General features: G+C 67.5%; 59 protein-coding genes, 1 other RNA gene and 1 pseudogene (1 of these 61 cut by a window edge). 33 read left to right on the top strand and 28 right to left on the bottom strand.

Annotation, left to right across the window (positions count from 1 at the left end; genetic code table 11):
- Nucleotides 1-158 precede the first annotated feature (158 nt).
- Both AC0B44_RS17820 and AC0B44_RS17825 read right to left on the bottom strand, forming a co-directional pair.
- Nucleotides 159-1,127 carry a carbohydrate kinase family protein gene (locus tag AC0B44_RS17820; protein ID WP_471904152.1) on the bottom strand — a complete coding sequence of 323 codons (969 nt, stop codon included), beginning with the start codon at nt 1,125-1,127 and terminating at the stop codon, nt 159-161.
- Nucleotides 1,128-1,254: 127 nt separating this feature from the next.
- On the bottom strand, nt 1,255-1,605 hold the full coding sequence (locus AC0B44_RS17825) for an iron-sulfur cluster assembly accessory protein (protein ID WP_072699147.1): 351 nt from the start codon (nt 1,603-1,605) through the stop codon (nt 1,255-1,257).
- Between the two features lie 158 nt (nt 1,606-1,763).
- On the opposite strand from AC0B44_RS17825, the gene AC0B44_RS17830 reads away from it, so the two are divergent.
- Nucleotides 1,764-2,435: a DUF3043 domain-containing protein gene (locus AC0B44_RS17830; protein WP_471904153.1), complete on the top strand. Its 672-nt coding sequence runs from the start codon at nt 1,764-1,766 to the stop codon at nt 2,433-2,435.
- Here the strand turns inward: AC0B44_RS17830 and AC0B44_RS17835 are convergent.
- The gene (locus AC0B44_RS17835; protein WP_471904154.1) at nt 2,432-2,686 is read right to left on the bottom strand and encodes a hypothetical protein; all 255 of its coding nucleotides are present in this window, start codon (nt 2,684-2,686) and stop codon (nt 2,432-2,434) included. The genes AC0B44_RS17830 and AC0B44_RS17835 overlap by 4 nt on opposite strands.
- Before the next feature lie 121 nt (nt 2,687-2,807).
- Between AC0B44_RS17835 and cobT the strand changes: the two genes are divergently transcribed.
- Both cobT and AC0B44_RS17845 read left to right on the top strand, forming a co-directional pair.
- On the top strand, nt 2,808-3,899 hold the full coding sequence (cobT, locus tag AC0B44_RS17840) for a nicotinate-nucleotide--dimethylbenzimidazole phosphoribosyltransferase (protein WP_471904155.1): 1,092 nt from the start codon (nt 2,808-2,810) through the stop codon (nt 3,897-3,899).
- On the top strand, nt 3,899-4,663 hold the full coding sequence (locus AC0B44_RS17845) for an adenosylcobinamide-GDP ribazoletransferase (protein WP_471904156.1): 765 nt from the start codon (nt 3,899-3,901) through the stop codon (nt 4,661-4,663). The genes cobT and AC0B44_RS17845 overlap by 1 nt, the downstream gene beginning before the upstream one ends.
- Before the next feature lie 88 nt (nt 4,664-4,751).
- Here AC0B44_RS17845 and AC0B44_RS17850 read toward each other — a convergent pair whose 3' ends face one another.
- On the bottom strand, nt 4,752-5,858 hold the full coding sequence (locus tag AC0B44_RS17850; RefSeq protein WP_471904157.1) for a branched-chain amino acid aminotransferase: 1,107 nt from the start codon (nt 5,856-5,858) through the stop codon (nt 4,752-4,754).
- Between the two features lie 33 nt (nt 5,859-5,891).
- Nucleotides 5,892-6,992, bottom strand: coding sequence for a glycine cleavage system aminomethyltransferase GcvT (gcvT, locus tag AC0B44_RS17855; RefSeq protein ID WP_471904158.1), 1,101 nt, complete (start codon nt 6,990-6,992; stop codon nt 5,892-5,894).
- An 85-nt stretch (nt 6,993-7,077) separates the two neighbouring features.
- On the opposite strand from gcvT, the gene AC0B44_RS17860 reads away from it, so the two are divergent.
- From AC0B44_RS17860 to AC0B44_RS17880, 5 genes are all read left to right on the top strand, one after another.
- Complete coding sequence (locus AC0B44_RS17860) at nt 7,078-8,589, top strand: leucyl aminopeptidase (RefSeq protein ID WP_471904159.1); 1,512 nt, start codon at nt 7,078-7,080, stop codon at nt 8,587-8,589.
- Between the two features lie 280 nt (nt 8,590-8,869).
- Nucleotides 8,870-10,966: a 2-oxoglutarate dehydrogenase, E2 component, dihydrolipoamide succinyltransferase gene (sucB, locus tag AC0B44_RS17865; protein WP_471904160.1), complete on the top strand. Its 2,097-nt coding sequence runs from the start codon at nt 8,870-8,872 to the stop codon at nt 10,964-10,966.
- Between the two features lie 129 nt (nt 10,967-11,095).
- Nucleotides 11,096-11,875 (top strand): lipoyl(octanoyl) transferase LipB, encoded by a 780-nt coding sequence (lipB, locus tag AC0B44_RS17870; RefSeq protein WP_471904161.1) that lies wholly within the window; start codon nt 11,096-11,098, stop codon nt 11,873-11,875.
- Nucleotides 11,876-11,930: 55 nt separating this feature from the next.
- Entirely contained in the window at nt 11,931-12,941 is a 1,011-nt protein-coding gene (gene lipA, locus AC0B44_RS17875; RefSeq protein ID WP_471904162.1) for a lipoyl synthase, read from the top strand.
- 78 nt (nt 12,942-13,019) lie between these two features.
- The gene (locus tag AC0B44_RS17880) at nt 13,020-13,760 is read left to right on the top strand and encodes a DUF4191 domain-containing protein (protein ID WP_471904163.1); all 741 of its coding nucleotides are present in this window, start codon (nt 13,020-13,022) and stop codon (nt 13,758-13,760) included.
- A gap of 118 nt (nt 13,761-13,878) precedes the next feature.
- Here AC0B44_RS17880 and AC0B44_RS17885 read toward each other — a convergent pair whose 3' ends face one another.
- Entirely contained in the window at nt 13,879-14,355 is a 477-nt protein-coding gene (locus AC0B44_RS17885; RefSeq protein ID WP_471904164.1) for an RDD family protein, read from the bottom strand.
- Nucleotides 14,356-14,565: 210 nt separating this feature from the next.
- Here AC0B44_RS17885 and glnA point away from each other — a divergent pair, with 210 nt between their 5' ends.
- Nucleotides 14,566-16,002: a type I glutamate--ammonia ligase gene (gene glnA, locus AC0B44_RS17890; RefSeq protein WP_471904165.1), complete on the top strand. Its 1,437-nt coding sequence runs from the start codon at nt 14,566-14,568 to the stop codon at nt 16,000-16,002.
- A gap of 132 nt (nt 16,003-16,134) precedes the next feature.
- Here glnA and AC0B44_RS17895 read toward each other — a convergent pair whose 3' ends face one another.
- From AC0B44_RS17895 to AC0B44_RS17910, 4 genes are all read right to left on the bottom strand, one after another.
- Nucleotides 16,135-17,412, bottom strand: a complete 1,278-nt coding sequence (locus AC0B44_RS17895; protein WP_471904166.1) for an amidohydrolase family protein — start codon at nt 17,410-17,412, stop codon at nt 16,135-16,137.
- An 89-nt stretch (nt 17,413-17,501) separates the two neighbouring features.
- Complete coding sequence (locus AC0B44_RS17900; protein WP_471904167.1) at nt 17,502-18,212, bottom strand: YqeB family protein; 711 nt, start codon at nt 18,210-18,212, stop codon at nt 17,502-17,504.
- Between the two features lie 360 nt (nt 18,213-18,572).
- Nucleotides 18,573-19,169, bottom strand: coding sequence for a Rossmann-fold NAD(P)-binding domain-containing protein (locus tag AC0B44_RS17905; protein ID WP_471904168.1), 597 nt, complete (start codon nt 19,167-19,169; stop codon nt 18,573-18,575).
- The gene (locus AC0B44_RS17910) at nt 19,166-19,435 is read right to left on the bottom strand and encodes an NmrA family NAD(P)-binding protein (RefSeq protein ID WP_471904169.1); all 270 of its coding nucleotides are present in this window, start codon (nt 19,433-19,435) and stop codon (nt 19,166-19,168) included. The genes AC0B44_RS17905 and AC0B44_RS17910 overlap by 4 nt, the downstream gene beginning before the upstream one ends.
- Between AC0B44_RS17910 and AC0B44_RS17915 the strand changes: the two genes are divergently transcribed.
- The gene (locus AC0B44_RS17915; protein WP_471904170.1) at nt 19,434-19,643 is read left to right on the top strand and encodes an MmyB family transcriptional regulator; all 210 of its coding nucleotides are present in this window, start codon (nt 19,434-19,436) and stop codon (nt 19,641-19,643) included. The genes AC0B44_RS17910 and AC0B44_RS17915 overlap by 2 nt on opposite strands.
- 134 nt (nt 19,644-19,777) lie before the next feature.
- Here AC0B44_RS17915 and AC0B44_RS17920 read toward each other — a convergent pair whose 3' ends face one another.
- The gene (locus tag AC0B44_RS17920) at nt 19,778-20,401 is read right to left on the bottom strand and encodes a class I SAM-dependent methyltransferase (RefSeq protein ID WP_471904171.1); all 624 of its coding nucleotides are present in this window, start codon (nt 20,399-20,401) and stop codon (nt 19,778-19,780) included.
- Between the two features lie 78 nt (nt 20,402-20,479).
- Between AC0B44_RS17920 and AC0B44_RS17925 the strand changes: the two are divergent.
- From AC0B44_RS17925 to AC0B44_RS17950, 6 genes and pseudogenes are all read left to right on the top strand, one after another.
- Nucleotides 20,480-21,279: pseudogene (locus AC0B44_RS17925) on the top strand (LLM class flavin-dependent oxidoreductase).
- Nucleotides 21,276-21,512 carry a hypothetical protein gene (locus AC0B44_RS17930; protein ID WP_471904172.1) on the top strand — a complete coding sequence of 79 codons (237 nt, stop codon included), beginning with the start codon at nt 21,276-21,278 and terminating at the stop codon, nt 21,510-21,512. Before AC0B44_RS17925 ends, AC0B44_RS17930 begins: the two are co-directional and overlap by 4 nt.
- Nucleotides 21,513-21,705: 193 nt before the next feature.
- Nucleotides 21,706-21,855: a hypothetical protein gene (locus AC0B44_RS17935; RefSeq protein ID WP_471904173.1), complete on the top strand. Its 150-nt coding sequence runs from the start codon at nt 21,706-21,708 to the stop codon at nt 21,853-21,855.
- A gap of 80 nt (nt 21,856-21,935) precedes the next feature.
- Entirely contained in the window at nt 21,936-22,379 is a 444-nt protein-coding gene (locus tag AC0B44_RS17940) for a transcriptional repressor (RefSeq protein WP_169620224.1), read from the top strand.
- A 37-nt stretch (nt 22,380-22,416) separates the two neighbouring features.
- Nucleotides 22,417-24,600: a catalase/peroxidase HPI gene (gene katG / locus AC0B44_RS17945; protein ID WP_378529092.1), complete on the top strand. Its 2,184-nt coding sequence runs from the start codon at nt 22,417-22,419 to the stop codon at nt 24,598-24,600.
- Between the two features lie 151 nt (nt 24,601-24,751).
- Complete coding sequence (locus AC0B44_RS17950; RefSeq protein WP_471904174.1) at nt 24,752-25,324, top strand: hypothetical protein; 573 nt, start codon at nt 24,752-24,754, stop codon at nt 25,322-25,324.
- A 12-nt stretch (nt 25,325-25,336) separates the two neighbouring features.
- On the opposite strand, the gene AC0B44_RS17955 is transcribed toward AC0B44_RS17950, so the two are convergent.
- From AC0B44_RS17955 to AC0B44_RS17965, 3 genes are all read right to left on the bottom strand, one after another.
- A complete protein-coding gene (locus AC0B44_RS17955) occupies nt 25,337-28,351 on the bottom strand; it encodes a bifunctional [glutamine synthetase] adenylyltransferase/[glutamine synthetase]-adenylyl-L-tyrosine phosphorylase (protein ID WP_471904235.1) in 3,015 nt (1,004 codons plus the stop codon).
- Nucleotides 28,352-28,376: 25 nt separating this feature from the next.
- Nucleotides 28,377-29,714, bottom strand: coding sequence for a glutamine synthetase family protein (locus tag AC0B44_RS17960; RefSeq protein WP_471904175.1), 1,338 nt, complete (start codon nt 29,712-29,714; stop codon nt 28,377-28,379).
- Between the two features lie 85 nt (nt 29,715-29,799).
- Nucleotides 29,800-31,329, bottom strand: a complete 1,530-nt coding sequence (locus AC0B44_RS17965; protein WP_471904236.1) for an alpha/beta hydrolase — start codon at nt 31,327-31,329, stop codon at nt 29,800-29,802.
- Nucleotides 31,330-31,497: 168 nt separating this feature from the next.
- Here AC0B44_RS17965 and panB point away from each other — a divergent pair, with 168 nt between their 5' ends.
- From panB to pip, 3 genes are all read left to right on the top strand, one after another.
- Nucleotides 31,498-32,349, top strand: coding sequence for a 3-methyl-2-oxobutanoate hydroxymethyltransferase (gene panB / locus AC0B44_RS17970; protein ID WP_471904176.1), 852 nt, complete (start codon nt 31,498-31,500; stop codon nt 32,347-32,349).
- A 171-nt stretch (nt 32,350-32,520) separates the two neighbouring features.
- On the top strand, nt 32,521-32,961 hold the full coding sequence (locus AC0B44_RS17975; RefSeq protein ID WP_471904177.1) for a hypothetical protein: 441 nt from the start codon (nt 32,521-32,523) through the stop codon (nt 32,959-32,961).
- Nucleotides 32,961-33,923 (top strand): prolyl aminopeptidase, encoded by a 963-nt coding sequence (pip, locus tag AC0B44_RS17980; RefSeq protein WP_471904178.1) that lies wholly within the window; start codon nt 32,961-32,963, stop codon nt 33,921-33,923. Before AC0B44_RS17975 ends, pip begins: the two co-directional genes overlap by 1 nt.
- 12 nt (nt 33,924-33,935) lie before the next feature.
- On the opposite strand, the gene AC0B44_RS17985 is transcribed toward pip, so the two are convergent.
- The 4 genes from AC0B44_RS17985 to rnpB all read right to left on the bottom strand — a co-directional run bounded on the left by AC0B44_RS17985 (nt 33,936) and on the right by rnpB (nt 36,854).
- Complete coding sequence (locus tag AC0B44_RS17985) at nt 33,936-34,538, bottom strand: CHAP domain-containing protein (RefSeq protein WP_434025259.1); 603 nt, start codon at nt 34,536-34,538, stop codon at nt 33,936-33,938.
- A complete protein-coding gene (locus AC0B44_RS17990; RefSeq protein WP_169620230.1) occupies nt 34,528-35,937 on the bottom strand; it encodes an RNB domain-containing ribonuclease in 1,410 nt (469 codons plus the stop codon). The genes AC0B44_RS17985 and AC0B44_RS17990 overlap by 11 nt, the downstream gene beginning before the upstream one ends.
- A 25-nt stretch (nt 35,938-35,962) precedes the next feature.
- Nucleotides 35,963-36,142 carry a hypothetical protein gene (locus AC0B44_RS17995; RefSeq protein ID WP_169620231.1) on the bottom strand — a complete coding sequence of 60 codons (180 nt, stop codon included), beginning with the start codon at nt 36,140-36,142 and terminating at the stop codon, nt 35,963-35,965.
- 301 nt (nt 36,143-36,443) lie between these two features.
- Nucleotides 36,444-36,854: RNase P RNA component class A (gene rnpB / locus AC0B44_RS18000), an RNA gene on the bottom strand.
- Between the two features lie 120 nt (nt 36,855-36,974).
- Between rnpB and AC0B44_RS18005 the strand changes: the two genes are divergently transcribed.
- Both AC0B44_RS18005 and AC0B44_RS18010 read left to right on the top strand, forming a co-directional pair.
- Nucleotides 36,975-37,493 (top strand): DUF1697 domain-containing protein, encoded by a 519-nt coding sequence (locus AC0B44_RS18005; protein ID WP_471904179.1) that lies wholly within the window; start codon nt 36,975-36,977, stop codon nt 37,491-37,493.
- 102 nt (nt 37,494-37,595) lie between these two features.
- The gene (locus AC0B44_RS18010) at nt 37,596-38,861 is read left to right on the top strand and encodes a lipase family protein (RefSeq protein WP_471904180.1); all 1,266 of its coding nucleotides are present in this window, start codon (nt 37,596-37,598) and stop codon (nt 38,859-38,861) included.
- Nucleotides 38,862-39,007: 146 nt separating this feature from the next.
- On the opposite strand, the gene AC0B44_RS18015 is transcribed toward AC0B44_RS18010, so the two are convergent.
- The 3 genes from AC0B44_RS18015 to AC0B44_RS18025 all read right to left on the bottom strand — a co-directional run bounded on the left by AC0B44_RS18015 (nt 39,008) and on the right by AC0B44_RS18025 (nt 42,082).
- Complete coding sequence (locus AC0B44_RS18015; RefSeq protein WP_471904181.1) at nt 39,008-40,174, bottom strand: bifunctional RNase H/acid phosphatase; 1,167 nt, start codon at nt 40,172-40,174, stop codon at nt 39,008-39,010.
- A complete protein-coding gene (locus AC0B44_RS18020; RefSeq protein WP_471904182.1) occupies nt 40,123-40,860 on the bottom strand; it encodes a zinc ribbon domain-containing protein in 738 nt (245 codons plus the stop codon). The genes AC0B44_RS18015 and AC0B44_RS18020 overlap by 52 nt, the downstream gene beginning before the upstream one ends.
- 76 nt (nt 40,861-40,936) lie before the next feature.
- Nucleotides 40,937-42,082, bottom strand: a complete 1,146-nt coding sequence (locus AC0B44_RS18025) for a Nif3-like dinuclear metal center hexameric protein (protein ID WP_471904183.1) — start codon at nt 42,080-42,082, stop codon at nt 40,937-40,939.
- 76 nt (nt 42,083-42,158) lie between these two features.
- On the opposite strand from AC0B44_RS18025, the gene AC0B44_RS18030 reads away from it, so the two are divergent.
- The 11 genes from AC0B44_RS18030 to AC0B44_RS18080 all read left to right on the top strand — a co-directional run bounded on the left by AC0B44_RS18030 (nt 42,159) and on the right by AC0B44_RS18080 (nt 51,204).
- On the top strand, nt 42,159-42,848 hold the full coding sequence (locus AC0B44_RS18030; protein WP_471904184.1) for an HAD-IA family hydrolase: 690 nt from the start codon (nt 42,159-42,161) through the stop codon (nt 42,846-42,848).
- Entirely contained in the window at nt 42,838-43,308 is a 471-nt protein-coding gene (locus AC0B44_RS18035; RefSeq protein WP_471904185.1) for a low molecular weight protein-tyrosine-phosphatase, read from the top strand. Before AC0B44_RS18030 ends, AC0B44_RS18035 begins: the two co-directional genes overlap by 11 nt.
- A 28-nt stretch (nt 43,309-43,336) precedes the next feature.
- Nucleotides 43,337-44,245, top strand: a complete 909-nt coding sequence (locus AC0B44_RS18040) for an SURF1 family cytochrome oxidase biogenesis protein (protein ID WP_471904186.1) — start codon at nt 43,337-43,339, stop codon at nt 44,243-44,245.
- A 64-nt stretch (nt 44,246-44,309) separates the two neighbouring features.
- Entirely contained in the window at nt 44,310-44,666 is a 357-nt protein-coding gene (locus tag AC0B44_RS18045) for a DUF5655 domain-containing protein (protein ID WP_471904187.1), read from the top strand.
- 160 nt (nt 44,667-44,826) lie between these two features.
- Complete coding sequence (locus AC0B44_RS18050) at nt 44,827-46,470, top strand: ABC transporter substrate-binding protein (RefSeq protein ID WP_471904188.1); 1,644 nt, start codon at nt 44,827-44,829, stop codon at nt 46,468-46,470.
- Nucleotides 46,471-46,473: 3 nt separating this feature from the next.
- Nucleotides 46,474-47,469 (top strand): ABC transporter permease, encoded by a 996-nt coding sequence (locus AC0B44_RS18055; protein WP_471904189.1) that lies wholly within the window; start codon nt 46,474-46,476, stop codon nt 47,467-47,469.
- Complete coding sequence (locus tag AC0B44_RS18060; RefSeq protein WP_471904190.1) at nt 47,466-49,154, top strand: dipeptide/oligopeptide/nickel ABC transporter permease/ATP-binding protein; 1,689 nt, start codon at nt 47,466-47,468, stop codon at nt 49,152-49,154. Before AC0B44_RS18055 ends, AC0B44_RS18060 begins: the two co-directional genes overlap by 4 nt.
- A complete protein-coding gene (locus AC0B44_RS18065) occupies nt 49,151-49,912 on the top strand; it encodes an ABC transporter ATP-binding protein (RefSeq protein ID WP_471904191.1) in 762 nt (253 codons plus the stop codon). Before AC0B44_RS18060 ends, AC0B44_RS18065 begins: the two co-directional genes overlap by 4 nt.
- Before the next feature lie 40 nt (nt 49,913-49,952).
- Entirely contained in the window at nt 49,953-50,459 is a 507-nt protein-coding gene (locus AC0B44_RS18070; protein ID WP_422424257.1) for a hypothetical protein, read from the top strand.
- Nucleotides 50,460-50,546: 87 nt separating this feature from the next.
- Nucleotides 50,547-50,951, top strand: coding sequence for a hypothetical protein (locus AC0B44_RS18075; protein ID WP_471904192.1), 405 nt, complete (start codon nt 50,547-50,549; stop codon nt 50,949-50,951).
- A 40-nt stretch (nt 50,952-50,991) separates the two neighbouring features.
- Nucleotides 50,992-51,204: a DUF4287 domain-containing protein gene (locus tag AC0B44_RS18080; RefSeq protein ID WP_471904193.1), complete on the top strand. Its 213-nt coding sequence runs from the start codon at nt 50,992-50,994 to the stop codon at nt 51,202-51,204.
- Nucleotides 51,205-51,222: 18 nt separating this feature from the next.
- Here AC0B44_RS18080 and AC0B44_RS18085 read toward each other — a convergent pair whose 3' ends face one another.
- The 3 genes from AC0B44_RS18085 to AC0B44_RS18095 form a co-directional block, all read right to left on the bottom strand.
- Nucleotides 51,223-51,897, bottom strand: coding sequence for a hypothetical protein (locus AC0B44_RS18085; RefSeq protein WP_471904194.1), 675 nt, complete (start codon nt 51,895-51,897; stop codon nt 51,223-51,225).
- A complete protein-coding gene (locus AC0B44_RS18090) occupies nt 51,894-52,529 on the bottom strand; it encodes a hypothetical protein (protein WP_471904195.1) in 636 nt (211 codons plus the stop codon). Before AC0B44_RS18090 ends, AC0B44_RS18085 begins: the two co-directional genes overlap by 4 nt.
- Before the next feature lie 329 nt (nt 52,530-52,858).
- Nucleotides 52,859-53,491, bottom strand: a complete 633-nt coding sequence (locus AC0B44_RS18095; RefSeq protein ID WP_471904196.1) for a pyridoxamine 5'-phosphate oxidase family protein — start codon at nt 53,489-53,491, stop codon at nt 52,859-52,861.
- Between the two features lie 477 nt (nt 53,492-53,968).
- Here AC0B44_RS18095 and AC0B44_RS18100 point away from each other — a divergent pair, with 477 nt between their 5' ends.
- Nucleotides 53,969-54,247 (top strand): helix-turn-helix domain-containing protein, encoded by a 279-nt coding sequence (locus AC0B44_RS18100; RefSeq protein WP_471904197.1) that lies wholly within the window; start codon nt 53,969-53,971, stop codon nt 54,245-54,247.
- 215 nt (nt 54,248-54,462) lie between these two features.
- Here AC0B44_RS18100 and AC0B44_RS18105 read toward each other — a convergent pair whose 3' ends face one another.
- The 4 genes from AC0B44_RS18105 to AC0B44_RS18120 all read right to left on the bottom strand — a co-directional run.
- Nucleotides 54,463-54,618 carry a hypothetical protein gene (locus AC0B44_RS18105; protein ID WP_471904198.1) on the bottom strand — a complete coding sequence of 52 codons (156 nt, stop codon included), beginning with the start codon at nt 54,616-54,618 and terminating at the stop codon, nt 54,463-54,465.
- Between the two features lie 125 nt (nt 54,619-54,743).
- Nucleotides 54,744-55,109, bottom strand: a complete 366-nt coding sequence (locus AC0B44_RS18110; protein ID WP_471904199.1) for a hypothetical protein — start codon at nt 55,107-55,109, stop codon at nt 54,744-54,746.
- Between the two features lie 111 nt (nt 55,110-55,220).
- A complete protein-coding gene (locus AC0B44_RS18115) occupies nt 55,221-55,502 on the bottom strand; it encodes an HNH endonuclease (RefSeq protein ID WP_471904200.1) in 282 nt (93 codons plus the stop codon).
- A gap of 131 nt (nt 55,503-55,633) precedes the next feature.
- A protein-coding gene (locus tag AC0B44_RS18120; protein WP_471904201.1) for a hypothetical protein crosses the window boundary here: on the bottom strand, nt 55,634-55,918 show its 3' portion. The gene runs 549 nt beyond the window's last position; 285 of the gene's 834 nt are visible here — the last part of the coding sequence; the start codon falls outside the window, past its right edge; its stop codon occupies nt 55,634-55,636.

Genomic DNA, 55,918 nt, shown 5'->3' on the forward strand with positions numbered 1-55,918 from the left:
GCTGTTTTTTGGGGGCGGTCCCCTTGTGGTCCCCCCGCCCCCGCCCCCCCCCCCCCCCCCCCCAACCCCCCCCCCCCCCCCCCCCCGGGGGGGCCCCCCCCCCCCCCCCCCCCCCCCCCACGACCGTTTTTGCCACTGTGGGCGCCGTGGCCGGTGAGCTAGAGGACGGCGGCGATCTCGGCTGCCGCCGCCGCACCGTAGGCGCCGGCGAGGCGTTCGAGCGCCTCGGTCCGATCGAAGGTCCATTCCTGCGTGCCCGTGGTCTCGAGGACGTGCACCGCGACCAGCGACCCGAGTTGCGCGGCACGTTCGACGCTCAGCCCGGCGCGGTGCGCGACGAGGAATCCGGCCCGGAAGGCGTCACCGACACCGGTGGGGTCCACCTTCTCGCGATCCGGGACGACGCCGACGTGCACCCAGTTGCCGTCGCGGTCGACGATGTTCGCGCCGTTGCCGCCGAGCGTGGTGACCCGCATACCGACCATGGCGCCGATCTCGTCTTCGGTCAGGCCGGTCTTCTGCTGGAGCAGTCCCCACTCGTATTCGTTGGTGAACAGGTACTCGGCGCCCTCGATGAGCTGCGCCGCCTGCTTGCCGTCGAGGCGGGCGAGCTGCTGGGACGGGTCCGCGACGAACGGGATGCCGAGCCGTCGGCACTCCTCGGTGTGGCGGATCATGGCATCGGGGTCGTTGGCACCGACGAGCACGAGGTCGACCCCGTGTTCTTTCACGATGTCGTCGAGGGAGATGTCGCGGGCCTCGGACATCGCGCCCGGGTAGAACGACGCGATCTGCGCCATGTCCTCGTCGGTGGTGCACACGAATCGTGCCGTGTGCGCGGTGTCGGACACGTGCACCGACGAGCAGTTCACTCCGTGCTTCTCGAGCCAGTCACGGTATTCGGCGAAGTCCGCGCCGACGGTGCCCACGAGCACCGGCGAACCGCCGAGCACGCCCATTGCGAAGGCGATGTTGCCGCCGACACCGCCTCGTCGCACGACGAGGTCGTCCACCAGGAAGCTCAGCGAGATGTGGGCGAGCTGGTCGGCGAGCAACTGCTCGGCGAATCGGCCGGGGAAGCGCATGAGGTGATCGGTGGCAATGGAGCCGGTCACAGCGATGGTCACGTGGCTGAACCTTTCCGCAGGAATCGGGGCGATGAGGCACTCGGGGACGAGCGCGTAGCGCCCTCACGGTACCCGGAGATGCGAGAGGGCCCCGGTGCTCTCGCACCGGGGCCCTCTCGAAACCGACTCAGTTGAAGGAGTCGCCGCACGCGCACGAACCCGTGGCGTTCGGGTTGTCGATCGTGAAGCCCTGCTTCTCGATGGTGTCGACGAAGTCGATCGACGCGCCTTCGACGTACGGAGCGCTCATACGGTCCACAGAAAGCTTGACGCCGCCGAAGTCCACGGTCAGGTCGCCGTCGAGGCTGCGGTCGTCGAAGAACAGCTGGTACCGGAGACCCGCGCAGCCGCCGGGCTGCACGGCGATACGCAGTGCGAGGTCGTCACGGCCCTCCTGATCGAGAAGTGCCTTCGCCTTGGAGGCGGCGGCCTCGGTCAGGACGACGCCGTGAGTGGCGGTTTCTTGCTGCACAGTCATGGGCGCTCCCTGTTGTTCGTGTCGGACCAGTGGTTCTGTCGGACCCGGATGACTCAACGGTACCGCGCCCGGATGTATTCCTCTCGCACGAGCCGCCCGAGAAGGTGATAGTGCATCCTGATTTACCCGTTCTCGCGAATATCCCATAGATTGGAAGGGTGAAGTTGCTACGCCGCGGCGGTTCCGACGAGTCCGCCGACCACGAGGTTCCCGTGCCCGAGGCCCTGCCCGACGGGGAGGCTGTCGCCGCCACCCCGAAGGTCACCACCGGCAAGGGCCGCCCCACCCCCAAGCGTCGCGATGCCGAAGGCCGCCGGCGCGGCCCGGTGGCGCCCGCTCCGATGACCGCGAAGGAAGCACGCGAGCGACGCAAAGCCGCGCGCAAGTCGCAGTCGAAGGACCAGCGCAAAGCCGCCGCAGCCGAGCGCCGCGCAGCCGCTTCCGAGCGCCGCAACCGGATGCTCGCGGGCGAGGAGAAGTTCCTGCTTCCCCGCGACCGCGGTCCCGAGCGTGCCTACGTCCGCGACCTCGTCGACAGCCGGCGCAACCTCGTCGGCCTGTTCATGCCGCTGGCGTTGGTGCTGATCATGTCGATGTTCCTCGGCCCTGTAGTGCAGCAGTACGTCACGCTGGCGATGTTCCTGTTGATGCTGCTCATGGTCATCGAGGGCATCTACCTGGGCCGACTCGTGAACCGGAAGGTTCGCGAACGCTACCCCGACTCCGCCCAGGGCGGGTTCGGGCTGGGCTGGTACGCGTTCGTGCGTGCATCGCAGATCAGGAAACTGCGCGCGCCGCTCCCCCGCGTCAAGCCCGGCGACGCCGTCTAGAGGTCTTCGCCCCCTCGGCACACATCGTGGCTTCCGGCCGCGGCCTGCTCGTCCTCGGACGGGCGGAGCCGCGGCTGCGGCGTTTCTGGGGCCGGTGTTTCGGGGACCGGTGTTTCTCCGGGCCGGAACGCGTTGGTCCGCCACCACGCCCTGCCGGCCCACCGGGGTCTGGCGGGCGGGAGGAGACGCCCGAGTTCGGGCGCTGCCGCGAGGCCGAGAAGGAAGACGATGATCACAATGATGTCCGTCATATCGCCAGCCTGCTTCGAATGATCAGGGTCCAAAAGTGGCAGGAAAGACATCTATCCTCGAATTTCTGCCACCGGGCGAATTGATAGCGTCATCGGTGATTCCCCACGCGAGAGGTGACCTGTGACCAGCACCCCCGGCTCCCCCGCCGATATCGAGTTCCCCCAGTTGACCGCACCGGACAGGGAGGTGCGTCTCCTCGCCGAGGAACGACAGCGGGACCTGACGAAGCCGGCCGGTTCGCTCGGCAGGCTCGAGGAACTCGGTTGCTGGGTCGCCGCGTGCCAGGGCGAAGTCCCGCCGCACCCGTTCCGGCGACCCCGCGTCGTCGTGTTCGCCGGTGACCACGGAGTCGCGCGCAACGGTGTCTCCGCGTATCCGCCCGAGGTGACAGCACAGATGGTCGCCAACCTCGCCGCCGGTGGCGCAGCGGTGAACGTGCTGGCCGCCGCAGCCGGGGCCGGTGTCCGCGTCGTCGACATGGCCGTGGACGGCGACACCCCTGGAGAGGTCTCCGCATTCAAGATCCGGCGGTCGAGCGGCAGCATCGACCGCGAGGACGCTCTCACCCACGACGAGACCGTGCGCGCCGTCGAGGCGGGCCGCGCACTCGCCGATCGTGAAGTCGACGAAGGCGCCGATCTGCTCATCGCCGGCGACATGGGCATCGGCAACACCACCCCTGCCACCGTTCTCATCGCCACGCTCACCAGCACCGAGCCCGTCGCGGCCGTCGGCCGCGGTACCGGTGTCGACGACGCCGGGTGGATGCGCAAGGTCACCGCCATCCGCGACGCCATGCGGCGTGCCCGTCCGCACACCCGGGATCCGCTGGCACTCCTGCGCACCGCGGGTGGCGCCGATTTCGCCGCGATGGCCGGTTACCTGTCGCAGGCTGCGGTGCGGCGCACACCGGTCATCCTCGACGGCGTGGTCGTGACCGCTGCGGCGATGGTGGCCGAGGAACTGACTCCGGGCGCGGCACGGTGGTGGGTCGCCGGTCACCGGTCCGCCGAACCGGCGCACACCATCGCGTTGCGCCATCTCCGGCTCGAGCCGCTCCTGGACCTGAACATGCGGTTGGGTGAAGGGTCCGGAGCCGTGACCGCCCTTCCTGTTCTGCAGGGCGCCGTCGAGATCCTGGCGAACATGGCGACCTTCTCCGAGGCCGGAGTGAGCACCCGCGACGAGGCCCCCACCAAGACCCTCGGCTGATGATGCGCCGGTGGATCGAGGGCGTGTCCTTGGCCCTCTCCTGGCTCACCGTTCTCCCGGTGCGCGGACCGCATGACATCGACAAGGCGGTCGCCGGCCGGGCGATCTCCGCCGCGCCCGTCGCCGGTGTCGTGCTGGGCGTCGCGGCAGCAGCGGTGTCCTGGCTCGCGTGCATCGCAGGTGCGCCGGTCTTCGCCGCGGGCCTGCTCGGTGTAGGTGTGCTCGCCGTCGGAACCCGCGGGATGCACGTCGACGGCCTGAGCGACACCGCCGACGGACTCGGATGTTACGGACCGCCCGAACGTGCCCGCGAAGTCATGCACAGTGGCGGCGCGGGTCCGTTCGGCGTCGTTGCGCTGATCGTCGTACTGGGCATCCAGGCGACGGCGTTCGGCGCGCTCGCGGACGACGGCGGATGGGTAGCCATCGTCGTCGCGGTGGTCGCGGGCCGGGTCGCGGTGGTTCTCGCGTGCCGGCGGGGCATCCCCGCTGCTCCGGGTAGCCGATTCGGCAGCCTCGTCGCCGACACACAGGGCCCGGTGCCGATCGCGCTCTGGACGGTCGCGGTGATCGCCGCCGCCGTCCTCGCCACACCTGCGGTGCCGTGGCTCGGACCGGTGGCCGTTCTCGTGACACTGCTGCTGACGGTGCTGTTCGTGCAGCACTGCGCCCGCCGATTCGGCGGACTCAACGGCGACGTGCTCGGTGCGGCGCTGGAGGGCACGGTCGCGGCCGTCGCTCTGGTAGCTGCGATCGCGCTCTGACGAGCAACTCCCCCGACCGAAAAACAGCCCGACCCGAACAGAAAGGCCGCGACCGTCGGTACGGTCGCGGCCTTTTCTTACTGCAGATCTATGCGTGCAGCGTCGTCATCCAGCCGTGCGTGTCGGCGAAGGTTCCGCGCTGGATGCCGGTCAGCGTGTCGCGCAGCGCCATCGTGATGGGACCGGGCTCTCCGTCACCGATGGTGAACTCGCCGTGCTTGTCCTTGATCCGGCCGACCGGGGTGATGACGGCCGCGGTTCCACACGCGAACACCTCGGTGATCTCACCGCTCGCGGCCTTCTCACGCCACTCGTCGGTGCTGATCCGCTGCTCGTCCACGACCAGTCCGGAATCCTTGGCGAGGGTCAGCAGCGAGTCGCGGGTGATGCCGGGCAGCAACGATCCGGACAGTTCCGGGGTGACGAGGCGTGCATCCGCGCCGGACCCGTACACGAAGTACAGGTTCATCCCGCCCATCTCCTCGACGTACTTGCGCTCGATCGCGTCGAGCCACACGACCTGGTCGCAACCCTGCTCGGCGGCGTGCGCCTGTGCGACGAGCGAGGCCGCATAGTTGCCGGCGAACTTCGCGGCGCCGGTGCCACCGGGCGAGGCGCGCACGTATTCACGCGAGAGCCACACGCTCACCGGCCGCACGCCGCGCGGGAAGTACGCGCCCGCGGGAGAGGCGATGAGGAGGTACCGGTATTCCTTGGCGGGGCGCACGCCGAGCGCAGGCTCGGTCGCGAACATGAAGGGCCGCAGGTACAGCGACTCCTCGCCGCCCGCCGCGGGAACCCACTCGTGGTCGATGTCGAGCAGTTCGCGCACCGACTTCTCGAACAACTCCGGCGGCAGGTACGGCATGGCCAGGCGCTCGGCGGACCGGTTCATCCGTGCCGCGTTGGCGGACACCCGGAACGACTTGATGCTGCCGTCCGCCTGCCGGTACGCCTTGAGTCCTTCGAAGATCGCCTGCCCGTAGTGCAGAACCATCGCCGCCGGGTCGATCTGGATCGGGGCGTACGGCTCGACCTTCGCGTCGTGCCAGCCGACACCTTCGGTGTAGGTGATCGACACCATGTGATCGGTGAAGTACTGGCCGAAACCGGGCTCGGACAGAATCTCCTGTCGTCGCTCCGCGGTGCTCGGGGAGGGATGCGGGACGCGGACGAAATCGAGGACACCTGTCATGAACGACAATCCTAACAATCAGCCGGAGGGAACCTACTTGGTGTGGTCTTCCACGAACGGCGGGCTGACGATTTCGGCCCGCAACGACCGGCCTCGCACGTCCACGGTGACCTCGTCTCCGGCCGCAATTCCCGGCGCGGTGTCGAGCAGCGCGAGGGCGATCCCGACCTTGAGCGTGGGCGAGAAGGTCCCGGACGTGGTCTCCCCGATCGGTTGCCCGTCGTGCGAGACCGTCAGGCCCTGCCGCAGCACGCCTCGGTCGAGGGCGCGGAGCCCCCACAGCCGTCGTGCAGGTCCGGCTTCCTTCTCTGCGACGAGGGCGTCGCGGCCCCAGAACTGCGGCTTCTTCCATCCGACGGCCCATCCCACCCGGGCCTGCACGGGCGTGATGTCGAGGGACAGTTCGTGGCCGTGCAACGCGTAGCCCATCTCCGTGCGCAGCGTGTCGCGGGCGCCGAGGCCCGCAACCTGTCCACCGGCGGCGCGGACCGATTCGGTGAGCGCCCGGAACAGGATTTCCGCGTCGCCCCATCGCGGCAGCACCTCGTAACCGCGTTCACCGGTGTATCCGCTGCGGCACACCCGTACCGGCCTGCCCTGATAGTCCGCGTCCACGAAGCCCATGTATTCGATGTCGGTCGGCAACCCGAGGCCGGCGAGTACGTCCTCGGACCGCGGTCCCTGCACGGCGAACACCGCGTAGTCGCGATGCTGGTCCGTCACGCTCACACCGTCCGGCGCCGCGGCGACGAGTGCTGCGACGACGGCAGCGGTGTTCGCGGCGTTGGGGACGAGGAACAGTTCTTCGTCGGAGACGTAGTAGACGATGAGATCGTCTGTGACGCCGCCGGTTTCCGTGCAGCACAGCGTGTACTGCGCCTTGCCGGGGCCGATCTTGGCAAGATCGTTGGTGAGCGCGGCATTCACGAACTCGGCGGCACCCGGACCGGTCACCAGGGCCTTGCCCAGGTGGCTGACATCGAACAGTCCCACGGCCTCGCGGACCGCGGTGTGCTCGGCCACCGTCCCGGCATACGACACGGGCATCTCCCACCCACCGAACGGCGCGAAGGTGGCGCCGAGTTCGACATGGACGGCATGGATGGGCCCCTGCTGGAGTTCCTCGTCACTCATGGCGCCGACGCTATCCCACCGCTGCCACCGTCCGGTGGGTGGTCACTAGCATCGAGGCATCACCCCCGCTTCCTAGGAGTTGCCTGTGAGCACACCGACCCCCGTACTTCCCGAACTCGCACTCGCCGGTTCGGTATCCAAGCGAGCCGAGGTGCTCGTCATCGGACTCACCTCGTCCGACAACGGCGCCGAGATCCTCTTCGGTGACGGCCCCGTCGACGAGTCGCTGCTCGGAGAACTGCTCGACACGCTGCAGGCGGTAGGCGCCACGGGCCGCAGCGAAGAACTCACCCGGGTGCCCGCACCTGCGGGCCTGCCCGTCGCGAGCGTTCTCGCCGTCGGTCTCGGAGCAGCGGACCGCATCGACGCCGAGCAGGTGCGACGCTCCGCCGGTGCGGCCGCCCGAGCGCTGACCGGCGTGGAGACGGTCGCAACCACGTTGTCGTCGGTCGATCTCGGTGCTGCCGCGGAGGGTTTCGCGCTCGGCTCCTACACGTTCACCGAGTTCCGCTCGGCGAAGTCCGCCCCGAAGGACGACGCGCGCCACGCCACCCGGATCGAACTGCTCGTCCCGTCCGTGCGCGACCGCGCGGCGAAGGCGACCCTCGCCCGCGCCACCGCGATCGCCGAGGCCGTGGCGACCGCCCGCGAGTTCGTCAACACCCCGCCGAGCCACCTCTACCCGGCCGAGTTCGCCGCACGCGCGAAGGCGCTCGGTGAAGCCGCCGGACTCAAGGTCGAGGTGCTCGACGAGAAGGCCCTCGAGAAGCAGGGTTTCGGCGGGATCGTCGGCGTCGGCAAGGGGTCCTCGCGTCCGCCGCGCCTGGTGCGGTTGTCGTACTCCGCGAAGAAGCGCAAGGCGCCGAAGATCGCCCTCGTGGGCAAGGGCGTCACGTTCGACACCGGTGGCATCTCCATCAAGCCCGCCGCCGGCATGGAAGCGATGACCTCCGACATGGCCGGTGCCGCCGCGGTTGTCGCCACCGTGGTGCTCGCCGCGAAACTCGGTGTAGCCGCAGATGTCGTCGCTACCGTCCCGATGGCCGAGAACATGCCGTCTTCGACCGCGCAGCGCCCCGGCGACGTGCTGACTCAGTACGGCGGAACCACCGTCGAGGTCATCAACACCGACGCCGAGGGTCGCCTGATCCTCGCCGACGCGATCGTGCGTGCGTGCGAGGACGGACCCGACTACCTCATCGACACCGCGACGCTCACCGGCGCCCAGATGGTCGCCCTGGGTAACCGCACCCCCGGCGTGATGGGCACCGAGGAGTTCCGCGACCGGGTCGCGGCACTGTCCCAGGAGGTCGGGGAGAACGGCTGGCCGATGCCGTTGCCGGCAGAACTGCGCGGCGACCTCGAATCGCGGGTCGCGGATCTCGCGAACGTCACTCCGCACCGGTGGGGCGGGATGCTCGCCGCCGGGCTGTTCCTGAAGGAGTTCGTCGCCGAGGGCGTGCAGTGGGCTCACATCGACGTGGCCGGTCCGGCGTTCAACACCGGCGGTCCCTTCGGGTACGTCGGAAAGGGCGGAACCGGGGTGCCGGTGCGCACGATGATCACCGTCATCGAGGACATCGCCGAACGCGGCTGACCCGCACCGGGCGCGCCCTGCTCCCCGCGGCACCATCCGCGAAGAGCCGGGCGCGCACCGTCCGAGGGGTGGGACCGCCTCCCCCTCCTCGAACGCTTCCAGGCGATGAGTGCAAGGATGGATACGGCCATGCCTCGCTTGGGCAGCGGTCCGTCTACCCCTGAAGCACCCGCACGAGTCCCCGGCCTCGAGCACAATGGTGACGACCACACAATGGTTGTCGACCACGAGTCGGTACAACTCAACACACACGAACACAACCGTCGAGGAGTCAACAGACATGGCCTTCTCCGTCCAGATGCCAGCGCTTGGTGAAAGCGTCACCGAGGGAACTGTCACGCGATGGCTCAAGCAGGAAGGAGACACGGTCGATGTCGACGAGCCCTTGCTCGAAGTCTCCACTGACAAGGTCGACACCGAGATCCCCTCGCCCGCAGCAGGCGTCCTGGTCAAGATCGTCGCTCAGGAAGACGACACGGTCGAGATCGGCGGCGAACTCGCTGTGATCGGTGACGCCGGCGAGTCCGCCGACGACGCCGCACCTGCAGAAGAGTCCGCCGAAGAACAGCCCGCCGAAGAACCGGCAGCAGAGGAAGCTCCCGCGGAGTCTGCCCCGGCGAAGTCCGGTGGCAGCGGCGAAGGCACCCCCGTCACCATGCCCGCACTGGGCGAGTCCGTCACCGAAGGCACCGTCACCCGGTGGCTCAAGGCTGTCGGCGACGAAGTGGCGGTCGACGAACCCCTCCTCGAGGTCTCCACCGACAAGGTCGACACCGAGATCCCCTCGCCCGTCGCCGGCATCCTCACCGAGATCACCGCGCAGGAAGACGAGACCGTCGAGGTCGGTGGACAGCTCGCCGTCATCGGCTCCGAGGCTCCCGCCGAGAAGCCCGCGGACGAGCCTTCCTCTGCACCGGCAGCCGAGGCTCCGTCAGAGGAGGCTGCGCCCGAGCCGAAGCAGTCCGAGCAGTCTGCCCCGGCGAAGTCCGGTGGCAGCGGCGAAGGCACCCCCGTCACCATGCCCGCACTGGGCGAGTCCGTCACCGAAGGCACCGTCACCCGGTGGCTCAAGGCTGTCGGCGACGAAGTGGCGGTCGACGAACCCCTCCTCGAGGTCTCCACCGACAAGGTCGACACCGAGATCCCCTCGCCCGTCGCCGGCATCCTCACCGAGATCACCGCGCAGGAAGACGAGACCGTCGAGGTCGGTGGACAGCTCGCCGTCATCGGCTCCGAGGCTCCCGCCGAGAAGCCTGCCGAGCCCGAGGTGAAGCCCGCTCCCAAGCAGGAAGAGCCCAAGCAGGAAGCTCCCAAGGAGACTCCAAAGCCGGCCGAGAAGCCCGCGGAGAGCAAGCCTGCCCCCGCTCCGAAGGCAGAACAGGCTGCGACGGCCCCGGCGCCGCAGGCAGTGGCCTCGTCGACCTCGTCCAACGGATCCAGCCCGTACGTCACTCCCCTCGTGCGCAAGCTCGCCGCGGAGCACGGCGTCGACCTGGCCAGTGTCAAGGGCACCGGTGTCGGTGGCCGCATCCGCAAGCAGGACGTGCTGGCCGCAGCCGAGGCCAAGAAGGCACCCGCTGCCCAGCAGAAGGCTCCCGCCAAGGCGGCCGCTCCGTCCGGTGCCGCACCGGGCGTGCGTCCCGAACTGGCAGATCTGCGCGGAACCACGCAGAAGGTCAACCGGATCCGTCAGATCACGGCCAAGAAGACCGTCGAGTCGCTGCAGACCACCGCACAGCTCACGCAGACGTTCGAGGTCGACATGACCAAGATCGCGCAGCTGCGGGCGCAGGCGAAGAAGTCGTTCGCCGAGCGTGAAGGCGTGAACCTGACCTTCCTGCCGTTCTTCGCGAAGGCAGTCGTCGAGGCACTTCGGGCCCACCCGAACGTCAACGCCTCGTTCGACGAAGGCAAGAAGGAGATCACGTACCACGCGGCCGAGCACCTCGGTATCGCCGTGGACACCGAGCAGGGCCTGCTCTCCCCCGTGATCCACAACGCCGGCGACCTGTCACTGGCCGGGCTGGCACGGGCCATCGCCGACCTCGCCAAGCGCACGCGCGGCGGCGGGCTCAAGCCCGACGAGCTGGCCGGCGGAACGTTCACGATCACCAACATCGGAAGCCAGGGCGCCTTGTTCGACACCCCGATTCTGGTGCCGCCGCAGGCCGCGATGCTGGGCACGGGCGCGATCGTCAAGCGCCCGGTCGTGGTGACCGACGAGACCGGCAACGAGTCGATCGGCGTCCGGTCGATGTGCTACCTGCCACTCACCTACGATCACCGGCTCATCGACGGCGCCGACGCCGGTCGTTTCCTGACGACGATCAAGCATCGTCTCGAGGAAGCCGCGTTCGAGGCCGACCTCGGCCTGTGACGGCCTGAAGGTCACAGCCGCGCTCCACGGAAGCGGGGGTTCCGCGTCACGACGGAACCCCCGCTTTCTGCTGTCCGGCACCGGTACAGGCCGCTCCGCCCGAACCCGACCGGCGTAAGGTCCGAAGACATGAGCAACGCCACCGCGTCCGCCCGTTCCGACATCTCACCGGTCTCCGTGGTGCACCTCGGCACGATCGGTTACGTCGAGGCATGGGAGCGGCAGCGTGAGATTCTCAACGCGCGCGCCGACGGCACCTGCTCCGATACCTTGCTGCTGCTCGAACATCCGCCCGTCTACACGGCCGGTAGGCGCACCGAGGACTGCGACCGTCCCAGCGACGGCACCCCCGTCATCGACGTCGACCGGGGCGGAAAGATCACCTGGCACGGCCCGGGCCAGCTCGTCGGGTATCCGATCGTCAAACTCGCCGAACCCATCGACGTCGTCGGGTACGTCCGGCGGATCGAACAGGCGCTCATCACCGTGTGCACCGACCTGGGTCTGACCTGCGGGCGCATCGACGGCAGGTCCGGCGTGTGGCTGCCCGCGGAACTGCGCGACGGCCGGTGGTTGCCCGAACGGAAGATCGCCGCGATCGGTATCCGCGTGCAGCGCGGCGTCACGATGCACGGCTTCTCCCTCAACTGCAATTCCGCGCTCGACGCGTTCGACTCGATCGTGCCGTGCGGGATCCGCGACGCCGGTGTCGCCTCGCTGACGGGTGAACTCGGCCGGGAGATCACGATCGACGACGTCACACCGGTCGTGACCGAGGCTGTGCTCGGGGCGCTCGACGGACGTATCCCCGTCACCGCCGCGGAGATCGACCGGGTCACGTTCGAGGAGGCCGTCGCCGCGTCCGAAGGTTCTTCGACCGCCCCGGAATTCACCACTCTGAGGTTCTGACCTGCCGCGCTCCCCGACCGGGTCCCGGCGCGAGCGCGGGCGTACGATCGAGGACGTGACTGTGGCCCCAGAAGGACGCAAACTGCTCCGGATCGAGACCCGAAACGCGCAGACGCCGATCGAACGTAAACCGAACTGGATCAAGACCCGGGCGAAGATGGGCCCGGAGTACACCGAACTCAAAGGGCTCGTACGACGCGAGGGCCTGCACACGGTCTGCGAAGAGGCCGGGTGCCCCAACATCTACGAATGCTGGGAAGACCGTGAGGCGACGTTCCTGATCGGTGGTGAACAGTGCACGCGCCGCTGCGACTTCTGCCAGATCGACACCGGCAAGCCCGCGGCGCTCGACCGTGACGAACCGCGCCGTGTCGCCGAATCCGTTCAGGTGATGGGCCTGCGCTACTCGACGATCACCGGTGTCGCCCGCGACGACCTGCCCGACGGCGGCGCGTGGCTGTACGCCGAAACCGTGCGGCAGATCCACGAACTGAACCCCGGCACCGGTGTCGAGAACCTCATTCCCGACTTCAACGGCAAGCCCGAACTCCTGCGCGAGGTGTTCGAGTCCCGTCCGGAGGTGCTCGCCCACAACGTCGAGACGGTGCCGCGGATCTTCAAGCGGATCCGCCCGGCCTTCCGCTACCAGCGGTCGCTCGACGTGATCACCGCCGCCCGCGAATTCGGTCTGGTCACCAAGTCCAACCTGATCCTGGGTATGGGCGAGACCCCCGAAGAGGTCACCCAGGCGCTGCACGACCTCCACGACGCCGGGTGCGACATCATCACCATCACCCAGTACCTTCGTCCGTCGCCGCGGCACCATCCCGTGGAGCGGTGGGTCAAGCCCGAGGAGTTCGTCGAGCACTCCGACACCGCCCGTGCCATCGGCTTCGCCGGTGTGATGGCCGGACCGCTGGTGCGCTCGTCGTACCGCGCGGGTCGTCTGTACGCGCAGGCGATGGCGCATCACGGCCGCGAACTTCCCGCAGCCCAGGCGCATCTCGCCGAGGAAGGCACCGCCTCCCAGGAAGCCGGTTCGGTCCTGGCCCGATTCGGTAGCTGACACTCCGTAACAGCGACGCTGTGTGATCGGCCCCGGTGGTGGCGAATACGCCTCTGCCGGGGCCGTATCCTTGGGGGTATGGCCAAGGGCAGTAGCAGCGACAAGGAAGCGAAGGCTGCGGCGAAAGCCGCAAAGAAGCAGGCGTCGAAGGAGCGTCGCGGCCAGTTGTGGCAGGCGTTCCAAATTCAGCGCAAGGAAGACAAGCTTCTCCTTCCGTGGATGATCGGGGCGCTCGTCGCCTCGATCGTGGTGTTCTTCCTCATCGGTTTGATCTTCGGGCTCCAGTGGTTCCTGTTGCCCATCGGCATCCTCGTCGGCGTGCTTCTCGCCTTCATCATCTTCGGACGCCGTGTCCAGAAGACGGTGTACACGAAGGCCGACGGACAGGCCGGCGCAGCAGCGTGGGCTCTCGACAATCTTCAGGGCGCCTGGCGCGTCACCCAGGCCGTTGCGGGCACCACGCAGCTCGACGCGGTCCACCGCGTGATCGGCCGTCCGGGCGTCATCCTCGTCGGTGAGGGCAACGCCGGCCGCGTCCGCGGGCTGATGGCGCAGGAGAAGAAGCGCGTCTCCCGCCTCGTCGGCGACACCCCGATCTACGAGGTGGTCGTGGGCAACGAGGAGGGCCAGGTCAAGCTGTCGCAGCTGCAGAAGCACCTGTCGAAGCTGCCCCGCAACATCGACAACAAGCGTATGGACACCATCGAGGGCCGGCTGTCGGCGCTCAGCACCAAGAAGACCGGACCGGCCATGCCGAAGGGTCCGCTGCCCGCCGGAGCGAAGATGCGCAGCGTGCAGCGCACGATCCGCCGCCGCTGACCCTCGGTCCCGAACGACCCCTCACCCCGAGACGACCGCCTCCGATTCACGACGTGAATCGGAGGCGGTCGTCGTTGTACGACTGGGTGCGCCCAGCGGACGCAGACGACGGAAGCGACTAGCGGGCGCTGACGATCGCGGTTCCGGTCGCGCGGTCGTGCATGCCACGGCCGTCGACATCGGTAACGGTCGCGGGGACGACGAACACGATGAGCACCTGACGTGCGAGCGCCCGGACGATGCCGACCCGAGCGGGCGCATCCACCCGGATGACCCGCACCCCTGCGATGAACTGGCCGGGAGTGAACGAGAACAGCGTGACGCTCACGACACCGACCACGAACCAGATGATCAACGTGTATCCCGAGAGCCGCGAGCTCTCGAGCGGGTTCTCCCCGACCAGGCTCGCCGCGATCGCCAGCGACAGGAACCAGTCGAGCGACAGAGCCAGCACACGCCGCGCCGTCGAAACGAGAGACCCGGGACCGTGCTGGGGAAGACCGAGCAGTTCGCCGGGGTACGCCTGCTCTTGTTGCTGCCCCTTCGGGAGCGCCGCAGAAGGTCCGGAAAGCCAACTGCCCGTCATTCGTGCCATACGTCCAGGATAGGCTGGTCGCTGCGGATCACCACGATCCCATGTACCGGCGGTGACTTCTACCACGTTTCTGCCCTCATAGCGGGGGCAATGCGAGGCGTAACACCGCCGAAACATAGGTTTGATGGGCGGGCAACACCAGGTCCATACCGTCTGATCCGACGCAGGCGCCCCACCACCATGGCGCGCACCGACTGAAGGAGCACAAGCGTGGCGTTCACCACGGCCGAAGAGGTCATCAAGTACATCGCGGACGAAAACGTCGAGTACGTGGATATCCGATTCACCGACCTGCCCGGCATCGAGCAGCACTTCTCGATCCCGGCGAAGGCGTTCAATCAGGACGTCTTCGAGGACGGCCTGGCGTTCGACGGCTCGTCCGTGCGTGGCTTCCAGTCCATCCACGAGTCGGACATGCTCCTGCTCCCGGACGTGACCACCGCGCGCATCGACCCCTTCCGTGCAGCCAAGACCCTCAACGTCAGCTTCTTCGTCCACGACCCGTTCACCCGCGAGTCGTACTCCCGCGACCCTCGTAACGTCGCGCGGAAGGCCGAAGAGTACCTGATCAGCACCGGCATCGCCGACACGGCGTACTTCGGTGCCGAGGCCGAGTTCTACATCTTCGACTCCGTCTCCTACGACTCCAAGATGAACGGCTCGTTCTACGAGGTCGACTCGATCTCCGGAGCATGGAACACCGGCGTGGACTACAACGCCGACGGCACCCCGAACCGTGGCTACAAGGTTCGCCCGAAGGGCGGCTACTTCCCCGTCGCTCCGTACGACCACTACGTGGACCTGCGCGACGAGATCTCCACCAACCTGCAGCTCGCGGGCTTCGAGCTCGAGCGCGCCCACCACGAGGTCGGCACCGGCGGCCAGGCCGAGATCAACTACAAGTTCAACACGCTGCTCTCGGCAGCCGACGACCTGCAGCTGTTCAAGTACATCGTCAAGAACACGGCGTGGAAGAACGGCAAGACCGCCACCTTCATGCCGAAGCCGCTCTTCGGTGACAACGGCTCGGGCATGCACGTCCACCAGTCGCTGTGGAAGGACGGCAAGCCGCTGTTCCACGACGAGTCCGGCTACGCGGGCCTGTCCGACCTCGCCCGCTGGTACATCGGCGGCATCCTGCACCATGCGCCGTCGCTGCTCGCGTTCACCAACCCGACGATCAACTCGTACCACCGCCTGGTTCCGGGCTACGAGGCGCCGATCAACCTCGTCTACAGCCAGCGCAACCGTTCGGCTGCGGTCCGTATCCCGATCACGGGCAACAACCCGAAGGCCAAGCGTCTCGAGTTCCGCGCGCCCGACTCCTCGGGTAACCCGTACCTGAACTTCGCCGCGCAGATGATGGCCGGCCTGGACGGTATCAAGAAGAAGATCGAGCCGATGGCTCCGGTCGACAAGGACCTCTACGAGCTTCCGCCGGAGGAGGCCAAGAACATCCCGCAGGCTCCGACGTCGCTCAACGCGGTCATCGACCGCCTCGAGGCCGACCACGAGTACCTCACCGAGGGCGGCGTGTTCACCACCGACCTGATCGAGACCTGGATCTCGCTCAAGCGTGAGCAGGAGATCGCTCCGGTCAACCTGCGCCCGCACCCGTACGAGTTCCAGCTGTACTTCGACTGCTGAGTCCGTCGGTCGCCGGCTACCGAGCCTCTCTTCGCAAGAGGTTCGCCGTCCAAGGAACCGGTCCGCTCGCCCTCCTCGGGCGGGCGGACCGGTTTCGTTTCAGGACCACGGCTAGTGGAGGATTCGGTTCGGTCAGGCGGGGTCGCGGCGATCCACCACCAAACGGCCGTCTCGCACCACGACCATCACCTTGCTGATCGCATCGATATCCGAGGTCGGATCACCTTCCACGACAACGAGATCCGCGGACATGCCGGATGCGATGAGTCCGTAGTCGGTCACGCCCAGAACTCGCGCGGGTTCGACCGTCGCAGCGTGAAGGGCCTCCCGCGGGCTCATTCCGGCCTCCACCAACAGCTTCAACTCCCGGTGGACGCCTGCACCGAACCGAACACCCGGCCGGGCGGCATCGCTGCCGACGACCACGCGTCCGCCGGCGGCATGAAACTCACCCACCCTGGCCTGGAGCGCCGAGACGGCGCTGGGGACATCCCCTTCCGCCAGAGCAGCCTCCGACACCACCACGCCGGCGGTGATAGGCACGTCCGCCGCGAGGAGGCGGGCAAGCACATCGTCGGGCCACCCTCCGAGCAGGTCGCGAGATTCGATGTGTTCGAGGCCGTCCACACCCACCGAGAGCACGTCGTCGAGGTCCCGCAGCGTGCCCCAGTGCGCCGTCACCGGCAGTCCGTGCAGGTGCGCTTCCTCCACTATCGCTCGCAATGTGTCCAGCGGAAGCGGATCCAACGGCCTGTCCCCGGATCCGCGGTCCTGCACCACCTTGGTGACATCGACAGCATCCCCATCGAGTGCCAGTGCACGGACCATCGAACGTGCCTCCTGTGGACCGGAGGGAAGCCGGACCGTGTCGGAGTCGGCATCGGTACCGACGGTCGCGACGGGATGCCCACCCCGCGTGGTGAACAACGGGCCGGACATCACGATTCGTGGCCCCTCGAGCTCACCGCCGGCGACCTGGCTGCGCATGTCCGAGACCCAGCCGAGTTCGTCACCGAGGCTGCGCACCGTCGTGACACCGTGTTCCAGAGCCGACCGTCGATACCCGGGAGCGAACCGCACCGTCTCCAGGACGGCCTGCACCGTCGCACTCACCCCGGGCTCCTCCCCCACCTCCAGGTCCGGTGATCCGAGGTGGACGTGCATGTCGACGAGCCCGGGTGACACCGTGTATCCGCTGACGTCGACCACCGTTGCGCCCGCAGGAGGCGTCACCTCCCCCGCCCTACCGACGTCGGTGATCACTCCGTCACGGATCAACACGACCCCATCCGTGACGGACGTGAGGGAATCGCCGGTCAATACTGTTCCACCGACCAGCGCCAGGTCACCTGCGTGCTCTTGCACGCTCGGGCGGTACGACGTCGTCTCGAACCACACTGCGGCGCTCACGACGAGGACGCACGAGCCCAGTCCTGCAACCAGGACGACCCTCAGCGTCCGCCGCGATCTCCGACGCTTCGTCTCTGCGCGGCGCGCGCTCACGGGATCGGCCGCCAGAACTGCCTCGAACCCTGCTCTTTCACGACGAAGCCCTTCTTCATCAAGTCCGTGCGCAGATCGTCGGCATCCTCGGTGTCCTTCTCCCGCAGAGCCCGCTCCCGAGCCACCAGAATCGTGTTCACGGTCTCGGACAGCTCAGGGGTGCCGGGGATCCAGCGCTGGAACGTTCCGGCGTGCGGATCGTCGTCGTGCCAGGGATAGCCGTAACTGCGGAATGCCTGCTCGATCCTGCCCGCGTCGGCATCGATCTCCTCGCGGGCGAGTTCGCGGGTGGCATCGTCGGTGAGGACCAGTTGCTTCCCGTCGAGGAACACCGCCGCGATGTCGGTGCACGTGATCCGGCGGGTGTCCCCGTTCCGCTGGAGCGACACCTCATCCGGAGCGATGGTTACGCGTGTCGTGTCTCTGATGGTGTTCACGGCAAGCGCAGCGCCCAGCACGAGGCCGGCAACCACACCGAATGCGATACCCCACGTCTTGTCGATGGAGGCAAGCAACTGCAGCGGACCCTGGAACGGCACCCAGGGAAGGTTCTCCGCCCATTCCGCGACCCACGGCAAGCCGACGCCGATGCCCATACCGACGACCGGGGCAATGACGAGCAACGACACCGCGTCGCCGGTCGACAAACCCAGTCGTACCGGCGCCTCTTCACGGCGTCCTCCGGCTGTGCTGTCACCTATCGCCATGCCTGGCGCCCCCTCGAATCCGTCGACCCCGCAATCCGTCTCCTGCCGACGTGCCGGGGCACCCACCTGCCCTGCGCCGTCCAGCGACCGTCGACGTGTGTGAAATGTAGTGCCTTTTTCACCGCTCGGCCACGCACCGGCCGGACCTCGCGGCAGGCGATGGCCTCCCAGAATCGAAGTTTATCGAAACAGATTGTTGCCGTTCGTGATTCGATATGCCACGGCATGATCTACGGAGGTCGTGCTCGTCGCAGGGTGTCCATCGGTGCGTGGATCAGCGGCTCGCGACGCGCCGCAAATCGATCGCCCTTCGCCCGAAGGCTTGCTTCGGGCCGAGGACGGGTGCAGCCGGGCCGGCAGTCAGCCCTCCAGAGCCGAGGCGACGCCCGCCGCCATCGGGGTGGTGGGCCGCCCCGGCAACGTGCGCAGATCCTCGGTCACGTGGGCCGAGGCGCCCTGCGAGATCGCTACATCGGCATCGACGATCGACTCGACGGCATGCTCGGGCAGGTCTGCGTGCTGCAGGATCGCCCGGTACTGCTCGGCGGGGACATCGGCGTAGGTGATGGGCACGCCCGACTGTGCTGCTACCTCGGCGGCCAGTTCGGACAGGGTCCACGCGGTGTCGCCGGTGAGGTCGTAGATCTTTCCGGCCTGATCGTCACGTGTCAGGATGATCGCGGCTGCTTCGGCGAGGTCGGCACGGCTCGCCGACGCCATCCGGCCGTTGCCCGCGCTCCCGATGAGTGTGCCGTGTCCGACGGCATTGCCGATGGCGGCCGTGTGGTTCTCGGTGTACCAACCGTTGCGCAAGATGACAGCGGGCTGCCCGGAGGCAGCGATGGCCTGTTCGGTGGCGCGGTGCACGCGCGCCGACCCCATCGTGTTCGTGGGGGCGTGAGTGACCGACGTGTAGGCGAGAAGGCTCACACCGGCAGCGACTGCCGCGTCGATCACGTTCTGGTGCTGCTGGATTCGCTTGGCATCTGCCCTGCAGGCGACGACACCAACAAGACCTTGTCGGCGCCTGCAAAGGCAGCCGGAAGTGTCTCGGGCAGATCGTAGTCGGCTCGGCGGAACTCGACACCCGCAGCAGCGAAGTCCGCTGATCCGGAACAATCGCGGTCCGCAGCGACGATCCGGTCGTCCGGGACTCCTCGGTCGAGGAGGTAGTTGACGATCTGGCTTCCCAGCTGACCTGTAACTCCGATAACTACGATCATGAATAGGATCGATGAGCACGGACCGACGATCAGGCGAGTTGTGAACTCGGAGGTCGGGACCCTCGAACTGGACTGCGACATCCTCACCACTCAACGCCACGACCTGCGGATCATGATATTCACCACCGAACCCGGTAGTGAATCCGACAGCAAGCTCGCGCTCCTCGGAACGATCGGCCTTCAGAAAGTGTCGACCGAGTTCGCATAGCAGCGGAAGTTGCCTCATTCGCCGTCCAGGACTTCATCGCACCGACACGATCGATGGAGTCGGTGGGAAGACAGATGATCTGGTCACGGTGAACAGTCCGGTCCGGTGATTCGGTGGTCGCAACCACAACGGTTTCACGGCGTGTGTCGTCGGACCGCGGCGATTGCGCCGTGTGGACGATAGCCACTCCCCGACCGCGTATGCGTCTCGACTATTTCGAAGCCGGCGTCGACCAACTCTTGGGCGAGTGCGACTACCGGCCATCGATACGCGGTGGACACCGCGTGATCGAACGCCTCGACGGTTGGTCCTTCGAAGAATCCCACCAACAAACCTCCACCCGAACGGATTACCCGTGCGAACTCGGCGAGCGGAGTCCCGATGTCCTTCGGACTGTGGTGGATGAGCGAATACCACGACAGCACGCCTCCCAGCGTTCCGGGCGGTGGATCCAATGCTTCGTAACTGCCGACCTCGAACGACAGTCCCGGATGTTGCGCACGCGCGCGCTCGACGAATTCGGGAACCAGATCGACGCCGCTCACGGGCAGCCCGCGCTCGGCCAAGAAACTCGTCCACTGCCCCGGACCGCACCCGGCGTCGAGTACGGGACCTGCGACGGTCTCGGCCCAGCTAGCGATCAGCGCTCGGTCCGACGGATGCGCCGACGTCACAGAGCCGAACAGATCCGAGTACTCCCGGGATCTGGCCGAGTACGACTCGCGGACGGCCCAGGAGCGGGACTCTACGTTCTCCATACCGCCCATCATCAGTTATCGGATAGCGCATTTCCTTCCGGTACGTATCGGACCACACCTTCATGCGCAAGTCTTGCAATGCTTACTAGGATATTGCCATATGGTGCTCACTCCACCAGGCGTGAGGGGACTCCCGATGACCCGCAAGCTGACTTTTGCTATCTGTACGATTTCCGTAACCCACCTGCGTGGGAGCGTCCGTGGAGCGACCTCTACGCGGAAACGCTCGACGTGATCGCCTGGACGGAGACGGTCGGCTTCACCGGCGCATGGGTGCCGGAGCATCACGGCGCCGACGACGGCTATCAACCTTCACCGCTGTTGACGCTCGCGGCCATCGCGGCGCGCACCACGTCACTTCGGCTCGGGTCGGCAGTCGCACTCGCGCCACTCCACCATCCGGTGCGTTTTGCGCCCTCGGGCTCGGTTACCGACGTCGTGAGTACGACGCGCTCGGACTCGACTTCTCCACGCGTGGAAAGCGATTCGACGAGTTCCTTCAGATCGTCCTCGCCTTGTGGGCGGGGGAGACCGTGACTTTCGAGGGCAGACACTTCACCGTCGAGGACGCGAAGATCATGCCCCCGCCGACGCGCGGGCGGATCCCGCTCTACATCGGCGGTTTCGCAGACAAGGCACTCGAGCGAGTGGCCGAGTACGCCGACGGTTATTTCGGGAATGAAGAGTTCAGCGACCTCTACGCTGAAAAACTGAGGCAACGGGTAAAAAACCCGGCGGGCGCGGGGATCCGTATCCAGGGTTTGTTCTTCGTGGTGGCGAACGACCCGGAGAAGGCGATGGAGGAACTCGCGCCGTACTACCACTACATCAACAACAGTTACGGTGCCTGCTCGACGAGGACAAAGCCATCGGAATGAGCGACCCCGTGCTCGAAACCATGAGCCTGGAGCAATTCGAGCGCAGCGGAATCCTACAGATCGTCACGCCCGACCGCGCAGTGGACAAGTTCAGGAAAATGCAGGAACGCATGCCGTTCGAGCACTTCATGATGATGATGCCCGCAGGACTGCCGGCCGAAAGGTTCATGGAATACGCGGAACTGTTCGCAAACGAGGTGATCCCCGCGTTCCAGGGTGACACCCCCTGCTGAGTCCACGCCTACTGCGTCGTACTCCTCACGTGCGCGGCGTCCGGGGTCCGGACGGACGGGCCGTACGGCAAAGGATCCCGATCGCGCCGGCAACAACCGAAGGCGAAGACGGGCGACGCACCGCGCAGCACTCTCAGCGCCACCGAACCGGTCGTCTGGCGGACAGTGAGGGCGATGCACAAAGCGGTGTGGGATGCCGATCATCGCGGCGACCGACGACCTGGCACGCCTGATCGCCGTCTTCGACGCCTTCGCAGCCTTCCTTCGCGTCCACCCCGAGGAACCCATCGAGGTCGGGGCCGCCTCGCCCGCACTGCCACCCGCGCCCCATAGCGAGCACTGACCCGACGATCACTCGCGAAGGCAGGCGACGGATCGGCCGAAATCACGACTCATTCCAGAAAAGTGCGTCATAGTGGGGTGGTGCCCACCTCCAGGGAAGCAGCACAGCAGTTGCGCGCAGCAGGTCTCCGCGTAACGCGCCAGCGAGTCGCTGTCCTCGACGCCGCCGGTACACACCCGCACGCCGACGCCGAGACGATCTTCGACACGGTGCGCACCGCGCTTCCCGGCATTTCTCGCCAGACCGTCTACGACGTACTCCACGCGATGACGTCACGGGGGATGCTCCGGCGGATCGAGCCGTCGGGATCCCATGCGCGGTACGAGGCCCGCGTCGGCGACAACCATCACCATCTCGTCTGCCGGGCGTGCGGAGTCATTGCAGACGTGAACAGCGCGACCGGTGACACACCCTGTCTCACCGGGTACGACGACGGCGATTTCGCCGTTGACGAAACCGAGGTCGTCTTCTGGGGTCTGTGCCCCGGCTGCTCCTCATCGGCAGCTTCGCGACCACAGCCCTGAATCTGTCCGATCCACCCAGATCCGGAAGGAACCCGCAGTGTCCGAAAGCGAAAACCCGGCAGTCCCCTCCCCCAAGCCGCAGCCCCATCGCCCCAGGACCGCCCTGGACTGGTGGCCGGATCAGCTGGACCTCCAAGTCCTGCACCAGCACTCCCCTATGGCCAACCCCATGCCACCCGACTTCGACTACCGGAAGGAGTTCGAGAACCTCGACGTCGACGCGCTCCGCCAGGACCTCATCGCGCTGATGACCGACTCCCAGGACTGGTGGCCCGCAGACTTCGGGCACTACGGCGGCCTCTTCATCCGCATGAGCTGGCACTCCGCGGGCACGTACCGCATCGCCGACGGCCGGGGCGGCGGAGGCAAGGGCGCGCAGCGCTTCGCTCCGCTGAACAGCTGGCCCGACAACGTCAGTCTCGACAAGGCGCGTCGGCTGCTGTGGCCTATCAAACAGAAGTACGGACGCAGCCTCTCGTGGGCCGACCTCATCGTCTTCGCCGGCAACTGCGCCTACGAGTCGATGGGATTCAAGACGTTCGGGTTCGCATTCGGCCGCGAAGACATCTGGGAAGCCGACGAGGTGTTCTGGGGCCCGGAGGACACCTGGCTGGGCGACGAACGTTACGCCGGCGAGCGCGAACTGCAGGGCCCGCTGGGCGCGGTTCAGATGGGTCTGATCTACGTCAATCCGGAAGGCCCCAACGGCAATCCGGAGATCCTCGCGTCGGGCCGCGACATCCGCGAGACGTTCGCCCGCATGGCGATGAACGACGTCGAGACCGCTGCGCTGATCGTCGGAGGCCATACGGTAGGTAAGACGCACGGTGCGGCGCCCGCCGACAATCTCGGTCCCGAACCGGAGGCGGCGCCGCTGGAACAGCAGGGCCTCGGCTGGAAGAACTCGTACGGCACGGGCAAGGGGCCCGACACGATCACCAGTGGCCTCGAGGTCACCTGGACACCTACTCCCACGAAGTGGGACAACACGTTCCTCGAAATGCTGTACGGGTTCGAGTGGGAGAAGACCAAGAGCCCCGCGGGTGCCTGGCAGTGGACGCCGAAGGACAACGCCGGGTCGGATATCGTGCCCGATGCGTTCGATTCGTCGAAGAAGCATGCACCGGGCATGCTCACGAGCGACCTCGCGCTGCGATACGACCCGATCTACGGCGAGATCACCCGGCGCTGGCTCGACCACCCCGAAGAACTCGAAGCGGAGTTCGCCAAGGCCTGGTACAAGCTGCTGCACCGCGACATGGGACCGCTCTCGCGGTACCTCGGGCCGTGGATCCCGGAGCCGCAGCTCTGGCAGGACCCGGTGCCCGACGTCGATCACGAGCTGATCGGCGACGACGAGATCGCGTCGCTCAAGAGCACGGTCCTCGACTCCGGGCTGACCATCCCGCAGTTGGTGGCCACCGCGTGGGCGTCGGCGGCAAGTTTCCGCGGCACCGATATGCGCGGCGGCGCGAACGGCGCACGTGTCCGCCTCGAGCCGCAGAAGAACTGGGAGACCAACGAACCTGCCCAGCTGAACGCGGTGTTGCCGGTGCTCGAACGCATCCGTGACGACTTCAACAGCTCGGCGACGGGAAACAAGAAGGTCTCGCTCGCGGACCTGATCGTGCTCGCGGGTAGTGCTGCGGTCGAGAAGGCAGCCAAGGCGGCCGGACACGACATCACGGTGCCGTTCGCTCCGGGCCGGACGGACGCGTCCCAGGAGATGACCGACGTCGAGTCGTTCTCGGTGCTCGAGCCGAAGAGCGACGGGTTTCGCAATTTCCTGCAGGGCGGGGAGAAGCTTCCTCCGGAAAAGCTGCTCCTCGAACGTGCGAATTTCCTGACACTGACCGCCCCCGAGATGACGGTGCTCGTCGGCGGGCTCCGTGCCCTCGGAACCAATCACGGCGGCAGCAACCACGGCGTGCTCACCGATCGGCCTCAGGTGCTCACCACCGACTTCTTCCGTAATCTGCTCGACATGGGCACGGAGTGGAAGGTGTCGGAGTCGTCGGAGGGGATTTACGAGGGCCGCGCGCGCGGAACCGACGAGGTCAAGTGGACGGCGACCGCCGTCGATCTGGTGTTCGGCGCGAACTCCCAACTGCGGGCGCTGTCCCAGGCGTACGCCACCGACGACGCGCAGCCGCAGTTCGTGCAGGACTTCGTGAAGGCGTGGACCAAGGTGATGAATCTCGATCGGTTCGATCTGGCCTGAGCCGTCCGGGAACGGTGCCGCCGGACGGCACCGCGACACCGAAGCCACCCGTCGCACTTCGGCGGGTGGCTTCGTCGTGTGGGGGCCGTGTGGCCGGTGCCGAGGCGAAGCGGCGCGGGGACCCGCCGCACCGGCGTACCCTTGTAGTGCCGTGAGGGTGACTTCGATCACGCCTCAGGTGATGGAGAACGTTTTCTTTGCGTCGGGGCAAAGACAGGGATACGCCGCCTGCGTCACGGCACCGGATTCTCCGGTCGCCGCGTCCGTTGCCGACGCGACGCCTGTCGTTGCGTATCCGGTCGTCGTGCGAGACCGTCCTGCGCGTTCGGCCCTGTCGAACCCGGGCTCGTGCCCGGCCGAGTACCTCCGCACGACATGTCTCCCGGAGGAGATCGTGATGCGCAGAAACATCCTCAGGGCTGCGGCATGCTCTGCCGCCCTGCTCATAAGCACTATCGGCGCCGGTGTGGCCGGTGCCCAAACAGACATCTCGACCGTCGGAATGTCCCAAGAACAGGCCGAAGCCACACTGTCCGAGGCCGGCGTCGAATACATCATCCTCAGCCGCGCGGGCAGCACCCTGCGGAACTGCAACGTGACCGAGCAGCGCGACCGCGGCTACGACACCGAAGTCGAATACTCGTGGGACGCCGACGACCAGGAATGGGACAAGACCGAGACGGAAGTCTGGCGCGGGGTCGCCTTGGTCGTATTCTGCGACTGACCCCCGACGCCGTCAGGCACCGAACACCCGCTCGACCACCGCCCTCGCACGACGGGTGACCCGCAGATAGTGGTCGAGATACTCCGAGGCGTCTTCGCCCTGCCACCCCGTCACTCTCGCGACCGCCGTGAGAAGCCTGCCGGGCCCGGGCAATTGGTCGGTGCGCTTGCCCCGGACCAACACCAGAGCGTTGCGCGCACTGGTGGCGGTGATCCACGCGTCGCGCAACAACTGAACGTCCGAGGCGCTGATCAACTCGGCCGCACCGATCGCGTCCAAGGTCTCGAGCGTCGATGTGTTGTGCAGCGCCTCGATGTGGTGCGCGTGCTGCAACTGGAGCAACTGCACGGTCCATTCGATGTCCGCCAGGCCGCCGCGTCCGAGTTTCGTATGGGTCGCGGGATCGGCTCCGCGGGGCAGACGCTCCGAATCGACGCGTGCCTTGATCCGGCGGATCTCGCGGACCGCCTCCTGGGACAGGCCGCCCTCCGGATACCGCACCCTGTCGATCATGCGCAGGAAGCGCGTGCCCAGTTCCAGGTCGCCGGCGACAGCATGCGCGCGCAGCAGCGCCTGTACCTCCCACACCTCTGCCCACTGGGTGTAGTAAGCCTCGTACGACGTAAGGGTGCGCACCAGCGGACCGCTACGTCCCTCCGGCCGCAGGTTCAGATCGACCTCGAGAGGCGGATCCGTGCTCGGCGCGCCGAGGAACTTCCGCACCTGTTCGGCGACGGTCGTCGCCCACTTCACGGCGTCGGTGTCGTCCGCATCGGCGTGCGGTTCGCAGACGAACAGCACGTCGGCGTCGGAGCCGTAGCCGAGTTCGGCGCCACCGAGACGACCCATCCCGATCACCGCGATCCGCGCGGGTGCCGGTCCACGTGCGCTTTCCGACGCCCGGATGACGGCGGTGAGTGCGGCTTCGAGCACGCCGGCCCACACCGTCGACAGTGCTTCGCACACCTGGGGCACGTCGAGCATCCCGAGGATGTCCGCACTCGCGATCCGGGCCAGTTCGGCGCGGCGCAACGAGCGGGCGGCGAGGATCGCCCGCGACGGATCGCCGTACCGCGACGACGACGCGACCAGTGCGCGGGCGACCTCCGCCGGTTTCGGTTCGAGCAACCGCGGGCCGGTCGGGCCGTCGGCGTACAACCGGAGCACCTCGGGCGACTTCACGAGCAGATCCGCGACGTACGCCGAGGACCCGAGCACCGTCATCAGGCGTTCGGCCACCGCCGGCTCGTCGCGCAGTACCCGCAGGAACCAGACGGTGTCGTACAGCGCGTCGGACAGACGGCGGTACGCGAGCAGGCCGGCGTCGGGATCGACGGTGTCGGCAAGATATTCGAGCAGTTGCGGTAGCAACATCGCCTGGATCCGCGCCTTGCGGGACGCGCCGCCCGACAGTGCGGTCAGGTGGTCGAGGGCATGCGCGGGTGCGCTGTAGCCGAGTGCGGCCAGTTGGCGGACGGCGGCGTCCGGCGAGAGCCGGACGGCTTCCTTGTCGAGCTTGCTCACCGATTCGAGCAGCGGCCGGTAGAACAGTTTCGCGTGCAGTTTCCGGACGCGCGACGAGTTGCGCTTGATCTCGGATTCGAGCACGCCGAGCGCATCCTTGCGACCGTCCGCGCGCATGTGCGACGCGCGGGCGAGCCAGCGCAGGGCCTCCCGGTCGTCGGCAGGCGGCAGCGTGTGGGTGCGCTTGAGCCGTTGCAGCTGAAGTCGGTGCTCGAGCAGCCGCAGGAATTCGTAGGAGGCGCGGAGGTTCGCCGCGTCGTCGCGGCCGATGTAACCGCCGTCGGCGAGCGCCCCGAGCGCCTCGACCGTGTTGGGGACTCGCAACGATTCGTCGACGCGACCGTGGACGAGTTGCAGCAACTGCACCGCGAACTCCACGTCCCGGATGCTCCCGCGGCCGAGTTTGAGTTCGCGTTCCTGCAACTCGGGGGGCACCAGTTCTTCGACGCGCCGGCGCATCGCCTGCACTTCCGGCACGAAGTCCTCACGCTCGGACGCCGTCCACACCATGGGGCTCAACGCCTCGATGTACCGGCGGCCCAGATCCAGGTCCCCCGCCATCGGCCGGGCCTTGAGCAGCGCCTGGAACTCCCAGGTCTTGGCCCACCGGTTGTAGTAGGCGATGTGGGACTCGAGGGTGCGCACGAGTTCTCCGCGCTTGCCCTCCGGGCGCAAGGCCGCGTCCACCTCGAAGAAGGCGGAGGTGCCGATGCGCATCATCTCGCCGGCGATCCGGCTCGCACGCGAATCGGCGGGCTCGGCGACGAAGACCACGTCGACGTCGCTGACGTAGTTCAGTTCCCGTGCGCCGCACTTGCCCATCGCGATCACCGCGAGGTGGATCGGGCAGGGCCCGTCCGGGATGACGGTCGATACCGCGACCGCGAGCGCCGCCGTGAGCGCCGCGTCCGCGAGGTCGGCGAGCAGCGCTCCCACATCGAGGTACGGCAGGACCGGCTCGTTCTCCACGGTGGCGGCCAGGTCGGCGGCCGCGATGATCATGAGCTGGTCGCGGTAGGCCGTCCGCAACGCCGCGACTGCGGCGGGACCGGTGACCTCGGCGCGGTAGAGCAACCGGCCGACGCTGCCTCCGGGCTCCGGATACGCGTCGACGCTGTCGAGCATGCGCGCGGTGAACGTGTGCTTGTCCGGCAGATCCAGCGAGCCTTCGAGCAACCGCCAGCTGTCCGGGTTGGCGACCACGTGGTCACCGAACGCGGACGACGCCCCGAACAGGCCCAACAGTCGTCCGCGCAACCCTTTGTCGACGCGCAGCGCCGCATCGAGTTCGGCCCAGCCCTCGTCGCCGAGACTGTCCGCGAGCCGAGCGAGCGTGCGCAGTGCAAGATCCGCGTTGGCGGCGCGGGACAACGCCCACAGCAGTTCGACGCTTTCCGCGTCGTTCCAGCCGAGCCGTTGGAGCTCTTCGGGCGCGGTCGGCTCGACGAGGCCGAGCCGACCGGGAGCCGGGACAGTGGAACGAGAAGTCGGCGGTTTCACCACCACATCATCCGCCATCGCCGAACGATTAGAGCCCCAGGTACTGCTCGAGCTCGAACGGCGTGACCTGGCTACGGTAGTTCTCCCATTCCCGCCACTTGTTGCGCAGGAAGTAGTCGAACACGTGTTCGCCGAGAGTTTCGGCAACCAACTCGGACTTCTCCATCTCGCGGAGCGCGATGTCGAGGTCGGTGGGCAGTTCGCGGTAACCCATCGCACGACGTTCCGCCGACGTCAGCGACCACACGTCGTCCTCGGACTCCGGCGGGAGTTCGTACCCCTTCTCGATGCCGCGCAACCCCGCCGCGAGCAACACTGCGAACGCGAGGTACGGGTTGCATGCCGAGTCCGGCGTGCGAATCTCGACGCGGCGCGACGACGCCTTGTTCGGCGTGTACATCGGCACACGGACGAGGGCCGAACGGTTCGACGGACCCCAGCTCGCTGCTGTCGGCGCCTCACCGCCGTGGACGAGCCGCTTGTAGGAGTTGACCCACTGGTTGGTGACGGCACTGATCTCGTTGGAGTGCTCGAGGACGCCGGCGATGAATGCCTTGCCGGTGGCCGAGAGCTGCAGCGGGTCGTCGGGGTCGTGGAATGCGTTGGTGTCGCCCTCGAACAGCGACATGTGGGTGTGCATGGCCGATCCCGCGTGGTCGCGGAAGGGCTTGGGCATGAAGGTCGCGCGCACGCCTTCCTGCATCGCGATCTCCTTGACCACGTAGCGGAAGGTCATGACGTTGTCCGCCATGGACAGTGCGTCTGCGTAGCGGAGGTCGATCTCCTGCTGGCCGGGAGCGGTCTCGTGGTGGCTGAACTCCACCGAGATCCCCATCGACTCGAGTGCGTCGATGGCGTGACGGCGGAAGTGCGGGGCGGACCGGTGGACGGACTGGTCGAAGTATCCACCCGTGTCGGCCGGAACCGGCAGAGCGCCTTCTTCGCCGTTCTCCACGAGGAAGAACTCGATCTCGGGGTGCACGTAACAGCTGAAACCGAGGTCGGACGCCTTGTTGAGCTGACGGCGCAGCACGTGCCGGGGATCAGCCCAGCTGGGTGTGCCGCCTGGCATGGTGATGTCGCAGAACATGCGCGCGGAGTACTGGTGGCCCCGGTCGTCGGTCCACGGCAGCACCTGGAAGGTCGTCGCATCGGGACGCGCGACCATGTCGGCTTCCGAGATGCGGGAGAACCCCTCGATGGCCGAGCCGTCGAAGCCGATGCCCTCTTCGAAGGCTCCCTCGAGCTCGGCCGGGGCGATCGCCACGGATTTCAAGGTGCCGACGACGTCGGTGAACCAAAGGCGAACGAACCGAATGTCGCGCTCTTCGAGGGTGCGGAGCACGAACTCCTTCTGGCGATCCATATCCGCGAGAGTAGGCATCGTCCGTTAATTCCGTGTTACATACACCGCTTCGTACCCATGGCGTGTCGCTCACATCTTGCCGGACTCAGCAGTGAGGGTCGGTTTCGGGGACCGCAAGATCGATGAAATAGCTGGTCACGGTGTCGTCGACGCATTTCTCGCCGTCGAGCACGACGGTGTGCTGGGTGCCCTCGAAAGTCACCAGCGCGCCGCCCAGATAGTCGGCCAGTTCGACGCCCGCGAGGTACGGGGTGGCCGGATCGGCTGTCGTGGACACCACCAGCACGGGAGCGAGGCCGGAAATCTCCACCTCGTCCGAGTCGCCGGTGGGCGGCACGGGCCAGAAAGCACACGCGTCGAGTGCGGCGGATCCGTTGCCGCGCCCGTCGTCGAGGAACGGCGCCGCCTCCCGGAACCGGGTGTCGATTTCGCCGGCGAGCGCCCGGTCGGTCACGGGCACGTCGTCGACGCACCGCACGGCGTCGAATGCGGCCGTGATGTTGCTGTAGGTGCCGTCGTCGCCGCGTCCCTCGTACAGATCCGCGAGGCGCAGCAGCGTGTCTCCCGTGCCGCTGCTCGCCAGCGAATCCAGTCCGCCGCGCAACGAGCCCCACAGGGCCGGCGAATACAGGCCCTGCTGGACCCCGGTGATGGCGTCGTTGTAGCTCAGGCCGCGCGGATCGGTCGTGGGGGCGGGTGTTTCGAGCAGTGGGCCGACGAGTGCACGGAACCGGGTTACCGCCTCGGACGGTTCGTCGCCGAGCGGACATCCGTCGTAGCCCGCGCAGTAGTTCGCGAACTCCTCGAACGCGCGCTGGAATCCCTCTGCTTGCAACAGCATCTCCTCGACCGGATCCTGATCCGGATCGATCGCCCCGTCGAGCACCATTGCGCGCACACGGTCGGGAAATGCCTCGGCGTACTCGCTACCGAGCCGGGTGCCGTACGAGAAGCCGAGGTAGTTCAGCCGGTCGTCGCCGAGAACCCCGCGCACGACGTCCATGTCGCGCACCACCTCGCGGGTGCCGACGTGCGCCAGGACGTCCACGCCTGTGCGTTCGGCGCACAGATCCGCGTACTCGCGGTTGAGTTTTTCGGCCTCTGCGATGCCGGCGGGGCTGGTGTCGCCCGGGTCGAGGGCGCGGTCTGCGTCGGTCTCCTCGTCCGTGCGGCACACGATCGAAGGTTCGGAAGCACCGATCCCTCGCGGGTCCATCCCGATGACGTCGAAGCGCTCGCCGAGTGGTGTTCCGTCCGCGGCGAGCGCGAGCGCCAACCCCGAGGCGCCGGGACCGCCGGGATTCGTCAGGAGCGATCCGATGCGCTCCCCACCGGCCCGTGAGCGCGACAAGGCGACCGAGACGGTTTCCCCGTCGGGATCGTCGTAGTCGAGCGGCACCGAGATCCGCGTGCACTCCACCCCGTTCCGGGCGAGGTTGGGGCCGTCGGTTCCGTATCCCGCGCACGACTCCCACCGCACGCTCTGGTGGTAGAACTCCTCGAGTTCCGCCGGCACCGCGACATCCGACGGCGGTTGCACCTCTGCCGGCGCCGAGCACCCCAGCACGGCGAAACCCGCAACGACTGCAACAGCGACCGGACGGAACAGACGCATACGGGAGGAGATCGACACCCGTCGATCGTCCCATGAGCCGATATATCGCCTGCGCTGTGACCAATCGCACCGCCAGCTGGTGTTCGGGCACCGGGCGACGGTGGCAGACTGAGACGGTCATCACCCAACCCGGGGACCCCTAGGGCCTCGAGGCAGAAAGGGACAGCGATGTCCGAGAACATGACGTCCGTGTACGGCGGATCCGCTCCCGCCGCCGATGCACCCAAGCGCAAGACCCGGGTCCAGCACCTCCACGCGATGAAGGCCGAAGGCCGCCGCTGGGCGGAACTGACTGCCTACGACTACTCCTCGGCCCGGATCTTCGAAGAAGCAGGGATTCCGGTCCTGCTTGTCGGTGACTCCGCCGCCAACGTGGTCTACGGCTACGACACCACCGTGCCGGTCACCATCGACGAACTGCTGCCCCTCGTCCGCGGGGTGGTGCGCGGCGCACCCCACGCGCTCGTGATCGCCGACCTGCCGTTCGGCTCCTACGAGGCGTCCCCCGAGCAGGCGCTCGCGACCTCCATCCGATTCATGAAGGAAGGTGGCGCGCACGCGGTCAAGCTCGAGGGCGGCGAACGCGTCGCCCCGCAGATCGCCGCGATCACCGCGGCCGGCATCCCGGTGCAGGCGCACATCGGGTTCACCCCTCAGTCGGTCAACACGCTCGGCGGTTTCCGGGTCCAGGGTCGCGGCGACGGTGCCGAGCAACTCATCGCCGACGCGATCGCAGTCCAGGAAGCCGGTGCGTTCTCCGTCGTGATGGAGATGGTGCCCGCTCAACTCGCCGCTCAGGTCACACAGAAACTGACCATCCCGACGGTCGGTATCGGCGCCGGAAGCGAATGCGACGCGCAGGTTCTCGTGTGGCAGGACATGGCCGGTTACACGAGCGGCAAGACCGCGAAGTTCGTCAAGAAGTTCGGGGCAGTGGGCGACGAACTGCGTCGCGCCGCAAGCCTGTACGCAGAAGAGGTGGCCGCGGGAACCTTCCCCGGCGCCGAGCATTCCTTCTGAGTTCCCGCAGATCACCGAGTTGAGACGCCCTTTCCCGCAGCGTGTGACGGGGAAGGGCTCCTCGCTGTGATGTTCGTCCCTCGCTGCGGGCGGGGCAGCCTCACCGCCACACGGGAATTCGGTGGCACACTCGACGGCGACCATGACCCCGACCCGCGAGGTGCACTACCTATGAACCGATTCCATCAGGTGCCGGCCGCGGCCGCCGTCGCGGCCGCGATGATCGGCGTCCTCGGGGCGTGCGCCCCGGCCCCCGAGTCCGGGCCGGCCGGTTCGAGCGCAGACCCGTCGTCGTCCGCCGAGGCGACCACCTCGGCGACGCGGTCTCCGCAGACCGGTGCCAACGTCACCGACGCCCAAGCCGAGGACCTGTGCACCCGCCTGGAAGCGCAACTGTCGCCGTGGCGCACCTACACCCCGTCGGTCGGGCGCGGCGGACTGAACATCCTCGTCGGCGAATGGGCCGGGGCAAACGGACTGGATCTTCTCGCCGTCGCGGGCGACCGCGCGCAGATCGACACGATCACGTCCGAACAGTGCCCCGAGGTGCGGGAAGAAGCGATCACCGCGCTCGAAATCCCCGATTTCGCATCCGGTCTCGTCGGTTTCTGATGGCCGAGCGTCGCGAACTGTATTCGCCGATCGAACCGTACGAGCAGGGCATGCTCGACGTCGGCGACGGACAGCAACTGTATTGGGAGGTCAGCGGCAACCCTGCGGGTAAGCCCGCGGTGTTCCTGCACGGCGGCCCCGGAGGCGGTGTGTCGCCTTCCCAGCGCCGGTTCTTCGACCCCGACGCTTACCGCATCGTGCTGTTCGATCAGCGCGGTTGCGGGCGGTCGCGACCGCACGTCGCCGACGGAGCCGACCTGTCGGTCAACACCACCGACCATCTGATCGCGGACATCGAACGGTTACGCACCCACCTGGGCGTGGAGCGCTGGCTGGTGTTCGGAGGATCGTGGGGTTCGACGCTCGCGCTCGCCTACAGCCAGCGACACCCCGACCGCGTCACCGAACTGGTGTTGCGCGGAATCTTCCTGCTACGGCGCAGCGAGATCGACTGGTACTACAACGGCGGTGCGGGAGAGGTCTTCCCCGATCTGTGGGAGGGATTCACCGCACCACTCGCCGCGGCGGAACCCGGGGAGCATCCCGTCGACACCTATCACCGTCTGCTGCACTCCCCCGACCCGGACGTGGCACTGGACGCCGCGATCGCATGGTCGACGTGGGAAGGCGCCACGAGCACGCTGCTACCCCATCCCGACCGCGTCGCCGAAACCTCCGAACCCCGGTTCGCCCTCGCGTTCGCGCGGATCGAGAACCATTACTTCTACCACCGTGGTTTTCTCGAGGACGGTCGGATTCTGCGCGACGCGCATCTGCTGCACCGCATTCCCGGGGTGATCGTGCAGGGCCGCTACGACGTAGTGTGTCCGGCGCGCAGCGCATGGGATCTGCATCGGGCCTGGCCACAGTCCGATCTGCGCATCGTCGACGATGCCGGTCACGCGGCAACCGAACCCGGTATCACCCATGAACTCCTGGAGGCCACGGACCGGTTCCGGTAGTCCGCCGCCGGTTCAGGCGGGCAACCGCCCGAAACCGACCACGGCGCCGTCGCCCTCCCAATCGAGGGTGTGGACGCGAATCTTACCGAACTCGTTGCCGCCCACGGTGGTTGCGGTGCTGCCCTCCACCGCGATCACGATGTTGGTGTGTTCACGCTGCCCGAAACCCAGTGAGCTGTGGTAGAGCACCACGTCGCCGACGGCGGGGCGGTAGCCCGATCCGGAGGGTTCGAAGCGGCCGGTCTGCTCGTAGTACTCCCCGAGCGTGTACACCCCCGGGATACGCCAGTGACCGGAATGCGGATTAGCCAGGGGCACACCGGCTTCCCGCATGATCCAGCTGACGAAGTCCGCACACCACGGCTCCCGGACGCCCTCGGAGTAGAACGTCCCGGGCCGTTGCGCGTCGTGCTGATCCTCGAGCAACTCGACGATCTGCACCTGCGTCGGTGACAGCGCCGACGTGTCCACGTCCGGGAACGATGCACTGTCCCAGGGGAACAACCTGTTGGGGGCACTCCACCACACGGTCGCGGCAACAAGAGCCACGGCGACCACCACGACCGCCGTGATCGCCGCGAGCGGTCGGCGCCCGACGGTCCGTTCAGGGTTCACAGGCGAACTGCACTCTCCGGGACGCCGGGTCGGCGAGTACCAGGCGGACCGTGACGCGCTGTCCCTCCGCGGGTGTGCCGGTGCATTGCGCGATCACCGTCTCCGACGGGATGAAGATCTCGGCGTCGCGTCGCTCGGTGGCGTCCTTCAGGACCGTGGCGTCGAAGGTCTCCCCCACCCGCGACGACAGCACGACCGCTTCGGCGAGGTCGATGCACGCGCGCCCGACCTTGCCGGCGAGCGAATCGGACGAGGACATGATCTTCGGCAGCAGACCCAGGGTGTCGCGCACATCGCCGGGCAACTCGGTACCCGAGGACACCGCAAGGCACACCTCGGTGGCGTAGCGGTCGGACAGCCGGCGCAGCGGCGCGGTGACATGCGCGTAGGCGGCGCCGATCGCGCCGTGCACCGTCAGTTCCGGCAGTTCCCCGTCGAATGCGACGTAGGACGCGCCGCGCAGCAGCGTCGGCGCCTCGCTCATGAGAACGAGCGTGGTGGGCAGATTCGCGTCGAGACCGGCGAGGAAGGCGCCCACCGACATGCCGCCCGGCCACTCGACGCCCAGCGAACAGGCGGTTCGGCGGAGAGAGGCGACAGCGTCGGGATCGGCGGGCGGCAACGTGCGCAGCAGCCCGGTCTTCGCGTCGATCATGATGCGCGCCGCGCACATTCCGGTCAGCAACGACACATGCGAATTCCAGTCGTCGGCCTCGGTGCGCGGTTCGATGTCGAGTCGCCAGCCGTCACCGTCTTCGACCACGTCCTGCTCGGGGAGTCTCAGTTCGATCGCGCCCCGTGCCCGCGCCGCGACTTCGCGCAACCGCCCGAACTCGGGTAGCGCCGCGATCGACGGATGGAGGGTGCCCGCATCGGCATCGCGCTGCACACCGGCATAGTCGAGTCGCGCCACCGAGCGGACGCGGGCCCGCGACACGGAGATTGCGACGGGCTCTGCGTACTCGTCCATCTCGATGCGCCACAACACGGCCGGTCGCACCGCGCCCGGGAGCAGACTGGCCGCGTTCTCCGACAACACCCGCGGGTGCAGCGGCACCGACCCGTCGGGAAGGTAGAAGGTCTGCGCGCGGCGGTGCGTCTCGAGATCCAGCGCACCGCCGGGTTCGACGACCGCGTACACGTCGGCGATCGCGTAGTGGAGCACGAATCCGGTGTCCGTGCGCTCGAGGTGGAGTGCCTGGTCGAGGTCCATCGAACCGGGTGGATCGATCGTCACCACGGGCAGATCTGTGCGATCGTCGCGCTCCGAAGCGAATCTGTCGGTCGCCGTCCGGGCCTCTGCGAGCGCCTCGTCGGGGAATTCGTCGACGAGGCCGAACTCGGCGCGGACACCGGTGAAATCGATCTCCGGTGCGACGACGATGGGTGTGGTCACCAAAGCGGCGGGGCTCCTCGTCGCGCGATCACTTGTTCCATTCGTCGTCCGCGTCGTCGGCTGCCTTGTTGCGGGCGGCAGCGATGTCGAGGGCCCGCATGGCGGTCTCCCGGTCGGGGTACGGACCCATGCGGTTGAGGGCGCTGGGATCTTTGCCCTGGGTCACCTTGCCGGTCTTCACATCGAAATACCAACCGTCGTCACTCATGGCCCCAGTGTGCCCGAACAGCGGCGCGATACCCGGTATATCGGGCGCGGTTTCGGCGAAACTCGGCTACCGGCGCAGCTGGTAGCGTCGGCCGGACCACAAGATCGTCACCGACCGAAGGAGATCACACGTGTCGTACATCCTTTTCGATGCACTGCTGCCCTATGTAGGCCCCGAGTCCGCCTCGTACTGGGCCCACCTGCTGGTCGTCGGACCGCTCTGAGCGACTCCCGGCGGCGGCGATGCCGTCGACCGACCGGGGCGGGCACGCGCGTCGGCGGGGTGGGACAGGGATGCAGGGCGGACGAGTCGGCCTGTAAGCCGGATCCTGTCCCCCGCCGAAACGGGGTGGCGACCATCCATCTGGGCACACCGTCGCCGGGTACCTCGAGCGGTTCACCCGCAGGCTCGGGCGAGCAGCCCTCGAACACCTGCGCAGACGCACCGCAAAGCGATGCGACCTTCAACCTTGCTCCGGGCGGGGTTTACCTAGCCACCCCGGTCACCCGGGGTGCTGGTGCGCTCTTACCGCACCGTTTCACCCTTACCTGCCCGTGAGGGCAGGCGGTCTGTTTTCTGTGGCACTGTCCCGCGAGTCACCTCGGGTTGCCGTTAACAACCGCCCTGCTCTGTGGAGTCCGGACTTTCCTCGACGCAGGGCCTGGCACCGTCCGGTGCCGGTTCCCTGTTCCGCGGTCGCCCGGCCAACTCGTCCGCCCGGACAGCGTAGCGCCTCCACCGGCGCCGATCGCACAGACCCCGTCCCGTCGAACGCATCCGGACCGCCACCGATCCCCCGCCCGGCCTGCACCGGGAGCGTTACGGTGAGCCCATGACTCGGTATGTCGCCCTGCTGCGGGGAATCAACGTCGGCGGGATCCGGATCAAGATGGCCGATCTCGCGGAGTTGTTCTCCGCGGCCGGACATCGCGACGTCCGCACCGTACTCGCGTCGGGCAATGTGCTGTTCGACTCCGACGACGATGCCTCGTCGCTGAAACCCGCACTCGAACGCGCGCTGACCGATCGCTTCGGGTACGACGCCTACACCTTCGTCGTCGAGCAATCCCGGGTGGCGGACATCGTGGCGGCCTACCCCTTCGGAGACCGCGAGGATCGGCACTCCTATGTGGTGTTCGTGTCCGACCCCGATGTTCTCGACGCCCTGGCTGCGGATGCGAACGGTCTCGACGGTGACGTCGAGTGCGCCGCACCGGGTGCGGGTGTCCTCTACTGGCAGGTCGAGAAGGGGAACACTCTCGACAGCGCGCTCGGGAAGAAGACCGGGTCCGGTCGGTACAAGGCGGTCACCACCGCTCGAAATCTGAAAACACTCCGCAAGTTGCTGTGACTTGTCACCACAAGTAAGCAAATCCTCGGACGTCCTCGTAAGTGCAGTTAGCCTCCCCGGGGCCGCAGTCGCGGCACATGAATCCGGACTCGAAGGACACACATGCGGATTGCCGCACGACTGCTTGCCGCAGCAGCTCTAGCAGGACTCTCCCTCGGCGCGACGACCACCGCAGCAGCCCAGCCGGCGGTGCCCGGCCCCGCCGCACAGTCGGACGACTTCTACGCCACGCCCGACCTGAGTTCCGGTTCTCCGGGAGAGGTACTGCGCACTGCCCCGTCGGTCGCCGCAATCATCCCCGGCACCCCCGCCGTGCTCGACGCCTCGGTCACCCGCGTGATGTATCGCAGCACCAGCGCCACCGACAAGCCTGTCGCCGTCGTCGGCACCGTGATGGTCCCGTCACTGCCGTGGGCCGGCGACGGCCCCCGGCCCACCGTCGTGGTCGGGCCCGGCACTCAGGGCATGGGCGATCAGTGTGCCCCGTCCAAGCTCATGACCTTCGGCCAGGAGTACGAGCACCTCCAGATCGGTCCGCTCCTCGCGCGCGGCTACGCGGTCGCGGTCACCGACTACGAAGGGCTCGGCACCGCCGGAGTCCACCCCTATCTCAACCGTGCCTCCCAGGGGCACGCGATGCTCGACCTCGCCCGCGCTACCCGGTCGCTGGGAACTCTCGGCGTGGATCAGGACAGCCCGATCGCCTTCTGGGGTTATTCGCAGGGCGGTATGGCAGCGGCCTCCGCAGCCGAACTCGCCTCGACCTACGCCCCGGAACTGCCGGTCGCCGGTGCGGTCGCGGGATCACCGCCCGCGTCCCTCAACGATCTCGCGGTCGCAGGCGACGGTTCGTTCTTGTCGGGAGGCATCGGCTGGGTCGTCAACGGGTTCATTTCCGCGTACCCGCAACACGCCGACGACATGCTGACGGTGTTCAATCCCGCGGGCCTCGATATTCTCGGCCGGGCCGAGAATGCGTGCGTGTTCGACGCACCGCTGCTCGACCCGTTCTCCTCGACCACCCGGTACACCGTCGACGGCCGGCCGATCGTCGAGCATCTCTCGGAGGAGCCGTGGGCCTCGCTCGTGGCCGAACAGGAACTCGGCAACCGGACCCCGTCCGTTCCGGTGTTCGTGGCGCAGGCCACCGGGGACGACTTCGTTCTCGTGGGCGGCGTCGACACGATGGTCGCCAAATGGTGTGCGTCGGGAGCGAATGTCACCTACCAGCGGTACGACGTGGCGCCGGCACTGACCAAGACCGGTTTCGGCCACGTGGTCGGGCTTTTCCCGGCTCTGGTGGAGGGCATCGACTGGCTCGATCAGCGGTTTGCCGGGACGCCCGCCGGGTCGAACTGCACCCCGTAAAGAAATGTTCGAACAAATGCTCGGGTGATCGGTAACACCCCACCGATCCCAGCGATACATGATGTGAGTGGCCACGCAGGCACCCCCCGACATGCCTGCGCGGCCACTCCTTTCGTCGATTATCCCGGGCACCGGGACGTCATCTGTTACAGATGCGAGGTGTCGTTGACCAGTCGCACCGAGGACCCGCCGTCCGGGTAGAACTCTGCGATGCTGAGCGACGCCAGATCGAGATGCAGGCGGTAGAGCAGGGACGGACCCGAATCCAGCGCCATGCGCAGGAACGTTTTGATCGGGGTGACGTGCGTGACGACCAGTACGGTCGCACCCCCGAACTCGGCCACAAGATCGTCCCGCACGCCAAGGATGCGTGCGTGCACCTCGTCGAAGCTCTCCCCGCCGGGGGGTCGCACCGAGGTGTCGCCGAGCCACGCGCGATGGATTTCCGGATCACGCTCGGCTGCTTCACCGAAGGTGAGGCCCTCCCACTGCCCGAAATCGGTCTCGATCAGACCGCTGTGCACCGTCACGGGCAGATCCAACGCATCGGCCGCTGCGGTCGCGGTTTCCCGTGCGCGCCCGAGCGGCGACGACACCACGGCGGCGACGCCGCCTCGCGCTCCGATCCGGCGGGCGGCGGCGGTGGCCTGTTCCCGGCCGAGTTCGGTGAGCGGCGGATTGCCCCGGCCGGAGTATCGACGTTCCACCGAAAGGGGCGTCTGGCCGTGCCGCAGCAGCAGGAGCCGTGTCGGCGAACCGGTGGCCCCGGTCCAGCCCGGCGCGGTGGGTGCCGGACTCGCTGCGACCGGCGACGACGACTGCACGGGAGCGGGCGCCTCCTCGCCGGAGACGAGCGCTTCGGCGGCAGCGTCCATAGCCACATTCGCAAGACGATCGGCATACGCGTTCTCGGCACGCGGAATCCACGTGTACTCGACCCGGCGGAACTTCGCCGCCACCTCCCGCGCAGCCGCAGCGAGCGGAATCATGTCCGCGTGCTTGATCTTCCAGCGACCCGACATCTGCTCCACGACGAGCTTGGAATCCATGCGGACGTCCACCTCGTCGGCTCCGAGCTCAGCGGCGGCGGTCAACCCAGCAAGCAGTCCCCGGTATTCGGCGACGTTGTTGGTAGCCCGCCCGATGCTCGCGTGCCGCTCGGCGAGAACGGTCCGGTGGTCGGCGTCGAACACCACCGCCCCGTAGCCGGCCGGACCCGGGTTTCCTCTCGAGCCGCCGTCGGCTTCGACGACGACCCGGGTCACAGTCCGGATTCCTTGGTACGCACCAAGATCGAGTTGCACTCCGGGCATCGCACGAGCGAATCGGCGGGTGCAGACGCGATCCGGGCGATCTCACCGCGGTCGAGTTCGAGGCGGCACGCCCCGCAGCGGCGTCCCTGCAGCAACGCCGCGCCGATCCCGGTCTGCTCACGCTGCTTCTCGTACAGCGCCACGAGATCCTCGGGCAGCGCCGCGATCAGTGCCGCACGGTCGCTGCGGCACCGCTGCTCGGCCACATCGATGTCGGCGAGCGCTTCGTCACGAGCGCGGGTCGCGTCGGCAAGCTGGTCGTCGATCTGCGAGACCTGCGCCCCGGCGTGATCGTGGTCGCCTTTCGACGCCTCGCGGCGTTCCATCACCTCGAGCAGGTCGTCCTCGAGCGCGCCCTGGCGTCGTTCGAGGCTTCCCAGTTCGTGCTGCAGTTCCGTGAGCTGCTTCGATCCGACCGACCCGCTCTCGAGCATCGTCCGATCACGCTGGGCGCGCATGCGCACCGCTTCGATCTCACCCTCGAGCTTGCGGATGTCGCGATCGAGGTCGTCCAGGATGATCTCGACAGCCACGGCCGCATCCTTGCGCGCATTGCGGTCGGACTGGAGCCGGTCCACCGTCTGCTGCTCGGGCAGCGTACGACGGCGGTGCGCATGGCGATTCAGCTCCGCGTCCACGGAAGCGAGAGACAGAAGCTTGGCCTGCACTGCGGATTCGACGTTCACTCGGGTGGTTCCTGCTTTCGGTGGGGCATCGATGGGCCGGGGTGGACGGGCTGCCCCGGAGACGGGTCGTAGCTGATTACGGTACCGCGCGCACCGCCGCGGTCGTCCAGGGATCGGTTCGCAGCCCGCTCACTCGAGTCTGCCAGCCGTCGCGATCCGAGAATGCCGCGTCGAGAACGTCGCGTGCCTGGGCACACCACGGATACTCGCTCGCCCAGTGCGCGACGTCGACGAGCGCCGGACCACCCGCGCGCAGGTGCTCGTCGGCCGGATGGTGCCGCAGGTCGGCGGTCACGTAGGCGTCGACCCCGGCCGCGGCGACCCTATCCAGGAACGAGTCGCCCGATCCACCGCACACCGCGACCGTCCGGATCGGCCGTTCCGGGTCTCCCGCAGCGCGCACTCCCCAGACGGTCGCGGGCAGGGCCGCGGCCACCCGCTCGGCGAATTCGGTCAGGGTCACCGTCTCGGGCAGCTCGCCGATTCGTCCGAGCCCGCGAGCACTCGGCAGTTCGGCGAGTTCGAGCACATCGAACGCCGGTTCCTCGTAGGGATGCGCCGTGCGCAGCGCGGCGAGCACCCGAGTGCGGGAACGCCGCGGCGCGATCACCTCGATACGGGCTTCCTCGACGCGCTCGAGTTCGCCGAGAATGCCGACGGCGGGCTCGGCTGCGCCGACGGGACGGAACTGACCGGTGCCCGACGTGGTCCAGGAGCACTCCGTGTAGTTGCCCAGCGCGCCCGCACCGGCATCGAACAATGCCTGCCGGACGGTATCGGCGGCGTCCACCGGCACCATCACCACCCATTTGTCGGTGGCAGGTTCGGGTTTCGCCTCGAGCGGCCGCAGGCCGGTCAGCCCCAGTGCGTCGGCCAGGGCGTCGGACACGCCGGGATTCGCACGATCGGCATTGGTGTGCGCGGTGAACAACGCGCAACCACCACGGATGAGCCGGTGGATCAGCGCGCCCTTCGGGGTGTGCGCACCGACCGTGTCCACGCCGCGCAACAGCAGCGGATGGTGCACGAGCAGCAACTGCGCACCCCACTCGAGTGCCTCGTCGACGACCGCCGCGGTCGGATCGACGGCCAGGAGCACTTTGCGGACCGGGTCTGAGGGGTCGCCGGCCACCAATCCGACGGAATCCCATCCTTCGGCGAGCGACGGTGGGTATGCCGTGTCGAGTACGTCGATCACCTCACGCAGCGACGGCGCAGTCACGTGTCCTCCTGGGTTGTGGCGGCTGTGCCGACGACCCTACGCGGCACGGTTCCGCCGAACCGGGGACAATGGATGCGTGACCATTCTTGTCGAACCACAGCCACTGCTCCTGCCCGCCCCGGTTGTCCTGTTCGACCTCGATGGAACGCTCACCGACTCCGCGACGGGCGTGATCAGAGGTTTCCTCCATGCGGCCGACACCGTCGGCTTCGCCCCTCCCACGGGCAACCTGCACCGACTGCTGGGTCCTCCGATGCGCGACAGCCTGCTCGAACTCGGGCTCCACGAGGAACAGATCGCCGCGGGTATCGCGGCATACCGGGAGTACTACTCGGAGACCGGCTGGGCCGAGAACGCGGTGTTCGAGGGCGTCGAACCCCTGCTCGAGGCGGTGCGCAGCGCCGGTAGCCGGCTCGCCGTGGCCACCTCGAAATCGCAGACCTTCGCCGAGCGAATCCTCGAGCACTTCGGACTCGCGCCCTACTTCGAGTTCATCGGTGGGGCGAGCGACGACGGAACACGCCGCTCGAAGTCCGACGTCGTCGCGCACAGCCTCGAAGCCCTCGGTATCCGGCCCGTCGAGGCGGGGACGACGGGGGTGGTGATGGTCGGCGACCGCGAGCACGACATCCACGGCGCGGGCCGCTGGGGCATACCGGCGATCTTCGTCGAATGGGGTTACGGCGACGACACCGAGGCACGGGCCGCAGCGCGCATCGCGACCAGCGTCGACGAACTCCGCGAGGTGCTCACGGGTGAACGCTGACGACGTGCTCCACGTGACATTTGTGTGCACCGGCAACATCTGCCGGTCTCCGATGGCCGAGAAGATCTTCGCCGAGCACGTGCGCCGCGAAGGACTCGCCGACCGCGTGCGGGTGACCAGCGCGGGAACCCACGGTTGGCATGTCGGCTCCGAGGCGGACCCCCGCACGAATGCGGTGCTCCAGCGGCACGGGTATCCGACCGGGCACGTCGCGGCGGAACTCGGGCCGTCGCATCTTTCGGCGGATCTCGTGGTGGCGATGACCACCGACCACGATCGGACGCTGGCGCACCTCGGTGTGCCGGCGGAACGACGAGTACTGCTGCGCTCTCTGGATCCGGACGCCGACGGCGATTCGGTGCCTGATCCGTACTACGGCGGACTCCCCGAGTTCGAGCTTGTCCGGGACCAGATCGAGGCGGCAATTCCCGGCCTGCTCGACTGGGTGCGGCAACAGTGAGACCCAACTCACCGTCTACCGTGGACACGTGCGCCGATTGACGTTTCTCCTCCGTCCGAGCTGGCTTGTCCTGGCTGTGGTGGTCGGCGGCTTCGCCTATGCGTGTTTCACCGTCCTCGCCCCCTGGCAGCTGGGCAAGAACACGAGCACGGGGGAACGCAACGATCGTCTCGCCGCGTCCATGTCCGAGGACCCGGTGCCCGTGAGCGACATGCTTACCGGTACCGGCCCGACCGTCGACGACGAGTGGCGACGGGTCGTCGCACAAGGTTCCTATCTTCCTGATTCCGACGTGCTCGTGCGCCTGCGCAACATCGACGGCCGTCCCGCCTACGAGGTGCTCACTCCCTTCGAGTTCGAGAACGGCCGGATGATTCTCGTCAACCGCGGATTCGTGCGTCCGGTGCAGGGCACCGCGGTGCCCGAGGTCCCGGCCGCGCCGGCCGGGGAGGTCACTCTCCAAGCCCGGATCCGGATGTCGGAGGGAACTGCCGAGGGCAAGGACCCGTTCACCGATGCGGGCTACCAGCAGGTCTACTTCATCGACGCCCCGCAGGTCGCTCAGGTCACCGGACTCCCGCTCGAGGACGTGTACCTGCAACTCGACGACGGTCAGCCCGGCGGGCTCGGCACCATCCCTCTGCCTCAGCTCGATGCGGGCCCCTACCTCTCATACGGTCTCCAGTGGCTCGCGTTCGGCATCATGGCGCCGCTCGGGCTCGGTTACTTCGCATGGGCGGAGATCCGCGAGCGCCGGAAGGCCAAGGCCCGGCCGGACTCCGACGCGCAGGAAACCCAGGAGGCGGACAGCGATGTGCCCGCCGACCGCGTCTCCGCCGACGCTGAGCCAGCACCGGCCGACGCGGTGCCCGCTGCTCCTGCGGCGCCGCCGTCTCGCGAGGACAAGCTGGCCGACCGTTACGGACGGTCCCGGTGACAGGCTGGGCCGACCGCACGTCTGCCGACCGCACTTCCGCCGACCGACCTTTCGAGGAGCCCTGATGTACGCCACGGTCGACGACTACCTGGCGGACAAGGACCCGGCCGCAGTCGAGGCGTTCCTGCGATTCCGCACGATGGTTCTCGACCTCGGTGACGACATCGAGGAGCGCGTCCACGCGTCGGAGATCTCGTGGTCCCGCGGCCGGATATTCGCTGCCGCATTCGTATACGCCTCCAAGCTCGAAGTAGCCCTGGATCTTCCACGGCGGGTACACCACGCGGCTCTCCGTGAGGCGTTCCCGACCGGCCCGATCACCACCCACCGTTTGAGCCTCGCGGACACCGCCGGGTTCGACGACCATCTGGCCGAACTCCTGCGCGAGGCCTACGAAACGGCTGCGGAGCCCCGCCCGTAGCCGAACCGTCCGTTCTCCGGAGACACACAACCGCCCCCTCACACGAGGGGGCGGTTGCCTTTTATGCCCGGATCTGGATTAAGGTAGCCTTACCGCACTAAGGATTGCCTTACCTCGGGTAGTGCGGCCCTGCACTCCCTTCAGCAGAATGTGAACTCAGTTGACGCGCACACTCCGGCGTTCTCACGCCCTGCCCCTCGTTCTTGCGCCGGCACTTCTCGTTGCAGCATGCGGCGGGTCGAGCACGGCGGCAGAGTCGGCTCCGGGACCGTCCTCGGCCCGATCGCTCACCATCGCCGCCTCCGAGGACTCCGGGCCCCTCAACATCTTCGCCGGCCAGACGGACCAGATGACCGAGCTGATCTACGACAAGCTTCTGTCGCCGTCCCCCTACGTCGCCGACCCCCAGCCGTGGCTGGCCACCGACGTCCGCCAGGTCGACGCGACCACCTGGGAGGTCGACCTCCGCGACGACGTCACCTGGCACGACGGTGAGGCGTTCACGGCAGACGATGTCGTCTTCAGCTTCCACTACATGCACGCTGCCCCCACCGGCCGTTACACCCACCACGTCAACGACACGCCGTCCATCTCCACGGTCGACGCCGTGGACGAGGACTCGGTTCGCTTCGTGTGCGACTACGCGTGCCCCGAACTCGGCCCCGTCACCCTCGCGGACCTGCCGATCATCCCCGAGCACGTGTGGTCGAAGGTCGACCCGTCCAAGGCCAAGGAAATGTCCGACCTTCCGGTCGGCACCGGCCCGTTCGTGCTCGTCGACTACAGCCCCACCAGCGGCTACCGCTTCGAGGCGTACGCGGACTACTTCGCCGGAACCCCGACGGTGGACGAGCTCGTCATGCCCGTCATCGCGGACACGGCTGCGGCGTTCACCGCACTGAGCTCCGGCCAGATCGACGCCACCGACCGCGCGCTCACACCCGAACTCGTGGATCGCTTCACTGCCTCCAACGACATCGGCGTGATCACCGTCGCGCCGCTGAGCTACCCGGAACTCAAACTGAACTTCACCCGGGAACCGTTCGCACAGTCCGACTTCCGCGCGGCCCTGAACCTCGCGGTCGATCGCGACCAGTTGCTCGACGTCGTCGGACTCCGTCAGGGCCGTCCCGGCACACAGGGCTACGTCCATCCGGACGCGCCGTTCGCCGACCCCGGCGCCTCGACCCCCTACGACGCCGAGCAGGCCACGGCACTGCTCGACCGCCTCGGCTGGACCGACCGTGACGGCGACGGCACCCGGGAGAATCCCGCCGGCGAACCGGCGACCTTCACCTTGGCCGTCAACGGTGGCAACGCGCCGCAGGTCCGCACCGCCGAACTGCTCGTCGAGGACTTCGCCGAGATCGGCATCGCCGTCACCGTCAGCCCGCTCGACTCCGGATCGTTCTCCGACGCGTCGTCCAAGAAGACCTTCGACATGATGGTCACCACGAACAGCCCGCACGCCGTGGCCGATTCGACGCAGTTCATCATGTCGCACCGCTCCGGCAACCTGTGGAAGCACCCGGACCTCGCCTACCCGGAGTTCGACGCCCTGTACGACGCGTGGAAGGCCACCGAGACCAACGACGCGCGCATCGCCGCCATGCAGGACATGCAGAAGCTGTTCAACCGCCAGCCGACCGCCATCGCCCTGTACTACCCGGACGAGTACTGGGCCTTCCGCGCCGACACGTTCGGTGGATGGATCGTAACCCCGGGTTACGGCATCGTCCACAAGTGGTCGTTCCTGCCGGCGGACGTCGTCGAGGCGGCCAACGCACAAGCACCCCAGGACTGACCCATGACCGTCGTGCGTCGAGCAGGGCAATACGCGCTCGTGTTGTGGGCGGCGGTGACGCTGAACTTCGCGTTGCCCTACTTGGCGCCCGGCGATCCCGTCGAATATCTCTACGGAGGCGACCAGCAGGCCCTCGATCCGAGATACATCGCGCAGATGCGCGCCGAGTACGGGCTCGACCGGCCGATCCTCGAGCAATACCTCTCGTTCTGGTCCGGTCTGCTGCACGGAGATCTCGGAATCTCCGTGCAGCACAACCGGCCCGTGGTCGACGTTCTGTGGGACAAGCTGCCCTGGACGGTCGCGCTGGTCGGTATCGGCACCCTCCTGGCGTTCCTCATCGGCACCCTGCTCGGTGCATGGGCGGCCTGGCGCCGCGGCACCGGCAAGGAAACCGGAACCGTCGTCGGCATTCTCGTTCTCGATTCGATGCCCGGTTTCTTCATCGGAATGATCCTCATCGCGGTGTTCTCCGTGACCCTCGGCTGGTTCCCGTCCTACGGGGCAGCGGCCATCACCTCCACCGGCGGGGAATGGTTGCTCGAAGTCGCCTCACGCATGGCGCTTCCCGTCGCCACGCTCACGATCGCCGGTATCGGCGGGTTCTTCCTCATGACCCGGGCGTCGATGGTCGGGGTCCTCGACGAGCCGTTCGTACGCCTCGCCCGCGCGAAAGGGGCGAGCGAGTTCCGCGTCGCGGTCGGACACGCCCTGCGCAACGCGTTGCTGCCCGTCTACACCACCCTCACGCTCACCGTGGGCGTCCTGCTGTCCGGCGCGGTCGTCGTCGAATCCGTCTTCGCGTATCCCGGTCTAGGCAAACTCACCTTCGACGCGGTCACCGCGCGGGACTATCCCCTGCTCCAGGGCGCATTCCTGCTCGCCACGGTCGGCATCGTCGTCGCGAACATCGTCGCCGACCTGACCTATCCCCTGCTCGATCCCCGGGTCCGTCGCGACCGGACCTCCGCCACGACTCACGAAGAGGTGACCGTGTGAGCATCCTCGGTACGAAGACACGGTCGCAACGACTCGCGCTCGCCGGGGCCGTAATCCTCGGGATCTTGCTGGTGTGCGCACTCGCCGCACCGTGGTTGTCCCCGTTCGACCCGGCCGAGCGCGCGACACGGCCGTTCGCGTCGCCGTCCGGGCAGCACTGGCTCGGCGCCGACGACGTGGGGCACGACCTACTGTCGATGCTGCTGCACGGCGCCCGCGTCTCGCTGTTCGTCGGTGTCGTCGCCGCAAGCGTCGCCACCGCGATCGGCACACTCGTCGGTGTCGTCGCCGGTTACGCGCGCGGTGTCGTCGGCACCGTTCTCATGCGCGCCGTCGATGTCGTGCTGTCCCTCCCGGTATTGCCACTGACCATCGTGATCGGTGTGTTCGCCGGCCCCGGTCTGCGCACCCAGATCCTCGTCATCTCGGCGGTCCTCTGGGCAGGCATGGCCCGTGAACTGCGCGCGCAGGTACTGACCCTGCGCGAACGCGACCACATCCAGGCCGAACGAGCGATGGGCGCGAGCTCGATCCATGTGCTGCGCCGCCACATCGCACCCGCGGTGGCCCCGCTCGTCGTCCCGCAATTCGTCCTCACCGTCAAGACCGCGATCCTCCTCGAAGCATCTCTGTCGTTCCTCGGCCTCGGCGACATCTCGGCGGCCAGCTGGGGCTCGATGCTGTCGATGGCACACGCGCGCAATGCGTTCCTCACCGATGCGTGGATGTGGTGGGTCCTTCCCCCCGGCATCGCGATCGCCGTCACGGTGCTCGGGTTCGCCTTGCTCGGCAACGCGATCGAAGAGCGATCCCGACCGATTCTTCTGCCGCGCAAACTCTCTCGCCGGACGCTCCTGCGCACCAACCCCGAAACGGCGACCGGCGACGCGCAGCACCCCCTGATGATCGACGATCTCACCGTCCGCTACGGCACGGACGGGCGCGGAGCGACCGGCGTGTCCTTCTCGGTCGCACCGGGCGAACTCGTCGGACTGGTCGGGGAATCGGGCAGCGGCAAATCCACCGTCGCCGCTGCCGCAGTGGGTCTGCTGCCGCCCGCGGCGCAGATCGTGTCCGGGCGTGTGCTGGTGTCGGGCCGGGACGTCGCGGCCATGACGCCCGCGGAATTGCGCGCCATGCGCGGCAACCGAATCGCTCTCGTTCCGCAGGAGGCCCTCAGCGCCCTGAACCCGGTGATGACCATCGGCTCTCAACTGGATGAAGCCGTCAGGGCACACCGTTCCTCCAGCCGCGCCGACGCGCGGGCACGCTCGCTCGACTTGCTGGCCCAGGTGGGTCTCGGTGCCGATCGGGCCGACGCCTACCCGCATCAACTGTCCGGGGGCATGCGCCAGCGTGTCGTCATCGCGATGGCATTGGCGAACGACCCGGACGTTCTCATCGCCGACGAGCCCACCAGCGGCCTCGACGTGCTCCGCGAAGCCGAAGTGCTCGCACTGCTCGACGACCTGCGGACCCGGCACTCGCTGGCGCTACTGGTGGTCACCCACAACCTCCCGGTCATCGAGCGGATCGCCGACCGCATCGCCGTGATGAAGGACGGAGACCTGGTGGAGATCGGCCCGGTCTCGCAGATCACGGGAGCACCCGAACATCCCTACACCCGGCACCTCGTCGAATCCGCTCCCCGGCTCCGCCCCGCGCTGCTCGAGGCCGCACGGTGAGCCCGCTGCTCGACATCCGGTCACTGTCCGTGGTGTTCGACGGTGTCCCCGCCGTATCCGATGTGTCCCTGCGGGTCGCGGCGGGCGAATCCGTCGCCCTGGTGGGCGGTTCCGGCGCCGGGAAGTCCACGGTGGCGCGGGCGATCGCCGGACTGGTCACTCCGACCGCCGGCAGCATCGTCTTCGACGGTACCGACGTGACGACTGCTCGCGGACGGCAACGGCGACAGGTGCGCCGCGACATGCACATGGTCTTCCAGGACCCGTACGCGTCGCTGCCACCCGGATTGCGGGTCCGGGACATCGTCGCCGAACCCATGGTGATCCACGGACTCGGTGACCGGACCGAGCGACGAGATGCGGCAGTCGCCGCTCTCGACGCCGTGCATCTCACGCCGACGGCCCGTTATCTGGACCGTTTTCCTCATGAACTGTCCGGCGGCCAGCGACAACGCGTGGCCTTCGCGCGGGCACTGGTGACGCGCCCGCGCCTCCTGCTCGCCGACGAACCGACCAGCGGCCTCGACGCGTCGCTACGCATCGGGATCGTGGACCTGATGGCCGAACTCGCCGCCGGCACCGGTCTCGCCGTCGTGCACATCACGCATGATCTCGCGCTCGCCGAACGCAGCTGCGAGAACATCGTCGTCATGCAGGGCGGCCGTGTAGTCGAATCCGGCCGCGCGAGCGAGGTTCTCGCCCGTCCCCGGCACGCCTACACCGCAGCACTCGTCGCCGCCGCGTCCGGCGCCCGCTGACCGAGCGTCGAAAACAACGTCAACACAAGGAGGATCGACCATGTCTGCAGTGCTCGAGGTCGTCGACAACGGAACCGTCATCGGTTTCGGTGTCGACGACATCATGAAGTACCACGGCCCGGGTTTTCCCGGTGGCGTCGCGCACGCCGTCAAGGTACTCGAGCGTGCCCTGCCGGTTCTGAGCCCTGATGCACCGGCCGAGCGCCGCGAGATCTCGGCCGTCACCGCACACCGCGGCCCCGGGGTACGCGACACGTTCGAGGTCGTCACGCGCGGCGTCACCGAGGGCCGCTTCACCGTGGACCCGGCACTCGAACGCCCCGAGCGCGGAGCGACCCTCGAGCGGTACGTATTCGAACTCACCTACCGGGGAAAGACGGTCAGGCTCGAGATCCGTGAAGGGTTCGTCACCGACGAGTTCATCTCCCTCGGCCGCAAGGCCGACCGCGCCCCTGCCGAGGACGAACGGCTGACGGTGCTCAAGCAGGAGATGGCAGACCGACTGCTCTCCGCGCCGGCGGACGAGGTCTACGACATCGTGGGGTAACCACTCGTGTGATCGAGCGTGACGTGCCCGCCACCTTTCGTCGGTGGCGGGCACGCTGGTATGGCGGGCGGCCCGTACGGTGCACCCATGTCCCATTTCTCACGCACGGCTCCGGTCCTGATCGCGGTGGCCGCGGCCTCGGCGTTGTCCTGGTTCGCGTGGCTCGGCTGGGAGACCGGCTACCGCGAACTGCCCGACGGCAGCGTGGAGGGACCGTATTCGGCCGTGCAGGTGATCGCATGCGCGGTGACGGTCGCGGCCGTCGTCGTCGCCGGATGCCTGGCTCTCCGCGGCTCACGAGGCGGCGCTGCCGCAGTGGTCCTCTCCGCGACGGGCGCCTTCGCGGTGATGTGGGCACTGGACGCGTCGTCCGACGACACCAGCGGGCTGTGGGTCGTGGGCCTGGCGCTGCTGGTGCTCGGAACGACGGCGGGTTTGTCCGTGGTCGCGTTCCTCACTCTGCTGGTCCGGAGACGCACCGCAGGTGGGTGAACACCCCGCGGGTGTCCGACCGGACTGCTAGCTTTCGGACATGGGTGAGAAAGTGCAGGGTCCGGAGTCGTACTTTCCGTCGATCGAGAAGAAGTACGGCCGGCCGATCGCGGAGTGGAAAGAACTCATCCGCGCGTCGGATCTGAGCAAACATACCGAGTTGGTGAATTGGCTGAAGGCCGAACACAGTCTCGGTCACGGCCACGCCAATGCTCTTGTGGCGCATACCCGGAAAGAGGACGCCGCGAGCTGAACTCGCCGGTGACAGCGCTCAGGTGTTGTCGACCCAGCGCAGCAACGCGTACAGGAAGCGGGTCGCGCCCGGCATGAAATTGCTGCCGTGGTGGTACATCGGGTCCAGCGTGGTCGCGATGATCCGGCCGGGAGTGGTGACGGTGTCCTCGTACAGCATCATGCCCGCGTCACGCGGAACACCTTCGGAGTCAGGCTCTTCCGACACCAGAAGGGGAACCACGTCGACGTCGGTGTTGTAGATGCCGTGGTGATGCCAGATGACGGCTTTGGTGGTGAGGTACTGCCAAGACTCGTGGTCGTGGCTGCGGGTCCGGATCATCGGATCCTCTTTGGTCAGCCACCACCAGAAGTTCGTGGGTCGCGGATCCCACGTCACACCGGGAAGCCAGGTGTGGGCGCCGCTTTCACCCAGCGCGACCACAGTGCCACCGCGTTCGGCCACGGAATAGAACTGTGCTGCGTTCTTGGCGACCAGGTCCGGGTGCAGTCGGTCGCCGACGATCACGGTGTCGTAGCAGTCCAGATCGCCGGGCAGCAGTTCGGGAAGGTAGAGGAAGTCCGGCTGGTGGGCGAGCACTGCGGGATCCTTCATCGTCTGGAGGTGAAAGTACGTGCCCCCGTGGATGATGGCGAGCCTGCGGACGCGCTTGGGTGCGCGGTCGGTACGAGTGAAGGGTTCGACGATCGTCATCGCTGCACCAGCCAATCTACGAGCTGGACGGCCAGCCGTGCGGAACTGTTCGGGTCGTTCTTCCATCCGAGGAGGTCGTTGCCGCCGTGGGCGAGAACCTGGCCTTTCCCGAGGGGGTAGACGTAGTCGAACGGAAGAGTGTGTCGTCCGATGCGGGTCGTGACGAGGGCGTCGTCCGGGATCTTGTCGATGTATCCACGGCCGTAGAATCCGGTCACGCCCTTGCGGGTGCTCAGATCGACGGGTTCGACGCCCGCCCACACGGGATGCGGCTCGCCGAGGGTGATCGCCAGATCCTTCGGCCCGGTGTAGTCGAGCTTGCGCCATACCCCAAGTCCCGGAAGGAAGTCCGTGAGCGCGTGGCCCATCACCGCGATGCGGCCGCCGGAGGTGACGAAGTCCGTGAGCAGATCCTTGTTGCGCGCGAGGAAGATCTGGTCGACACCTCCGCCGAGGACGAGACCGCGCACCGCGGACAGGTCGATCTCGGGTAGGCGATAGATATCCACACGGGCCATGCGCGGGTCGTCGCTGGGGCCCTCGGTGCCCATGGTGACGTGCAGGACGGGTGCGGTGACGGGAGCGTGCCCATCGGGAGGCAGGGTGGCGGGTGAGCAATCGGCTTCTGGCACAGGACTCTTCCGGATCGGAGAGCGCAGGGCGCTCGGCGAGAGGTCATTAGTAAGGCAAGCCTACATTAACCAACTACGCCGGAATTCGTGCGGGGTCATCCCATCGCCGTTGTCCCTTTGCCGGCACCGTTCAGCCCCCGTCCAACGGGCGGTACACGGGCTGCCACATCGCGTCCTGCACGGCCTGTGTCAGGTTGTCGTGCTCGACCGTGGCGACCCGTCCTACATCACGGCGACTGAGCTACTCACTCGGGACTACGGCGCGCCCCGCCGACACACGCGCTTCGAGATCGCTCGGAGCCGACGACGGCACCCGACGCAGGTAGCCGTCAGAGCAGCGAGGCGACGGACCCCGGCAACGGAAGTGCGGGATTTGTGAGCGGTGACCGCTCCGGAACGCCGACGACGGTGCGCACGGGGACGACCCCGGCCCACACCGAACGGTCCTCGCCGTCCTCCGGGTCCTCGCCGGGACCGGCGGCGCGCACCTTGACGCTCACCTCGTCGAGCGGAAGTTCGAGCACCGTCGTCGCCGCGAGTTCCTTCGCGGTGAGGGGACGCACCTCGCCCCAGCGGCCGGGCATGAGGTGTTCGGTGACCGCCCGCAGCGCGTCCTGCTTGCCTTCGGCAGGCACAGGCACAGCACGCCCGAAGATCACCGCGCTGCGATAGTTCATGCTGCTGTCGAACGCCGATCGGGCGAACACGAGTCCGTCGAGGTGCGTCACCGCGACCGAGACGTCCAGTCCCTCCCGAGACGCGAGGAAGGCACCAGCGCCCGTCGAACCGTGCAGGAACAGCCGATTGCCTTCTCTGCCGAAGGCCATCGGTAACACGACCGGACAGCCGCGACGCACGAACGCGACGTGGGCCACGCGCGCCTCGTCGAGGAGGCGGCGCAGTACTGCCGGATCGTCGTCGCCGCGTTCGGGTTTGCGGGTCAGTCGTGCGCGTTCGGTCATGGCACCGATCGAAGCAGTGCGGCCGACACGAGAACAACCCAATTTCGTATGAGGCCAGTGCATGTGCATGCCCCCGGAGCATTCATACCTTGGTGGGCGCGGAGGGTTTCGAACCCCCGACCGCTGGTGTGTAAAGCCGAAACGCCATGCAGGTCAGATGGCCAAGAAGGCTATGACCAGCGGATTAGCACCTCTGGTTATCACGCGAAATCACGCTGCTTTTCTGCCGAGTGTGTCCAAACGGTGTCCACAGTGCCTACCCACTTCACTGCCCGCTCCGGCAGGCGAGAACCACGTCGGTAGTGGCAGTTCCGGCGAGCCCTCGGTGGGCACCAGGTGGCAACCGGAATCCGGTGTTCCGCGACTCATCGCGTCAATCGACAGATGCCCCGTGCCGCGTGAAGACCGCTGGATCTGCTCGCACCGCCGTGCGCGTTGGTGTTGATGCTGTGTCAAACCTGACCTAGGGTCCGCCGCATGGACACACACGGTTCCGAGTCTGAGGCAGCACGCCAAGCGATCGCCGATGAGCTTCGCTCTCGCCGCGCACGCGTCCGCATGACTCAGGTCCAACTCGCCGAGGCGTCGGGTATCAGCCGCACCACGCTCGCCCGCATGGAAGCCGGGGAGAAGGACACGACCTTCCCAGACCTCATCCGCCTCGCCAAGGCACTCGACACGACGCCGATCGAGTTCATGCAGTCCGCACAGAACGCCATGAATGAGCGACTCGACAATCGCCAGAAACTCGTCTGAGAACGGCGAAAAGACCCCTTCCTCCTTTCGGTGTGTGGGGTCTTCCACTGCTCTAGCTCACGGTCACTGCCCAGTCGGGCTGGTGGCCGTTCGAACGACGTGGCGGTGTCCGTAGCGGTGCCGGTACCTCTACCCCCGGCGACAACGACGCTCAGCGGCGAACACAGCGCGCCCTGTACGGCCCGTAGAGCGACGAACATACCCGGCCGGTACCTTCACGCACCCCCGCTCTCCTCGAGGAACGCGGCCTCGGGGTCGTGCCGGCCGCCCCGTGCGCCGAGTTCCCACACGATGAACCCTCGGCGGCGACCCGCAGCGCGATGCAGGTGCTCGAGTTCGCGGCGGATCTCCGCAGCGGATAACCCATCCACGCCGCGATGCACAGGATGCTCGGCGGGCATCGCCCGTGACGTCAGATGCCGGATGCGGGCCAACTCCGACCCAGTGAACTCCCTCTGGTGATCGTCCCGGCGAATGGGAGCAGCAACACGCGCCATCACGCACCCCCGGCGGAACGATCCCAGCGAGAGCGGGCAGCACGCACATGACGTTGAGACTTCGCCGGCCCCTCCCCCTCGGGGTTCAGCTTCCCGATCAAGTCGACCACCTGCTTATCCAGCATCCGCAATTCAGCGGACAGCTTCACCACCACCGACGGGTTCGGCTCGTCGGCTTTGAGCGCGGAATCGAGCAGTTTTCGTACCTTCTCGGCCCGGTCCACGGTTTCCCCGGCCCGCTCGAGGGCGGCTTCCTCCTGCTCCGACCACACCACGGTTTGCCCGGTCTCGGCGCTGGTACGGCCTAGCGCGGCATTCATCGCATCCACCAGCCGCTTGCCCGCGGCAGTCTTTGGTCGTCTCACGGTCGATCGTCCTTTCTTGGAAGTCTGGTTGCACTGCGCGCTGCCCGGGGCTCTATGCCTACCGGGGGAGGTTCGGCGGCTTCGACTCCCCTACCCCACCCCTGTTGCTGGTCAGAGCAGTCCGGGGTGTCGTGGTGGGGGCCGGCGGGTGCTTTTGGCTTGGCGGGCGGCTTGGGCTTCGGCTTGGGTCTTGGTGTTGTGGCAGGGGTGGCAGAGCAGCTGCAGGTTGGTGAGTCTGTGGTCGTCGCCATGGGTGATGTGGTCGACGTCGGTGCCGGGGGCGCCGCATTGGACGCAGCGCCCTCGGTCTCGGGTGATGACGCGGCGGCGGAGGGTGTGCCAGTCGCGGGGTAGCCGGGCACGGCGGGTGCTGCCGCTGTAGTGGCCTGGCATCGGTGTCGGTTCCTTCGGTGTCGTGGATGTGTCGTCGTTGTCGGGCTTGGGGTGTGCCTGCCCGCTGGTAGGGAACGGACCAGCGGGCAGGCACGGGCGGGCGCGACGAGAGGAGGTCACGCCCGCGGTCTTCAGTGGATGTAGTTCTTGACTGCTTCGCGGACGGATCGTGCGCCTGCCGCTGACGCTGATCGTGCGTGCGCTTCGAGGATGTCTCGTTGTTCGTTCGCGTCATCGAGTGCGCGGAACTCTGCGACTGCGTGAGCGTGACTGCGGGCGAGTCGTGGGGTTGCGCCGCATCGTGTTGCGAAGTGCCACACGTCAACATCACGGTTGATGCTCATTGCTGGCCCTGTTGTGTTGAGGGCTTTCTGCCACGCTTCGGGCGTCCAACGGTGGTAGAGCCACAGGTCGGT

It is taken from the genome of Rhodococcus sp. NPDC019050, from assembly GCF_055664235.1.

Coding starts and splice junctions, on each gene's coding strand:
- AC0B44_RS17825 (WP_072699147.1), bottom strand. CDS start 1,605: ATGACTGTGCAGCAAGAAACCGCCACTCACGGCGTCGTCCTGACCGAG.
- AC0B44_RS17835 (WP_471904154.1), bottom strand. CDS start 2,686: ATGACGGACATCATTGTGATCATCGTCTTCCTTCTCGGCCTCGCGGCA.
- AC0B44_RS17845 (WP_471904156.1), top strand. CDS start 3,899: ATGATGCGCCGGTGGATCGAGGGCGTGTCCTTGGCCCTCTCCTGGCTC.
- AC0B44_RS17850 (WP_471904157.1), bottom strand. CDS start 5,858: ATGACAGGTGTCCTCGATTTCGTCCGCGTCCCGCATCCCTCCCCGAGC.
- gcvT (WP_471904158.1), bottom strand. CDS start 6,992: ATGAGTGACGAGGAACTCCAGCAGGGGCCCATCCATGCCGTCCATGTC.
- sucB (WP_471904160.1), top strand. CDS start 8,870: ATGGCCTTCTCCGTCCAGATGCCAGCGCTTGGTGAAAGCGTCACCGAG.
- lipB (WP_471904161.1), top strand. CDS start 11,096: ATGAGCAACGCCACCGCGTCCGCCCGTTCCGACATCTCACCGGTCTCC.
- AC0B44_RS17880 (WP_471904163.1), top strand. CDS start 13,020: ATGGCCAAGGGCAGTAGCAGCGACAAGGAAGCGAAGGCTGCGGCGAAA.
- AC0B44_RS17885 (WP_471904164.1), bottom strand. CDS start 14,355: ATGGCACGAATGACGGGCAGTTGGCTTTCCGGACCTTCTGCGGCGCTC.
- AC0B44_RS17900 (WP_471904167.1), bottom strand. CDS start 18,212: ATGGCGATAGGTGACAGCACAGCCGGAGGACGCCGTGAAGAGGCGCCG.
- AC0B44_RS17915 (WP_471904170.1), top strand. CDS start 19,434: ATGAATAGGATCGATGAGCACGGACCGACGATCAGGCGAGTTGTGAAC.
- AC0B44_RS17910 (WP_471904169.1), bottom strand. CDS start 19,435: ATGATCGTAGTTATCGGAGTTACAGGTCAGCTGGGAAGCCAGATCGTC.
- AC0B44_RS17920 (WP_471904171.1), bottom strand. CDS start 20,401: ATGGAGAACGTAGAGTCCCGCTCCTGGGCCGTCCGCGAGTCGTACTCG.
- AC0B44_RS17930 (WP_471904172.1), top strand. CDS start 21,276: ATGAGCGACCCCGTGCTCGAAACCATGAGCCTGGAGCAATTCGAGCGC.
- AC0B44_RS17935 (WP_471904173.1), top strand. CDS start 21,706: ATGCCGATCATCGCGGCGACCGACGACCTGGCACGCCTGATCGCCGTC.
- AC0B44_RS17960 (WP_471904175.1), bottom strand. CDS start 29,714: ATGGATCGCCAGAAGGAGTTCGTGCTCCGCACCCTCGAAGAGCGCGAC.
- AC0B44_RS17965 (WP_471904236.1), bottom strand. CDS start 31,329: ATGCGTCTGTTCCGTCCGGTCGCTGTTGCAGTCGTTGCGGGTTTCGCC.
- panB (WP_471904176.1), top strand. CDS start 31,498: ATGTCCGAGAACATGACGTCCGTGTACGGCGGATCCGCTCCCGCCGCC.
- AC0B44_RS17975 (WP_471904177.1), top strand. CDS start 32,521: ATGAACCGATTCCATCAGGTGCCGGCCGCGGCCGCCGTCGCGGCCGCG.
- pip (WP_471904178.1), top strand. CDS start 32,961: ATGGCCGAGCGTCGCGAACTGTATTCGCCGATCGAACCGTACGAGCAG.
- AC0B44_RS17995 (WP_169620231.1), bottom strand. CDS start 36,142: ATGAGTGACGACGGTTGGTATTTCGATGTGAAGACCGGCAAGGTGACC.
- AC0B44_RS18005 (WP_471904179.1), top strand. CDS start 36,975: ATGACTCGGTATGTCGCCCTGCTGCGGGGAATCAACGTCGGCGGGATC.
- AC0B44_RS18010 (WP_471904180.1), top strand. CDS start 37,596: ATGCGGATTGCCGCACGACTGCTTGCCGCAGCAGCTCTAGCAGGACTC.
- AC0B44_RS18015 (WP_471904181.1), bottom strand. CDS start 40,174: ATGCCCGGAGTGCAACTCGATCTTGGTGCGTACCAAGGAATCCGGACT.
- AC0B44_RS18045 (WP_471904187.1), top strand. CDS start 44,310: ATGTACGCCACGGTCGACGACTACCTGGCGGACAAGGACCCGGCCGCA.
- AC0B44_RS18055 (WP_471904189.1), top strand. CDS start 46,474: ATGACCGTCGTGCGTCGAGCAGGGCAATACGCGCTCGTGTTGTGGGCG.
- AC0B44_RS18070 (WP_422424257.1), top strand. CDS start 49,953: ATGTCTGCAGTGCTCGAGGTCGTCGACAACGGAACCGTCATCGGTTTC.
- AC0B44_RS18075 (WP_471904192.1), top strand. CDS start 50,547: ATGTCCCATTTCTCACGCACGGCTCCGGTCCTGATCGCGGTGGCCGCG.
- AC0B44_RS18080 (WP_471904193.1), top strand. CDS start 50,992: ATGGGTGAGAAAGTGCAGGGTCCGGAGTCGTACTTTCCGTCGATCGAG.
- AC0B44_RS18085 (WP_471904194.1), bottom strand. CDS start 51,897: ATGACGATCGTCGAACCCTTCACTCGTACCGACCGCGCACCCAAGCGC.
- AC0B44_RS18095 (WP_471904196.1), bottom strand. CDS start 53,491: ATGACCGAACGCGCACGACTGACCCGCAAACCCGAACGCGGCGACGAC.
- AC0B44_RS18100 (WP_471904197.1), top strand. CDS start 53,969: ATGGACACACACGGTTCCGAGTCTGAGGCAGCACGCCAAGCGATCGCC.
- AC0B44_RS18115 (WP_471904200.1), bottom strand. CDS start 55,502: ATGCCAGGCCACTACAGCGGCAGCACCCGCCGTGCCCGGCTACCCCGC.